At 31.0% G+C, this 57,671-nt stretch carries 44 protein-coding genes and 3 tRNA genes (2 of these 47 only partly in view); 40 read left to right on the top strand and 7 right to left on the bottom strand.

Features of this window, described 5'->3' with window-relative positions; genetic code table 11:
• Window positions 1-146, top strand: the final stretch of a protein-coding gene (locus FVE75_RS07300) for an OmpA family protein (RefSeq protein ID WP_147005892.1). 397 nt of this gene lie to the left of the window's left edge; only the last 146 of its 543 coding nucleotides appear in the window; its start codon lies beyond the left edge, outside the window; its stop codon occupies window positions 144-146.
• Window positions 147-427: 281 nt separating this feature from the next.
• On the opposite strand, the gene FVE75_RS07295 is transcribed toward FVE75_RS07300, so the two are convergent.
• A tRNA-Thr gene (locus FVE75_RS07295) sits at window positions 428-503 on the bottom strand.
• A gap of 150 nt (window positions 504-653) precedes the next feature.
• Here FVE75_RS07295 and FVE75_RS07290 point away from each other — a divergent pair.
• The 5 genes from FVE75_RS07290 (at window position 654) to FVE75_RS07275 (ending at window position 5,640) form a co-directional block, all read left to right on the top strand.
• A complete protein-coding gene (locus FVE75_RS07290; RefSeq protein ID WP_147005891.1) occupies window positions 654-911 on the top strand; it encodes a SemiSWEET family transporter in 258 nt (85 codons plus the stop codon).
• Between the two features lie 287 nt (window positions 912-1,198).
• On the top strand, window positions 1,199-3,844 hold the full coding sequence (locus tag FVE75_RS07285) for a valine--tRNA ligase (RefSeq protein WP_147005890.1): 2,646 nt from the start codon (window positions 1,199-1,201) through the stop codon (window positions 3,842-3,844).
• 264 nt (window positions 3,845-4,108) lie between these two features.
• Window positions 4,109-4,219, top strand: coding sequence for a lipoprotein (locus FVE75_RS10955; protein WP_172618798.1), 111 nt, complete (start codon window positions 4,109-4,111; stop codon window positions 4,217-4,219).
• A gap of 45 nt (window positions 4,220-4,264) precedes the next feature.
• Window positions 4,265-4,690 carry an NfeD family protein gene (locus FVE75_RS07280; protein WP_147005889.1) on the top strand — a complete coding sequence of 142 codons (426 nt, stop codon included), beginning with the start codon at window positions 4,265-4,267 and terminating at the stop codon, window positions 4,688-4,690.
• Between the two features lie 35 nt (window positions 4,691-4,725).
• Window positions 4,726-5,640 (top strand): SPFH domain-containing protein, encoded by a 915-nt coding sequence (locus FVE75_RS07275; protein WP_021743309.1) that lies wholly within the window; start codon window positions 4,726-4,728, stop codon window positions 5,638-5,640.
• A 137-nt stretch (window positions 5,641-5,777) separates the two neighbouring features.
• Here FVE75_RS07275 and FVE75_RS11515 read toward each other — a convergent pair whose 3' ends face one another.
• Complete coding sequence (locus FVE75_RS11515; protein WP_147005888.1) at window positions 5,778-6,014, bottom strand: hypothetical protein; 237 nt, start codon at window positions 6,012-6,014, stop codon at window positions 5,778-5,780.
• A gap of 292 nt (window positions 6,015-6,306) precedes the next feature.
• Between FVE75_RS11515 and FVE75_RS07265 the strand changes: the two genes are divergently transcribed.
• The 7 genes from FVE75_RS07265 to FVE75_RS07240 all read left to right on the top strand — a co-directional run bounded on the left by FVE75_RS07265 (window position 6,307) and on the right by FVE75_RS07240 (window position 11,469).
• A complete protein-coding gene (locus tag FVE75_RS07265; RefSeq protein ID WP_147005887.1) occupies window positions 6,307-7,002 on the top strand; it encodes an N-acetylmannosamine-6-phosphate 2-epimerase in 696 nt (231 codons plus the stop codon).
• A gap of 116 nt (window positions 7,003-7,118) precedes the next feature.
• Window positions 7,119-8,738 (top strand): PTS transporter subunit EIIC, encoded by a 1,620-nt coding sequence (locus FVE75_RS07260; protein WP_172618797.1) that lies wholly within the window; start codon window positions 7,119-7,121, stop codon window positions 8,736-8,738.
• Window positions 8,739-8,843: 105 nt separating this feature from the next.
• Window positions 8,844-9,428, top strand: a complete 585-nt coding sequence (locus FVE75_RS11510) for a DNA polymerase III subunit delta (RefSeq protein ID WP_232052494.1) — start codon at window positions 8,844-8,846, stop codon at window positions 9,426-9,428.
• Complete coding sequence (locus FVE75_RS11505) at window positions 9,425-9,829, top strand: DNA polymerase III subunit delta (protein WP_232052493.1); 405 nt, start codon at window positions 9,425-9,427, stop codon at window positions 9,827-9,829. The genes FVE75_RS11510 and FVE75_RS11505 overlap by 4 nt, the downstream gene beginning before the upstream one ends.
• Window positions 9,830-10,003: 174 nt before the next feature.
• Complete coding sequence (locus FVE75_RS10950; RefSeq protein WP_172618796.1) at window positions 10,004-10,156, top strand: hypothetical protein; 153 nt, start codon at window positions 10,004-10,006, stop codon at window positions 10,154-10,156.
• A 465-nt stretch (window positions 10,157-10,621) separates the two neighbouring features.
• A complete protein-coding gene (locus FVE75_RS07245) occupies window positions 10,622-11,032 on the top strand; it encodes a hypothetical protein (RefSeq protein WP_147005884.1) in 411 nt (136 codons plus the stop codon).
• Between the two features lie 11 nt (window positions 11,033-11,043).
• Window positions 11,044-11,469, top strand: coding sequence for a hypothetical protein (locus FVE75_RS07240; RefSeq protein WP_147005883.1), 426 nt, complete (start codon window positions 11,044-11,046; stop codon window positions 11,467-11,469).
• 264 nt (window positions 11,470-11,733) lie between these two features.
• Here FVE75_RS07240 and FVE75_RS07235 read toward each other — a convergent pair whose 3' ends face one another.
• Window positions 11,734-12,651 (bottom strand): DDE-type integrase/transposase/recombinase, encoded by a 918-nt coding sequence (locus tag FVE75_RS07235; RefSeq protein WP_147005882.1) that lies wholly within the window; start codon window positions 12,649-12,651, stop codon window positions 11,734-11,736.
• A 199-nt stretch (window positions 12,652-12,850) separates the two neighbouring features.
• On the opposite strand from FVE75_RS07235, the gene FVE75_RS07230 reads away from it, so the two are divergent.
• The 3 genes from FVE75_RS07230 to FVE75_RS07220 all read left to right on the top strand — a co-directional run bounded on the left by FVE75_RS07230 (window position 12,851) and on the right by FVE75_RS07220 (window position 14,852).
• Complete coding sequence (locus tag FVE75_RS07230; protein ID WP_147005881.1) at window positions 12,851-13,453, top strand: TetR/AcrR family transcriptional regulator; 603 nt, start codon at window positions 12,851-12,853, stop codon at window positions 13,451-13,453.
• A 215-nt stretch (window positions 13,454-13,668) separates the two neighbouring features.
• On the top strand, window positions 13,669-14,208 hold the full coding sequence (locus FVE75_RS07225) for an NAD(P)H-dependent oxidoreductase (protein WP_147005880.1): 540 nt from the start codon (window positions 13,669-13,671) through the stop codon (window positions 14,206-14,208).
• 14 nt (window positions 14,209-14,222) lie between these two features.
• A complete protein-coding gene (locus tag FVE75_RS07220) occupies window positions 14,223-14,852 on the top strand; it encodes a hypothetical protein (RefSeq protein ID WP_147005879.1) in 630 nt (209 codons plus the stop codon).
• Window positions 14,853-14,948: 96 nt separating this feature from the next.
• Here FVE75_RS07220 and rpsT read toward each other — a convergent pair whose 3' ends face one another.
• Complete coding sequence (gene rpsT / locus FVE75_RS07215) at window positions 14,949-15,215, bottom strand: 30S ribosomal protein S20 (protein WP_006804906.1); 267 nt, start codon at window positions 15,213-15,215, stop codon at window positions 14,949-14,951.
• A gap of 635 nt (window positions 15,216-15,850) precedes the next feature.
• Between rpsT and gpmI the strand changes: the two genes are divergently transcribed.
• From gpmI to FVE75_RS07185, 9 genes are all read left to right on the top strand, one after another.
• A complete protein-coding gene (gene gpmI / locus FVE75_RS07210; protein ID WP_147005878.1) occupies window positions 15,851-17,386 on the top strand; it encodes a 2,3-bisphosphoglycerate-independent phosphoglycerate mutase in 1,536 nt (511 codons plus the stop codon).
• Window positions 17,387-18,092: 706 nt separating this feature from the next.
• On the top strand, window positions 18,093-29,009 hold the full coding sequence (locus FVE75_RS07205; RefSeq protein ID WP_147005877.1) for an autotransporter-associated N-terminal domain-containing protein: 10,917 nt from the start codon (window positions 18,093-18,095) through the stop codon (window positions 29,007-29,009).
• Between the two features lie 467 nt (window positions 29,010-29,476).
• The gene (locus tag FVE75_RS11500; RefSeq protein ID WP_232052492.1) at window positions 29,477-29,851 is read left to right on the top strand and encodes a hypothetical protein; all 375 of its coding nucleotides are present in this window, start codon (window positions 29,477-29,479) and stop codon (window positions 29,849-29,851) included.
• Window positions 29,852-29,928: 77 nt separating this feature from the next.
• Window positions 29,929-30,333, top strand: coding sequence for a hypothetical protein (locus FVE75_RS11495; protein ID WP_232052491.1), 405 nt, complete (start codon window positions 29,929-29,931; stop codon window positions 30,331-30,333).
• A gap of 91 nt (window positions 30,334-30,424) precedes the next feature.
• Window positions 30,425-31,063, top strand: coding sequence for a hypothetical protein (locus FVE75_RS11490; protein WP_232052490.1), 639 nt, complete (start codon window positions 30,425-30,427; stop codon window positions 31,061-31,063).
• A complete protein-coding gene (locus FVE75_RS11485) occupies window positions 31,015-32,874 on the top strand; it encodes a DUF4132 domain-containing protein (protein WP_232052489.1) in 1,860 nt (619 codons plus the stop codon). Before FVE75_RS11490 ends, FVE75_RS11485 begins: the two co-directional genes overlap by 49 nt.
• Window positions 32,875-32,888: 14 nt before the next feature.
• Window positions 32,889-33,449 (top strand): hypothetical protein, encoded by a 561-nt coding sequence (locus FVE75_RS07195; protein WP_147005876.1) that lies wholly within the window; start codon window positions 32,889-32,891, stop codon window positions 33,447-33,449.
• An 11-nt stretch (window positions 33,450-33,460) separates the two neighbouring features.
• Window positions 33,461-34,435: an FAD:protein FMN transferase gene (locus FVE75_RS07190; protein WP_232052488.1), complete on the top strand. Its 975-nt coding sequence runs from the start codon at window positions 33,461-33,463 to the stop codon at window positions 34,433-34,435.
• The gene (locus tag FVE75_RS07185) at window positions 34,423-36,138 is read left to right on the top strand and encodes a ClC family H(+)/Cl(-) exchange transporter (protein WP_232052487.1); all 1,716 of its coding nucleotides are present in this window, start codon (window positions 34,423-34,425) and stop codon (window positions 36,136-36,138) included. Before FVE75_RS07190 ends, FVE75_RS07185 begins: the two co-directional genes overlap by 13 nt.
• A 71-nt stretch (window positions 36,139-36,209) precedes the next feature.
• On the opposite strand, the gene glpK is transcribed toward FVE75_RS07185, so the two are convergent.
• On the bottom strand, window positions 36,210-37,727 hold the full coding sequence (gene glpK / locus FVE75_RS07180) for a glycerol kinase GlpK (protein WP_147005874.1): 1,518 nt from the start codon (window positions 37,725-37,727) through the stop codon (window positions 36,210-36,212).
• A 133-nt stretch (window positions 37,728-37,860) separates the two neighbouring features.
• On the opposite strand from glpK, the gene FVE75_RS07175 reads away from it, so the two are divergent.
• The 9 genes from FVE75_RS07175 (at window position 37,861) to FVE75_RS07135 (ending at window position 49,038) form a co-directional block, all read left to right on the top strand.
• Window positions 37,861-38,124, top strand: a complete 264-nt coding sequence (locus tag FVE75_RS07175) for a SemiSWEET family transporter (protein WP_147005873.1) — start codon at window positions 37,861-37,863, stop codon at window positions 38,122-38,124.
• Between the two features lie 119 nt (window positions 38,125-38,243).
• Window positions 38,244-38,885, top strand: coding sequence for a precorrin-6y C5,15-methyltransferase (decarboxylating) subunit CbiE (gene cbiE, locus FVE75_RS07170; RefSeq protein ID WP_147005872.1), 642 nt, complete (start codon window positions 38,244-38,246; stop codon window positions 38,883-38,885).
• A gap of 268 nt (window positions 38,886-39,153) precedes the next feature.
• A complete protein-coding gene (gene leuS, locus FVE75_RS07165) occupies window positions 39,154-41,832 on the top strand; it encodes a leucine--tRNA ligase (protein WP_147005871.1) in 2,679 nt (892 codons plus the stop codon).
• A 36-nt stretch (window positions 41,833-41,868) separates the two neighbouring features.
• Window positions 41,869-42,867 carry a DNA cytosine methyltransferase gene (locus FVE75_RS07160; RefSeq protein WP_147005870.1) on the top strand — a complete coding sequence of 333 codons (999 nt, stop codon included), beginning with the start codon at window positions 41,869-41,871 and terminating at the stop codon, window positions 42,865-42,867.
• Complete coding sequence (locus tag FVE75_RS07155; protein WP_147005869.1) at window positions 42,867-43,823, top strand: HaeIII family restriction endonuclease; 957 nt, start codon at window positions 42,867-42,869, stop codon at window positions 43,821-43,823. The genes FVE75_RS07160 and FVE75_RS07155 overlap by 1 nt, the downstream gene beginning before the upstream one ends.
• A 147-nt stretch (window positions 43,824-43,970) precedes the next feature.
• A complete protein-coding gene (locus FVE75_RS07150) occupies window positions 43,971-44,717 on the top strand; it encodes an SDR family oxidoreductase (RefSeq protein WP_232052486.1) in 747 nt (248 codons plus the stop codon).
• 240 nt (window positions 44,718-44,957) lie between these two features.
• Complete coding sequence (locus FVE75_RS07145) at window positions 44,958-45,872, top strand: LysR family transcriptional regulator (protein ID WP_147005868.1); 915 nt, start codon at window positions 44,958-44,960, stop codon at window positions 45,870-45,872.
• A gap of 122 nt (window positions 45,873-45,994) precedes the next feature.
• Entirely contained in the window at window positions 45,995-47,140 is a 1,146-nt protein-coding gene (locus tag FVE75_RS07140; protein WP_147005867.1) for a 5-methyltetrahydropteroyltriglutamate--homocysteine S-methyltransferase, read from the top strand.
• Between the two features lie 293 nt (window positions 47,141-47,433).
• On the top strand, window positions 47,434-49,038 hold the full coding sequence (locus FVE75_RS07135) for a PAS domain-containing protein (protein WP_147005866.1): 1,605 nt from the start codon (window positions 47,434-47,436) through the stop codon (window positions 49,036-49,038).
• Window positions 49,039-49,231: 193 nt separating this feature from the next.
• Here the strand turns inward: FVE75_RS07135 and FVE75_RS07130 are convergent.
• A tRNA-Leu gene (locus FVE75_RS07130) sits at window positions 49,232-49,316 on the bottom strand.
• Window positions 49,317-49,347: 31 nt separating this feature from the next.
• A tRNA-Leu gene (locus FVE75_RS07125) sits at window positions 49,348-49,433 on the bottom strand.
• 151 nt (window positions 49,434-49,584) lie between these two features.
• Between FVE75_RS07125 and FVE75_RS07120 the strand changes: the two genes are divergently transcribed.
• From FVE75_RS07120 to FVE75_RS07095, 6 genes are all read left to right on the top strand, one after another.
• The gene (locus FVE75_RS07120; protein ID WP_147005865.1) at window positions 49,585-50,577 is read left to right on the top strand and encodes an ABC transporter ATP-binding protein; all 993 of its coding nucleotides are present in this window, start codon (window positions 49,585-49,587) and stop codon (window positions 50,575-50,577) included.
• 478 nt (window positions 50,578-51,055) lie between these two features.
• Window positions 51,056-52,018 (top strand): ATP-binding cassette domain-containing protein, encoded by a 963-nt coding sequence (locus tag FVE75_RS07115; protein WP_147005864.1) that lies wholly within the window; start codon window positions 51,056-51,058, stop codon window positions 52,016-52,018.
• A 3-nt stretch (window positions 52,019-52,021) separates the two neighbouring features.
• Complete coding sequence (gene opp4B, locus FVE75_RS07110) at window positions 52,022-52,984, top strand: oligopeptide ABC transporter permease (protein WP_147005863.1); 963 nt, start codon at window positions 52,022-52,024, stop codon at window positions 52,982-52,984.
• A gap of 11 nt (window positions 52,985-52,995) precedes the next feature.
• Complete coding sequence (locus tag FVE75_RS07105; protein WP_147005862.1) at window positions 52,996-53,928, top strand: ABC transporter permease; 933 nt, start codon at window positions 52,996-52,998, stop codon at window positions 53,926-53,928.
• Between the two features lie 19 nt (window positions 53,929-53,947).
• Window positions 53,948-55,729, top strand: coding sequence for an oligopeptide ABC transporter substrate-binding protein (locus FVE75_RS07100; RefSeq protein ID WP_147005861.1), 1,782 nt, complete (start codon window positions 53,948-53,950; stop codon window positions 55,727-55,729).
• Window positions 55,730-55,869: 140 nt separating this feature from the next.
• On the top strand, window positions 55,870-57,671 hold the 5' portion of the coding sequence (locus FVE75_RS07095) for an AAA family ATPase (protein ID WP_147005860.1). Its footprint extends 358 nt past the window's final position; the window shows 1,802 of its 2,160 coding nt (coding positions 1-1,802); it begins with the start codon at window positions 55,870-55,872; its stop codon lies off the right edge, out of view.

Here is a 57,671-nt window from a genome sequence, read left to right as displayed (position 1 = left end):
GATTTTCCATTGTGAAAATTATAGGAAAAGGTGGGGAAGAACCTATGGATACAAATGAAACTGTAGAAGGAAGATATAATAATAGAAGAATTGAAATCATTTTAAATGATTTGGAATATAAAGAATCAAGATTTATAAATGAATAAATATCAAATGAATTTAAAGAAATATTATAGTAAAACTAGTTAAAAATAGAACTCAAAAATTATGACTATTTTACTCAAACCTTAAATTATATAATTTCTATCAGTTCAATTTTAAATAGGTTCGAGTATATTATAAATTTTTATGATTACTGTTCTTTTTGAGTTATAAAATATTTTATGATTTAATACCAAAAGTTAAAGTTGATATTTTCAAAAATAAAAAAACTATTTTATTAAAATAAAATAGTTCTAAAATTATAATATGAGTGATTTTTATAAAGTGGTGCCGCTTGTCGGACTCGAACCAACCACCTACTGATTACAAGTCAGTTGCTCTACCAGATGAGCTAAAGCGGCAAAATTTACAAAAATATTATATCGAATTTTTATTGTAATGTCAAGGGAAATTTAATTTGATTTTTTATTGTTTTTTCAAAAGGCTTTGTGATATACTTTTATTATTAAAACTTGTTAATTTTATTGAAATTTAAAAGATTGGAGAACAAAGTGAGCGAAAAAAACTTAAAAATTTTAGGATGGATTGGAACATTACTTTCTGTAATAATGTATGTATCTTATGTTCCACAAATAGTAGGAAACCTACATGGGAACAAAACATTTTTCTTACAGCCTTTAGCAGCAGCAGTTAACTGTACGATATGGACAAGTTATGGGCTTTTAAAGGAAAAAAAAGATTATCCTTTATCAGCAGCAAACTTTCCAGGGGTAGTCTTTGGGCTACTTGCAACAATTACGGCATTTTAGACAATTTAATTTTAAAAATTTATTGTAAAGTTCATTTGAATGATAATCAATCATTTTTATGAGCTTTTTTTGATAATTTCTTTATAAAAGTAGAAAAAAAATCAGCTTTGTGATAAAATATACAATATAATTTAATTAATCTGTAAAATAAAAAAATATAGCAATTCTAGTTTAAAATGAGAGTGGAGGATTGGGCTATAGTTATTAGCTAATTCATTGTTTTTATATATTTTTGCTCTAGTTTTTAAGTGAGTTGATTATATGAAATTAAAATAGGAGGAAGAATAATGCCAAATGAACTGAATAAAGTTTATTCACCAAATGAGATAGAAGATAAATGGTATAAAATATGGGAAGAAAAAGGATATTTTAATGCACAGCATAATGCAGAAAAACCAGGATATTCAATTGCTATTCCACCACCAAATGTTACAGGGATTTTACATATGGGTCATATGCTTAATAATTCAATACAGGATGCAATTATTAGATATAAGAGAATGAGCGGATTTGATACACTTTGGATTCCAGGGATGGATCATGCTGGAATTGCTACGCAAAATAAAGTTGAGAGAATGCTGGCTGATGAAGGAACTTCTAAAGAGGAAATTGGGTATGATGAGTTTTTGAGAAGAACTTGGGAATGGAAGGAAAAACATGGCGGGCTGATTACGAAACAGCTTAGAAAACTGGGAGTTTCACTGGACTGGACAAGAGAGAGATTTACTATGGATGAAGGGCTTTCAGAAGCTGTAAAGGAAGTATTTATCAAACTTTACAACGATGGGCTCATTTATCGTGGAGAATACATTGTAAACTGGTGTCCGCACGACAAGACAGCACTTGCTGATGATGAGGTAAATCACGAGGATAAAAATGGAAAAATCTGGGAAATCAGATACCCAGTTAAAGATAGCGATGAGGAATTTATAATTGCTACGACTCGTCCTGAAACAATGCTTGGAGATACAGGGGTTGCAGTAAATCCAAATGATGAAAGATACAAGCATCTGATTGGAAAAACTGTAATTTTGCCTCTTATGAACAGAGAAATTCCAATTGTGGCAGATGAATATGTGGATATGGAATTTGGGACTGGGGTAGTTAAGATGACTCCGTCACACGATCCTAACGACTTTGAAGTGGCAAAAAGAACTGGACTTGCATTTTTAAATATTTTTACAGAAGATGCGCATGTAAATGAAAATGGTGGGAAATATCAAGGGCTAGAAAGATTTGCTGCTAGAAAGGCTATACTTGCTGATTTGGAAGAGCAGGGACTGCTAGTCGGAGTAAAAGATCATAAGAATGCTGTGGGGCATTGCTATAGATGTAATTCGATTATCGAGCCAAGAGTTTCTACGCAATGGTTTGTAAAAATGGAGCCGCTTGCAAAAAGAGCATTGGAAGTTGTAAAAAATGGAAAAATTCAAATTACGCCAAAAAGATGGGAAAAAGTTTATTACAACTGGCTGGAAAACATAAGGGACTGGACAATTTCACGTCAAATCTGGTGGGGACACAGAATACCTGCCTATTATTCAGAAGACGGAACAGTTTTTGTGGCAAAAAGTCTGGAAGAGGCAAAAATTCAGGCACGTGAAAAATTTGGAAAAGATGTGAACTTGACGGAAGAAACTGATGTGCTTGATACTTGGTTTTCATCAGCATTATGGCCATTTTCAACATTGGGCTGGCCAAATGAAACTGAAGATCTGAAAAAATTCTTTCCTACAAATGCACTTGTTACAGGAGCAGATATTTTATTTTTCTGGGTAGCAAGAATGGTAATGATGAGTCTTTATATAAAAGATGAAATACCATTTAATTATGTTTACCTGCATGGAATTATACGGGATGAAAAAGGTAGAAAAATGAGTAAATCTCTAGGAAATTCGCCTGATCCCCTTGACTTGATAGCAAAATACGGTGCAGATGCAATAAGATTCAGCTTTTTATACAATACTTCACAAGGACAGGACATTCATTTTTCAGAAAAACTTCTTGAAATGGGTTCAGCTTTTGCAAATAAAGTGTGGAATGCGTCAAGATTTGTATTGTCGAATCTGGAAGATTTTCATGTTTCAACAACTGTGGATAATTCTGAATTTAAACTTGAAGATAAATGGATTTTATCCAAATTGCAGACTGCTTCAAAATTGATTAATGAAAATATGGAAAAATATGAACTGGACGCTGCTGCAAAATTGGCATACGAATTTTTCCGTGGAGATTTTTGTGACTGGTATGTGGAAATTGCCAAAACACGTGTTTATGGACAGGAGGGTAGTGATAAAGTTGTGGCACAGTGGGTATTAAGACATGTTCTTGATAAAGGGCTGAAAATGCTGCATCCATTTATGCCGTTTATTACTGAGGAAATTTGGCAAAAATTACAAACTGGCGAAGAAACAATTATGTTATCAGATTTTCCAGAAGAGGAAAAAGAGTTTATAAATATTGAGGCTGAAAAAGAATTTGACTATCTGAAGGAAATTATTTCGGCAATTAGAAATATCCGTGGAGAAGCAAATGTTTCACCATCTAAGAAAATTGAGGTTATTTTCAAGACAGCTGATGAAAATGCAAGAAATATTTTACAAAATAATGCCAAAATACTGGATAAACTGGCAAATGTTGAAAAATATGAATTTAATGTGGAAATTCCAAAACTTGTAGGATTTAGATTGGTTGATACAACTGAGATTTTTGTTCCATTAGCAGAGTTAATTGACTTAGACAAGGAAATTGAAAAATTGGAAAAAAACATTGAAAAAACTCAAGTTGAACTGGATAAAGTATTGAAAAAATTGTCTAATGAAAATTTTGTTGCGAAAGCAAAACCTGAAGCTGTAGAAAAAGAAAGAAGAATAAAAGAAGAGCTTGAAAACAAAATTGCCAAGTTTAAGGAATCAATGAATTTGTATAAATAATATAAAATTTAATTTATTAGACAATTTTAAGAAATAAAAAATTGAAAAATTAAGATTATATTGTAAAATATATTAAGTAAAATAAATTTAAAATGGAGGAAATATGAGAAAGCTTTTGATATTGGTCTTATTGGCTTTAGTTTTAAGTTCGTGCTTATCAGCCAATGTAGGTGTTGGACCAGGTGGATTGCATGGTGGAGTTGGAGTTTATTTCTAGATTTTAAGCCAACTAAATGGGAAAAATTTTTTAAGAGGTGAGATAAAATGAAAAAACTAATTATTTTGATTATGATTTTGTTCACGCTTGCGGCTTGCAGCAGTACTGGAAAAGGGACAAATTCGATTCATGTTGGAGTAGGTGTTTCAGGACTTTAAGATTTTGTAGCTGAAGTATTTATCAGAAAAAAAGGAGAGAGAAAAATGGGAGCATTATTTTGGGCAATTTTGTCAGGAATAACAGCAATTCTGGAAATAATTATTCCAGGGCTTGTAACAATTTGGTTTGCACTTTCAGCTTTAATTGTAATGTTTCTTGCAAATTTTATAGAAGATTCGCTAATACAGTTTTTAATATTCGCTGTACTTTCGGTAATTTTCCTAATATTTACACGTCCAGTCTTGAGAAAATACATTGAATCGCAAAGAAAGACAAATTTTGATGCGAGCATGAAAGGGACTGATGTAAAAATTGAAAAAGTAGTCGATACTAAACAAGCTGAAAAGGAATATGAAGTAAAATTTAAAGGATCCATTTGGACAGGAGTAAGCGAGGAAATATTGTCAAATGGAGAAATTGTTAAAATTAAAGGTTTTAAAGGCAACAAGATAATTCTTGAAAGAAAGTAATAATTTTTTAAATAAAAATAGGAGGTAATATTATTATGTACTGGACTTTACCATTAATAGTTATTCTTATTGTAATAGCGTTAATTTACATTTTTAAATCAATAAAGATTGTACCGGAATCACGTGTACTTATAATTGAAAAATTGGGAAAATACGATAGATCTTTAAATTCAGGACTTAGTTTTCTGAATCCATTTTTTGACAGAGTTGCAAGAAGCGTTTCTTTAAAAGAACAAGTTGTGGATTTTCCGCCTCAGCCTGTTATTACAAAGGATAACGCCACAATGCAAATTGATACAGTTGTTTATTTTCAGATAACTGATCCAAAGCTGTATACTTATGGAGTAGAGCGTCCACTTTCAGCAATTGAAAATTTGACAGCGACAACTTTGAGAAATATTATTGGAGATATGACAGTTGATCAGACATTGACTTCAAGAGATATTATTAACACAAAAATGCGTCAAGAACTGGATGATGCCACAGATCCTTGGGGAATAAAAGTAAACCGTGTGGAATTGAAAAGCATCTTGCCACCAGCTGACATTCGTGTAGCAATGGAAAAGGAAATGAAGGCGGAACGTGAAAAAAGGGCAAACATTCTGGAAGCACAAGCAAAAAGGGAAGCGGCAATCTTGGTTGCGGAAGGAGAAAAACAGGCTGCAATTTTAAGAGCAGAAGCTAAAAAAGAACAGCAGATAAAAGAAGCAGAAGGGCGTGCAGAAGCAATCTTATCAATTCAAAAAGCACAAGCAGAAGCATTGAAACTGTTAAACGAAGCTGCACCAACAAAAGAGGTATTGTCATTAAAAGGAATGGAAACATTTGAAAAAGTGGCAGACGGAAAATCAACAAAAATCATTATTCCAAGCGAATTACAAAATCTGGCTGGAATGGTTACAGCATTTTCGGAACTTGCTAAAAAAGATAAAGATGTGGAACAAAAATAGGATATATGGGACTGAACGAGATGTTCAGTCTTTTTTTTGAAAATTTTTAAATTACATAGATTGTAATAATATAATCTTGAAAAAAATAGCTTTATACTAAATTTGATTTAAAATTTTTATAATAGGTTAATTTATAGTTATTCAAGTAAATTATTTTTATATATTTTGATTAATAAATATTTTTTCATACTATTATGTTTTTTCTTTTTATTCTCGTAGGATTGCTCATTGCCGCAAAACCTTATCTTGCAGTAGAGGTTTATCCTGATAATCAAAATATTTGGCAAGATTGTTACGCAATAACCTATGGCTAGTTTACGACATTTTTCTGCACTGACAAAAAACTCGCTATACTCAGACAGTTTTGTCAGCACAGAAAAATGCTCCAACGGGTTATTTATACTAGAATCTGATTGAAAAATGAAAATTATATTTTAATTATTTTAAATATACCCTTTATTAGAAAAGTTTGTAATAATTTCATTATTTAAACAGGAAATCGTATTATTTTGATAGATAAAAGAGTTCAAATATAATTTGAAAAAGATTAAAAAAAAATTTTTTTTATAATAAAAAATTAAAAAGTTTTTCTATTGACAAATTGAAAAAATAGGGTAACATAGGAATATAAGAAATATTAATTGAAGGGTAAAAGAAGGTGTAATTATGAGTAAAGAAAAATTATTGGAAAAATTAAAAGGGAAATTGATTGTTTCATGTCAGGCATTGCCTGGAGAACCTCTTTATATAGAAAATGGGACTATAATGCATCTTATGGCTATTGCGGCAGAACAGGCTGGAGCTGCGGGAATAAGAACAAATGGAATAAGAGATATTGAAGAAATCAAAAAAAACTTAGATTTACCTGTTATAGGATTAATCAAAAAGCAATATGAAGGATTTCCTCAGCATATAACTGTAACGATGAAGGAAATAGATGATTTAGTGAAAGCTAAAGCCGATATAATTGCATTAGACTGTACAATGAGAGAACGTCCTGAAGCAAAAACAATAAATGAATTTATAAAAAAAATTAGGGAAAAATATCCTGATGTGCTATTAATGGCAGATATTTCAACATTTGAAGAAGGTGTGAATGCTGAGAAAGCTGGTGTAGATTTTGTAGGAACAACACTTAGTGGATATACTTCCTACAGTAAAAAATCAGAAGGGCCTGATTTTGAATTAGTAGAAAATCTTGCTAAAACACTTCATATTCCAATAATAGCAGAAGGAAAAATACACGAGCCGAAGCAGGCAAAAAAAATGCTGGAATTGGGTGCATTTGCAGTAGTTGTCGGAGGAGCTATAACAAGACCTCTTGAGATTGCTCAAAGATTTGTTAGGGAAATGGAGAAATAAAAATTAGTAATTAAAAATAAATATTATAGAAAGGAAATTATTGAAACTGTTTTAGAAAATAACAAAGAGAGGAGGAAATATAATATTTTAAATGGTTTCAATATATGGTATATGCTATGAAAAATAATGGAATTTTTGCAGTATTACAGAAAATAGGTAGGGCTTTTATGTTACCTATCGCAGTATTGCCAATGGCGGGAATACTTTTAGGGGTGGGAGGTTCTTTTACGAATCCTATTCTTATAAAAACATATAATTTAACTTTTCTTGAACCAGGAACGCCCTTAAATTATCTTATGCAGTTGTTTTCTAACGTAGGATTGTTTGTTTTTGCAAATTTACCTTTACTGTTTGCAGTTGGTGTAGCTATAGGGCTTGCAAATAAAAATAAAGAAACAGCAGCGTTATCAGCAGTTTTGGGATTTTTGCTTTTTCACACTATAATAGGGACAATTTTGAGTTTTAAAGGGATAACTCCTGATTCAGTAACTTATGATGCTCTTATTGGAAAAGGTTTGAGTGAAGCTGCGGCAAGAGGAACAGCGGCATTGTATGCGAAGGAACTTGGAATATTTACATTACAGACGGGTGTGTTTGGTGGTATCGTGTGCGGTATTGTGGCTTCGGCAATTACAAACAAGTTTTCAGATAAAAAATTACCTGATTATTTGGCATTTTTCAGCGGAAATAGATTTGTGCCTGTTATGACAATTATTTTATTTATTCCTTTGGCAGCAATATTTCCGTTTGTTTGGCCTACAATCTTTATGGGAATTGTGAAAGCTGGAGAAATGTTTGCAGCTACAGGGGCTATAGGAACATTCTTCTATGGATTTACAATGAGATTGTTAAATGTATTTGGATTGCACCATGCGATATATCCTCTGTTCTGGTATACTCAGCTTGGAGGTTATCAGGAAGTGGGAGGACAGATGGTAGCAGGAGGGCAAAATATATTCTTTGCACAGCTTGCAGATCCGTCAGTAAAACATTTTAGTGCAGCGGCGACAAAAACAATGACAGGTGGATTTTTACCTATGATGTTTGGATTACCTGCAGCAGCTCTTGCAATGTACAGAACTGCAGATGACAAGAATAAAGCGGCTATAAAAGGAATATTGCTATCAGCCGCATTGACATCATTCCTTACAGGAATAACTGAACCGATAGAATTTACTTTCTTATTTGTAGCACCTGTATTATACGTAATTCATGCAGTGCTTGAAGGACTTGCCTATATGCTGATGTATGTGCTTAATGTGGCAGTAGGAATTACATTCTCAAGAGGAATTATAGATTTCACTTTCTTTGGACTTTTACAAGGAAATGCAAAGACTTCATATTACTGGATACTAATATTAGGCCCTGTATATGCACTTGTATATTATTTTGTGTTCAAAACATTAATTTTGAAATTTAACATTCTTACACCAGGTAGAGGAGATTCTGAAAATAAACTTTATACAAGAAAAGATTATAACGAAGCTAAAGAAAATACAGAACTTATAGACAATATAGTAGTTTCATTAGGTGGAGCAGAAAATATAGAAAATATAGATGCCTGCATTACAAGACTTAGAGTTACTGTAAAAGATGCTTCTATAGTTGCTGATGATGCGAGATGGAAAGAATTGCAGGCAAAAGGTGTAATTCGTTCTGGAAAAGGAATTCAAGTAGTGTATGGAACTCAGGCTGAAACATATAAAAATCAAATAAGAGAAAAATATAGAATATAATTTTTACAAATTTTATTTGTTTTTTGTTTTAAAGTTCAAATTATACAAAAAATTTGATATAATTTTCTCAAGAAATAAAAAATAATTATAGACGTGAGGAAATAAATGATTTATTTTATTGGAGGAAAAAAGCAAAGAGAATTTAAATATTTTGAACTTTTGGAGAAAATTCGGAAAGAAAATGTTGGAATTAGTGAAAGTTTTTTTGATGTGGATTTGAAGGAAAATGAAAAATTTTTGGAAAAAATAAATATTAATTCCATATTTTCAAGTCAGGAACTGGTTGTACTAAAAAGATCGGAAAAGCTCAAAAATATTGAGGAAATTTTGAAATACATAGCAAATCTTGAGATAGTAAATAAGGAAATTATTATTGATTATGACAAGGAAGATGGAAAATTTGGAGTAAAATTAAAAAAGCTGCTGGATGAATTTAGTAAAAATAAGCAAATGGAAGTTTTTTTATTTCAGAAGGAAACAGAAGAGGAAATACGGGCTTATGTTGTAAATGAACTGGATATAAATGCAAGGGATGTGGCAATGCTTCTTGAAATGATAGGGAGCAATCCGTTTAAGGTCAGAAATGAAGTTGCAAAAATTAAGATTTTTCTGGATGGAGAAAAGTTTGATATTGAAAAAATGATAAAAATATTGTATCTATTGAAAAAGATTATCAAATTTATGAAATGACCCGAAACATATTGTTAAACAACCCAGCGGATGTAATGAGATACTTGGAGCAAAAAAAAGAATATATGGGAATCTTGTATTCTCTTTACAATGAACTCGAAATAATGTACAAAATAAGCTCGTTAAAAATGAAAGGCCGAAAATTCAGTAAAAATTACAACACTTTTAAAATAGAATTTGAAGAAATAAAAGAAATTTTTAAATCCAATAATAGAATCCCAAATTCCTATGTAATTTTCAAAAAAATAGAACTGGAGCAAAACTACACAAATGCCAGTTTAAAAAAATTAGTTTTTAGATGCTGGGAAATAGAAAAGGATATAAAGACTGGTAAAATAGAAATGGAAACAGGAGTGGAAATGTTAATTATGGAAATTTGCTCATTATTTAGAAAAAAATAATTTTAGAAATCCTAAGATATGAATAAATATAAATATTGAACTAAGATGTTTAAATAATTGATTTATAATTAGATTGTTTAAAAGCTACGTTAACTAAACCTGATAGAATTTTAACAAAAAAATTAAAGAATACGAACAAAATTTGAAAGCAAACATAAAAGAGGTGTATTTCTAATGGGAATATTAAAAAAAATATGGGATATGCTGCCAGAAGGACGTCCAATTTGTGTGCCTAAGCCTGAAGCGTGGGGAGTAAAACAGGAGGAAGATAAAGAAACAGATAAAGATTTAAAGAAAAAAGATGAGGCGAAAAAAGTAAAGAAATAAAACTTATTGTAAAATTAAGTTTTATTATAAACTGATTATTGTTAGAAAATAATGAAAGAGGGTGCATTTTGACGCTCTCTTTTTATTTTATAAGAATTTTTATATTAAACTCCGTTTAAAAATGGGAATAATTTTTTAGATATTTTGATTGATAAATATTTTTTCATATTACTATATTTTTCTTTTTTACTTTGATAGGATTGCTTATTGTCGCAAAACCTTATCTTGCAGTAAAGGTTTGAAAATCTAGAAACATAAAGCAGAAATATACAATTATAAAGAAATGTGGTATAATAACAGCAGAATACACAGTAAAATACGAAATCAATATTTAGTACCAATGACGAAAACAGTAGATGATATTTTTTATAGTTCAAGAAATTGGAATAAACAAAAACTCATTATAGATGATTATATGCCAGATGAAAGTATAGATTATTTAATGATAAAGCTATTGCAAGTTTAATGAATAAAATTGTAAATAGATGGACGGATTCTATTAAAGGTAAAAATACCAGTGAACTGGGATATAAAGATAGGCTAAAAGAACATAAAATAGTAGACTTTACTTTATCTAAGACCGAATTTACAGCACTGGGGAATACTAGTTTATTTACTTCTTCATATGAAAAAATAAAAAAAATTAATGGAGGATATAATGTAAATATAACAGTACTTATTCAGTATAGAGATACTTTTGATGATGTGAAAAATATTTTAGCTTTAGGTTCACAAAGCAATCCGCGAAAAGAATTGGAAGGTGGAAACCCTTTTGGAATGGAAACACGAAAAAAAGAAATCAAGATTAATAAAACTTTAAAATCACTAAAAGAAATAGAAAATGAAGTAAAAAGAAAATTATCTCAAAGAAGATAGGAGTAATAGAAATGTTAAAAAAAATTATGCCAATAATCTTGATAATTATAATAGTGTTGTCTTTTAAATTATTTGTAATAAATAATTTTTATGTACCTAAAGAATTTTACTGGGATAGATTTGATTTTAATTTTAAAAAAAGAGAATACTTTTTAGAATGGGAAGACGGATGTAAAATAATAGAAATAGGTAAAAAAGGTAAATACTATTATGGTAGGGTTATTTCAGGTGGAATAACATTATATAAGCCTGGAGAGTATGATTACTCAAAATGTGAAGATGAATATTTTTTGATAGATTCTTCTAAGAGTTTGTCATTAAATTTATCATTAGATGGAGGTATTTACTATAAAAAGAAAGAAGATGTTTTAAATATTACAAAAGAGTATAAAGTAAAGAAGCCGTATGAATTTTTCATATTTTCTATATTAAGATAGTGATTATTTAATTAAAAAGGATTGATATTTTTAAAAATAGAAATTAAAAGTAATCGTTGTTGTAAAAGACAGCGGTTATTTTTTTCTATATTGTATATAATTTGAATTTTTAAAGCAATTTTTTATCCAATAAATTTTATAAAAATATTTATTTATACTAAACCCAGTTAAAAAGTAGTAATAAAATTTTAAAATTGTATAGATGTCAAACATTTGTTACAAAAATATATTAAAAAAATATTTCTTTCCTAATGTATCTTTAACCTACTGATTTTCCTTGTACTCTTTTAATACTTCATTTGGACTCTTAAAGCCCAGTACTTTTCTTGATATGTTGTTGTATCTTGTATTGTATTTCCTTATTGCCCTTAACAGTTCTTCCTTGCTTTTAAATTTCTTGTCTGCATAGTACTTGCTGTCAAGCCTGTGGCTTCTTTCCACTTTTCCATTCTCCCATGGCGAATATGGACGGGTTGTCACGTACTCTATCCCCTTCTCCTCCAGTTTCAGCTCAAACAGTGTTTTCTTATCACTTTCAGAATTTGTGAACTCTTTCCCATTATCTGTCTGAACTTTCTTTATGTCAAATCCCAGCTCCCTTTCCAAGTTCTCTAGAAACTTTGCAGTCTGATAGGTGCTTTTTTCATCTGCTATCCTTAACACTCTTTTTCTTGTATATTCATCTAATGCTGTTATTTGATAATACTTCTGGTCACGTGTTCCAAACTGTATGCATTCTTCTGGAACATATTTTATGTCTATCTGCACTCTTTCCCAGGTACTTCGCCTGTTCAACTTTCTTTTTCTTTTATGCTGCTTTTTAGGCTTTTCTTTGGCATTGCCCTTCATTTTCCTTATTATCTTGCACATTGAATCGTATGTACGGCTGTAGCCTTCCTTTCTTGCTTTAACATAGACTTCTGCCAGCCCTTCATAGCCAAATTTCCTGTACTTTTTCATAACCAGCTCTATTTCTTCTTGCGTGTGCTGGTTTGGGTGGCTTTTAGGTCTTCTGCTTTTTGGCAGAAGAGACTGGACTGTTCCGTCGTATCTGTCTCTCCAACGTTTTATCTGCTGACGTGATGTCTTATACTTCACTGCTGCCTTTGAATTATTATTATGTTTTATTGCATACTCAATTGCCCGTTGACGAACACGGTATATTTCTGATATACTACTCATATGAAAGGTTTCTCCTTAATGTGGTTTGGTAGATTTACATTATATCAGAAACCTTTCTTTTTTTGTATATTCTTGTCACATATGTATTATCTCACAACAAAAAAGTAGTAATAAAATTTTAAAATAAACTTGACAGTGGTAAGATTTGGATGTATAATCTTTACAGTGATAAGATAATGAAAGTTAGGGGAATTTAAATATGGAAAAAACTAAAAAAAGTTACCATCATGGAAATTTACGAGAAGAATTGATTGAAAAAGGGATAGAGGTGATAAATGAAGAAGGAGAAGAAAAATTATCTTTAAGAAAAGTAGCTAAAATGTGCGGAGTAAGTAATGCGGCACCGTATACATATTTTAAGAAAAAAAGTGATTTGCTTTACGCAATGAGTGATTATATATGGGGAATATTGGCGGAGAAACTTGATAGAACGAGGAAAAAATATGAAAATCAAGAGGATTTGTTGGTAAAATTAGGAAAAACGTACGTTATGTTTTTTTGTGAGAATCATAGATACTATCATTTTATGATTTCAAGAAAAAATATGAAAATAGATTTATTCTCAAAGTTTTCAAAAATAGAAAATAATAATGAAAAAGCTTTTAGCATATTAAAAATTGAGGCGATAAAAATACTTGAAAAAATGGGAGTGCCAAATCAGGCTATGCAAGATAAAATTATAGCAATGTGGGCGTTGGTACAAGGATTAACGACAATAATGATTACAAATGATATAAAGTATTCTGAAAGCTGGGAAGAGAGAATAGAGGAGATAATAAAATCAGTTTGTATAGCAAGGTAACTCTAAAATATACTCAAATCCATTTAAAACGAAACTATTAAAAGTTATGTAAATTTAAGGTGTTAGTAAAATAGTTATGGCGTTTGAGTTTAATTTTAAGACGTTTTATCACAGAATTGAAAGTTGCTGGTTATTGTAAGATTTTAAATTTAAATTTGATTAATAGTCACTGCTATATTTTGAAGATTTTAATATATCTATGGAAGGTGAGAAATATGGAATTAATTATACACGATTTAGACGATGAAAAATTGGAAAATTTAAAGTGGAAAATTGAAAAAAAGGAAAAAATTATGGATAAAATAAAAGATAGTATAACTCAAAAGAAAATAATAGTTGATGAAGATATATCTATAATTTGTGACAATGATAGAATTAAAAGTTGTATGGGATGTTTTGAATGCTGGATTAAAACACCTGGGAAGTGTAAAATTAGGGATGGATATGAAAGTTTAGCAAAATTATATTCAAAAGCAGACAAAGTTGTGATTATAAGTCAATGTGTCTATGGTTCTTACAGTCCATTTGTAAAAAATGTGCTAGATAGGACAATTCCATATTTGTTGCCATTTTTTAAATTTAAAAATAAAGAGATGCATCATATCACACGAAATAAAACAAAATTTGGGTTAAATGTGTATTTTTATGGAAAAAATTTATCATCAAATGAAAAGATAGCCGCTAAAGAAATAGTAAAGGCTAATAGCGTGAATTTAGATGTAAAAACTTTTAAGGTTTCTTTTTTAGAAGATTAGGAGAATGATGAGATATGAAAATTAGTATAATAAATGGAAGTCCAAAAGCAATTAAAAGCAATTCTGAAATATTGGGAAATTATTTATCATCCTTGTTTAAAGAAAATGAAATAAAAAAATATTATTCTATTTCTTTTAGATTAAATGATGAAAATAAAAATGAAATTTATAATAGTGATGTTTTAATATTTCTTTTTCCTTTGTATGTTGATGGAATTCCGTCCAATCTGTTAAAATTACTTGTAGAATTTGAAAAGGAAAAAGTTATAAAATCTGGAACTAAAATTTATTGCATAGCAAATAATGGATTTTATGAAGGTAAGCAAAATCGGTTGGCAATTTTGCAGATGAAAAATTGGTGCGAGAAAGTTAAGGCAGACTGGGGACAAGGAATTGGTGCAGGTGCAGGAGAATTGTTGCCATATCTGAAAAAATCTCCATTGGGGCAAGGGCCGCTAAAAAATTTAGGTAAAGTGTTAGATGAATTTTCTGCTAATATTATAACTTTAAAAAGTGATGAGGATATTTATATAAATCCAAACTGGTTAAAAAGCTTATATTTTTTTCAAGCCACAATTTCATGGATTTTAAAAGGTAGAAAAAATAATTTGAGAGTAAGGGAACTTTTTAGAAAAAGTAATTAAAGCTGTATAATAAAAAAGACTATCCTTAGATTGTGATAGTCTTTTATTTTTGTTAATCTTAAAAAAATTTTTTTAAAATCAATCAGTAGCAAAAAATTAATTTGCCAATGAATTAACTTTTAATGTTAATCTAGATTTTTTTCTTGATGCAGTGTTTTTCTTAATAACACCTTTTGTTACAGCTTTATCTAATTCTTTATATGCTACTTGTAATGCTGATTTAGCTTCGTCGACATTTTTAGCTTCAACAGCGGCAAGCACTTTTTTTACGAAAGTTCTAGTTCTGCTTCTGATAGCTTGATTTCTAGCTGCATTTCTTTCACCAATAAAAACTCTTTTTTTAGATGATTTTGAGTGTGCCATTTATTTCTCCTTTCAATAGTTTTACTTATAAAATAAATTGCTATATAGTTAAATATATTGCAAATTACACAATATATTATCATTTTTTTCAATAAAAATCAAGATATAAAGAATAATTTTTTTCTATTGTCTTGATACTAGGTTATTTTAATCAATAAATATTTTTTTGTAATTTATATGTTTTTTCTTTTTTTATAAAGCAAAGGGGAACGGTCGCTATCCCCTTTGCAAACCCAGCTCGTCTAAGCATTTTTTTGGAATGAAAACTAAACTCGCTTTTTAATAAAAGTTATACCAATCCTTTAGATATTTATTTTTTAAATGTTTTGAAAAAGTTCAAACAGTAGTTTTCATTCCAAAAAAATCACGACATTTTTCATTTAATCATAAATAACTATTTTGATTAAAAATTATAATTTAAAAAAAGACTATATAAGTTTTAAAATAAGCAAAATTTTGTTAAAGAAAAAATATATGAATTATATAAAGAAAATCCATTAACAATAATTTTTTCAATAGGTATATAAAAAAAGAAAGAGAAATTTTTTATTCAAATTCCTTGATAAATTTAGAAAAAATCTGTATAATAGACATAGGAAAAGAAAGTTATTTAAAAAATGGAAGGAAGAAAGATTATGAAAAAAAGACCAGTAGTTTTAATAATTTTGGATGGATGGGGGATGAATCATCATGATAATGAAGTTGATGGAGTAAAATTGGCTCATCCAGTTAATTTTAACAAATATCTTAAAGAATACCCTCATACTGAATTGAGAGCAGATGGAGAATTTGTTGGGCTGCCTGAAGGACAGTTTGGAAATTCTGAAGTTGGGCATACAAATATTGGTGCTGGAAGAGTTGTTTACCAAATGTTGCCAAAAATTACAAAAGCTATTAAAGAAGGTACAATTTTAGAAAATAAAGTGCTGTCAGATATTATGGAAACTACAAAAGCTAATGGAAAAGCTTTACATATTACAGGATTAACTTCTGATGGTGGAGTTCACTGTCACATTGACCACTTAATTGGGTTAGTTGATATGGCTAAGAAAAAAGGACTTACAGAAGTTTATGTTCATGCGATTATGGATGGAAGAGATACTGCCCCTGAAAGTGGAGTGGAATACTTAGCTCAATTGCAAAAAACATTGGATGAACTTGGTGTAGGAAAAATTGCTACAGTTGTAGGAAGATATTATGCAATGGATAGAGATAATAACTGGGACAGAGTGGAACTTGCCTACAATGCCCTAACTTCTGGAGAAGGAAACTTGGCAGCTACTGCTGACGAGGCAATCAGAAATTCTTATGCAGAAGGAATTACAGACGAATTTGTAAAACCTGTTAAAATTGGTTCAAAAGACAATGGATTAATTAAAGATGGAGATGGTGTAATTTTTGCAAACTTTAGACCTGATAGAGCTAGACAATTGACTAGAACATTTGTTGACCCTGAGTTTAATGGATTTACAAGAAAAGTTTATCCTAAAGTAAACTTTGCTACAATGGCTCAATATGATGCAACATTCAGTTCACCAGTGGCATTCCCGCCTGAAACAATTATAAATGGATTTGGGGAAGTTGTATCAAAAGCTGGATTAATTCAAGTAAGAACAGCAGAAACTGAAAAATATGCACACGTTACATTCTTCTTCAATGGTGGAAAAGAGGAGCCATATCCAGGAGAAATCAGATTATTGTCTGATTCACCAAAAGTTGCAACTTATGACTTACAGCCTGAAATGAGTGCTTATGAAGTTAAAGAAAACTTAATTAAAGAATTAAATACTGGAAAAGTTGACACAGTTGTATTAAACTTCGCAAATCCTGACATGGTTGGACATACAGGAAATGTTGATGCTGTTATTCAAGCTTGTCAAGCAGTAGACAACTGTACAGGACAAATTGTAAGAAAAGTATTGGAACTTGATGGTGCAGTATTAATTACAGCAGATCACGGAAATGCTGACTTATTATTAAATCCTGAAACTAAAGAGCCTCATACAGCACACACTGTAAATCCAGTTCCATTCATTTTCATTACAAACGATATGAAGGATGCAAAATTGAGAACAGATGGAAAACTGGCTGATATTACTCCAACAATGCTTGATTTATTGGGATTAGAAAAACCAGCTGAAATGGATGGAAGCACATTGATTATAAAATAAATATACTGTAATCAAAATAAATTTTTTTAAAAGAAAAAAAATAATATTATTAAAGAAATCTCTCTAAAATTTATATAAAAGAGAGATTTTTTTATTGTAAAGGAAATAAAAAAATGTTATAATACTACGAAAAGAAAATTTAGATTTAGATTTGAAATTAAAATTACTTTAAAATTATGGTTAAAGAAACTGCTAATCTTAAACTATATAATAGTTCATTTTTAGTAAATCATAAAAATATTTTGAGAATAAATTTGAAATTTCTAATTATATAGTAAAGTTATTTAAAGATAAAATTTTAGTTAATAAATTAGAGTACTCAAGCCTTATATTTATATAAATAATTTATGGGTTCGAGTATATTTTATTTCAATTCTAAGAATCTTAAAAATTGGTATATTTTAAAGTGAACTGAATACATGGACTAAATAACATGATTTAGAAAGCGAATCAATTTAAAATAATTCGAAAACATTACTGCTCTACTCCATTCCAAATCAATATTTCTTTATTTTTTATAATTTTGAATAGATTTGAAATATAAAGATAATTTTAATATGATAAGCTGTAACCATGTAAAAATTTTAAATTTTAACTATTATATAGTAATCGGTATTTAAAGAGTTAACAGAAGAGTTAAATAATTAGAAAATTATGAGTTTTTGTATCTTATAGTAAAAAAAATCAAAGTAAAAAGGAGAAAAATATGAGTAACAATTTAAAACAGGCAAAAAAAGACTTGAAGGCTTTTGCTAAAAGGGCAAAAAATGTAAAGTATACAGAATCATTGCTGTTCTCGTACTTAATAACAGGGATGATAACATTTTCAATTGGGATAAATACATCTTCAGATATGCTTTATGAGCGTATGAACAAGGAATTGGTAATGTCAGCTGAAAAAACAAGGGTTGCAATAAAGAAAAAGAAAAAAGCAAACGAAGAAGCTGTAGAAGACTTGAACTTGGAATTAGTTCAATTAATGGAACAAGGAGATCAGGTTGTAAAATCAAAATGGGCATCATGGCAATTTGGAGCCAATACTTTTACATCAAGTAGTAACGGAGCTTATAAAGGAAGAGGAGATAAGGCTGCTAAATATCCGTTTAATGGCATATTTACTAGAGGTGACTGGGGAGATACTGGAATTTTGTCTAATAGAAGAAAAAATTTTATAACACCATCAATTAGCACTTCTACAGTAGGTTCACAATCTTACGGATTAGCATCATTGTTACACGTTCAAGAACCTGAAGTGGAAATTCAGATAATGGCAAATGTACGTCCAAAATCTATTTCAAAAGAAGAAATCACAATAAATCCACAAATTGATATGCCAAGAGCTGTAGTACGTCCAGCAATTAATTTGAGTGTAACTTCGCCAATAACAGCACCGACAATCATACTTCCTACATTAAATCCTGTTACGATTGAAGTGCCGAATCCACAAGAGCCAGCTACACCGCCTACAGTAACGGCTCCAAGCATTAGTATGAATTTGTCGGCACCAACAATAGCCGTAAATATAACACCGCCAGCACTGAGTATGAATGTAACGGCACCAAGTCCAACTGTAAACACATTGACAATTACTCCTCCAAATATTTCAGAAGTTAGTGCAATTAGTGTTACTAAACCTACTGCTCCAAGTGTTACACCACCAAATCCAACAGCGAATCCTATAGTTTTTAGTATTCCACGATTAGATTCGTATGGGAATAGTATAACTGCTGATAATACAATGAATGCTAATACGAATTTGCTTAATTCTAGTTACACATTAAGTCAAGCACCTGTTGGCCACCATAAAGCAATTGGAGAATATATGACTAATAACGGTTCATTTTATTCAGGCGAAAATACAGAAATGCATGTAGATATAACTAAGCAAAGGGCTATAACATTAGATCCAGGTCTTCCTTCAAGTAAAGGAGGACGAAATAATCCTTCGTTTTCATTTGAAAATAAAGGAAAAATATATTTAGATGTAATGGAAGTAGCAGGGATTGAAGTACAGCCAGATACATGGAATAATCCGCAAGTTACTGGTATAAATGGTTCGACAGGGCTTATAAGCGGAAATAAATCATTGCAAGTAGCTCTTTTATTTACAGATGAAGGGACAGGTAGCAGTACTACGAATAAACATACCTTGAGAAATGAAGGGGAAATTAGTTTAAGTGGAAATATTTCAGCAGGATTTGCAACTAGTGATTTTAAGAGCGGCGTAAATATAAGTACCATTGCAATTAATAATGGAAATGTAAATATTAACGGAGACAACAGTCACGGTATGGTTGTTTCAAAAACAACAAATGCTTTAGGACCTGATTCAAGTTTTGTGAATAATGGAAAAATTAATGTTACTGGAAACGATTCGGGTGGTATGACAGTTCTTGGTAAAATTCAAGGTGGAGCTATTAATAATGGAACAATTACAATAGCTGCTAAAAATTCATTTGGACTTTACTCACAAGTAGATTCTGATGTAAAAAATACTAAAAATGCAAATATTGATATTGAAAATGGCTCTAATGGAAGTATGGGAATAAGAGTTGGGAATGCTTTGGCAACAAATATGAAAAATGAAGGTACAATTACTATTAATAGTATAGACGGTAAAAATATTGGAGTTTATTCAAGTTCAGCAAAGTTTGTTAATGAAGGTAATATTAAAGTAAATGGAGCAAATGAAAATATTGGAATGTACTTTAATGGAACAACAGGAACAACAGGAAACCAAGGAACAATAACGGTTACAGGAAATAAAGTATATGGTGTAATTTTAAATAATTCGACATTTGAGAATGAAAAAAATATAGAAGTAACATCAACTGGTACTGATTCTATTGGATTATATCTTTCAAATGGATCTGTTGCAACAAATAAAAATGGAGCAACTATTTCAAATGCTGCATATCATGCTGTTGTACAAAATACAGGAACATTTACAAACGCTGGAGTTGTATCCGTTGAAGCAGGTGGAAAAGTAGGGTTATATTCAGAAAATGGAACCTTTACAAATGCAAGTAATGGAGAAATAAAATCTAGTAATGGTGGAATTGCAATATTTACTAGTGGCTCTACTGGAACTGTTGAAGGTACAGTTACAGTTGGAGATTCTGGAACTAGCACTGGAATCGGAGTATATTCAGATGGATCTAGTACAAGTACTACTTTTCAGGGAAATGCAGTATTAAATTTGGGAGAAAGAACAGTTGGACTTTATTCATCCAAGGCTAGTGATTTTAGAACAGCCTTTATAATGACAAATCTTAGTACTTCAATTGGTAAAAAATCTGTGTTCGCTTACTTTGGAAATACTGGGAATACAGCAGATGATACTGTAGATATAACAAACACAACATTACAAAATTTAACAGTTTCAAGTATGGGTGAAAATTCAGCTGTATTTTATGGTGCGAAAAATACGACTATAAATATTGATGGAAATATTACGGCTGACAGTACGAAATTTTCTAATATTGATGATTCTGCACAATTTTTAGTATCTGATGCTGGGAAAGTTAATATTAAATCAGGAAAAATCTTGACTTCTGAATTTAAAACTACAATTTCAGGATTAAATGGAGCTGTTGTAACAAATGATGGAAAACTTGTATTAGCAGGAAAAGATGGAGCTATAGGAATTTATTCCAATGCTTCAAAAGTGACAAATAATAATATAATAACAACTGCAAAGAACAGTTCAATCGCAATTTATGGAAAAGAAAGTTCAACGTTGGCAAATAGTGGTACTGGGAAAATAACAACTTCTGGAACTTCATCAGTCGGGATACTGTCAAATAGCAGTACAGTAAGTAATGCTTCTGGTGGAGAAATAACAACTTCTGGAACAGGATCGGCAGGAGTTTATGGAATAACAAATTCAACAATTGAAAATTCTGGAAATATAACTACAGAAGAAACAGGATCAGCAGGAATTTATGCAGATAACAGTGATGTTACAAATGAAACAACTGGGAAAATAATTTCTAAAAAAGGAAGTTCAGCAGGAATTTATTCAACATCTACATCTGCAAAAAATGTTAAAAATAAAGGAACTATAGAAGTTGGAGTAGCAAGTTCTACTGAAACTCAAAATGTTGGAATTTATGCAGAAGGTAATCAGAACGTAGAAAATTCTGGAAACATAAATATTCATATAGGCAATTCTATTGGTATCTATGGTAAGAGTGCTGATGTTGTAATTGAAAATAAGAAAAAAATAACTTCAGATACTTTGGCTTCAGATGCGATAGGGATAATGTCGGAAAAAGCAAAAGTAACTAATTTCGCAGGTTCTGAAATAAAATTACAAGGGAAAAAATCAGTTGGAATTTATGGTAAAGAATCCGAAATCGAAAATAGCGGAGATATTTTACTTACTGATACAACAGCTGCTTCGGCTTCAGTTGGAATTTTGGCAAATAAAGGAAGTGCTACAAATAAAGGGAATATAGAAATGAATGGTGGAGCTTCTGCTGGAATGCTAGGTTTAGATGGAGCGACTATTTCAAATGATGCTACAACTGGAAAAATTACAATAACTGGAGATAAGTCAGCAGGAATCTATGCAGAAGACTCATCGCCTTCAAATGCAGGAACAATAAGTATTGAAAGTAATAAATCAGCAGGAATTTTTGCAAAAATTTCAGATGCTGTTTCAAGAACTATCGCAAATACTGGAAAAATTGAGTTAAAAGGAACTGGTAAAACAGCATCAGCAGGGATGTATGTAGAGATTAAGAGTACAGCAACAGGAACTACAACATTGCAAAATGAAAAGGATATAATTGTTGGTCAGGAAGAATCAGCTGCAATGTATTTGAAAAATAATGCTGGAGATAATGCTGGAATTGTAGTAAATGAAGCTTCTAATGGAAAAATTGATTTGGACGTTAGAAGTACAGTTGGAATTTTTGTTGATAAAGCTACAGGAAAAAATAAAAATATAATAAATGTAAAAAAAGAAAATTCAGCAGGAATGTATGGGAGTAACGACTCTAACATAACTAACGAAAAAACAATAAATGTTTTACATGAAAATTCAGCAGGAATGTATGCTTCAGATTCAAACGCAACAAATACAGCTGATGGAACAATAACGTTGACAGGATCTGCTGGAGCGACTAGCGGTTCAGCAGCAATGTATGGAAAAATAACAAACTCATCCCAAAAAGACTATTCTATTTTAAATGAAGGAATAATAAATCTGACAAACGTTATCAAGAATGTTGGAATATATGGTGAATCTGTAAGCGGGGCACCTAAAAAATTGACATTACAAAATAATAAAGAAATAAATATTGCTAATGGAAGTTCGCAATCAGTTGGAATATTTGCTTTAAATGATAGTAATAATAATGTAGATAAAATAGAAGTTATTAATAGTTCTGATGGAGTAATAACAGTAAATTCAGAAGAATCAATCGGAATTTCAGCTGTAAAAAGCACAGTTGATAATAGTGGAACAATTATTATGAATGACAAAAAATCAGCAGGAATTTATGGTAAATCTGGATCAAAAGTAACTAATAATAAAAAAATAGAGATTAAAGAAGAAGAATCAGCAGGAATTTATCTTGAAGACAGTAATGCAGTAAATGCATCAGCAGGCACTATTGATGTGCATAAAGGAGCTTCAGCCGGAATTTATGGTAAATTTACAAAAAATGCGACAGAAAATAATACAATAGAAAATAGTGGAATAATTACTTTAAAAAATACAGCTGGGCAAGTAAAAAGTGCAGGAATTTATGGAGAACTTGAAGCAGCTGCAACTAAAACATTGGTTATAGAAAATAAAAATAAAATAGATGTCAGCACGAAAGAATCAGTTGGAATATTTTCTACAAATGCTACCAACAACAGAGGAAATTTAACGGCGGATAATAAAGGTCAAATTGAAGTAAATTCTGAAAAATCAGTTGGAATGCTTTCGGATAATTCAGTAACAAATAATAAGAACAAAATAGCAGTAAACAACAAAGAATCAGTTGGAATGTATGGGAAAAATGGTTCAGAAATAAAAAATCATAATGGTGCTACAATTGAAATATCATCAGCTGGAGAGAGTGCGATAGGAATTTATGCTACTGGTAAAAATACTGCCACATCGAATGCTACTGAAGGAATAAATGAAGGAACTGTTACTGTAAAAGGTAAAAAAGCGACAGGAATGCTTGCGACTGATAAGGCTAAAATAACAAACAACAAAGAAATAATAGGAACAGCAGAATCAGTAATTGGAATGTATGGTGTAGACGATGGGACAGCAGTTATAAATGCAAAGAATGCTACTATTAAATTGACTGGTGAAAAATCAACAGGAATATTCTCAAAAGATGATGCAACAGCTGAAAATTCAGGAACTATAAATTTAACATCATCTTCTAAAAATTCAGTTGGAATGTTTGGTTCGGCAAGTGCCACTGGGAAGAAAATCAGCTTGACAAATACAGCAGATGGTGTGATTAATGTAGAATCTGAAAACTCTACAGGAATGTTTACAAAAAATAATGGTAATTTGGCTGATTCAACTATAAAAAATGAAGGAACTATAAATCTAAAACAAAAAAGCACAGTTGGAATCTATACACCAAAATCTACCATAACAAAAGTAGGAAAAATAGCATTAAATGATGATGCGGATTCATCAGTAGCCGTTTATCTAAAAGACGAGGCAACAGTAACTGATACAACTACAGGAACAATAAATTTAGGTACAAAAAATCAAAATAGAGTTGCGTATTATATTAAAGGAACAAGTGCTTCTGATACAGGAAAGATTAATGGAGCAAATATTGGAAATATAAGCGGATATGGAGTTGGAGTTTATCTTGATGGAGGAACGTTAAATTCAAGCACATCAAAATTAGACTACACGACGGGTTCTAATACTGGTAATGGAATAATTGGACTTCTTATGAAGGGAGCAACTGCTGATATTTCAGGTTATAACCAGGGGGTAAAAGTAGGAAGCTCTGTATTAGGTGGCTCAAATGATTTTTATGCAATTGGAATCTATACTGATGGACAAGGAACATCTGGAAGCCCTAAAACAATATCGACATCAATAACTACAGGAGCAAATGGAGTTGGATTGTTTGCTGAAAATAGCAGCCATATTAAATATACAGGGACTATGAATATAGGAGATAACACAACAGCTGGAACTGGTATTTATATTGGAAATGGTGGAGATGGAACCAAAGCTTCAACAGTAACAATTGATAACGGTGCAGATATTAAGCTAAACGGAGCAAATGGAGTTGGAGCAATAGTTACTAGCAAAGCGAAAGTTAATTTTGAAAGTGGTGCAAAAATTGAATTTGGTGGAGATGGAGTAGGTATTTTTGCTCAAAAAGGAGGATACATTGTAGACAATGGTGGAACATTAGTTACTAACGGATACTCTGTAGAAAGAACCAGAGTTACTGAAGGAAGTTCTATAACTTCAAAAAATCTAACTGTAGCACTTGGAAATGCATTAGATACAGGAAATATACTTTCTCACGTTATAAATGGAGAGGCTATTTTACAAACAGGAGTTACAGTTGAGGCAAAATCAGCAACTAAGAATATTATTGGACTTATGGCAGATGGAAATAGCAATCCTGCATTAACTTGGGTTGGAACTGCTGGGTATGATGCTGAAAATAAAGGAAAATTAGACTTGTCAAATGCTGAGACAAGTACGGCAATGTATCTTGATTCATCAAGAGGACTTAATTCACAAGATATTCTCGTAGGAAATAAATCAACTGGAATTTATGGAATTTATAAAAATTCAACACCAGTTTATAGCAATGCACCAGCAGGAACTGAAAATAAAGGTATAATCACAACAACAGCTGGTTCTAAAATAACAGTTGGAGATGAATCTTCTGCTATTTACTCAATCGGATTTGATAAAGTTGAAAATAAGGGAGAAATAACTGGTAAAGATAAATCTGTTGGAATTTATGCTAAAAATACCGCTGCAAGCAGTAAAGTGATAGATGTTGTAAATGAAGGAAACATCACTTTAGGAAAAGGGTCAGCAGGAATTTATATTGCACCGGAAACTTTGAATGTTTCAAATGCGACAGTTGTAAATAGTGGAAATATAACAATTGGAGATTCTACATTTGATTCTAGTGGAAGTGTTGAATCTACTTCAGTTGGAATATTTGTAAAAAATAAAACAAATTTAACTACTTCTGGAGATATAACAGTTGGAAATAAAGGATTTGCACTATATGGAAATGATTCTACATTGACTGTAACTGGAGGGAATTACAATTTTGCAAATAACGGAAGTTTGGCATACTTGGAAAATAATGCAGTGTTAAATTATAATAATACTGGAACATTGACAACTTCTTTGGAGCCGATGTTATATATTGTGGATAGTAAAGCACAAATGAATAATAATGACATTATTGTATCTTCAAAAGGAACTGGAATTTATATGACAGGAACATCTTCTTTTGGTGGATGGAATAATATGACTCTAAATAATGGCTCTACAGGAATTTATGTGGATAATTCAAATGCTACGATAGATGGTAAGAAAATAACTGGTACATCTGACAAGGCAAAAGGAATTGTTTCAATAAATTCAAATGTTACGAATAAAGCGGATATGAAGTTCTCTGGTGATGATTCAATTGGAATTTTCTCACAAAATAAATCAGGTGTGGCAAAATCAATTTTAAATAGTGGAAATATTGATATTACTGGAAAACGTTCAATTGCAGCGTATCTGGAAGGAACATCGGATCAGACATTTGAAAATAGCGGAACAATAAATGTAGATAAAACTGCAACCGCTGTTAAAAACGACTCTACTGTCGGAATTTATGCACAAAATGGATCAACAATTAATATCAAAAATAGTGGAACAATAAATGTTGGAGAGGCTTCATTTGGAGTTTATTCACTTAGTGAAAATGGAAATGTCGAAACAACAGCAAGTTCTGTAATCAATGTTGCAGACAAGGCTATCGGTGTGTATAAAAAAGGTGGAAATGTTAACTTAGGTGGAACAATAAATGTTGCAAATCATATTGCGACAGATGCTAATAGTGAACCTGTTGGAGTTTATGGAACAAATGGAGTTTCAATTAACGATACGACATCAAGCTTTACTGTTGGAGACAAGTCTTACGGGGTAATTTTAGCAAATCCAGGTATTAGCAGAACAAATGTTTATTCAAATTCTGCTTCATCAAATGTAACTTTAGGAAAAGAGTCGACTTTCATTTATACAGAAGGAGCATCATCAGTAACAAATAATGCAACAATTACATCTGGAACAAATGAAAAAATTATTGCAATCTATGGAAAAGATGGAGCAAATATTGTAAATAATGGAATAATTGATCTATCACAAGGAATCGGAAATCAAGGAATTCTTGTAACAGGAGCATCTAATGCTATAAATAGAGGAATAATCAAAATCGGAAAAACTGATAAATCTGACCCAGATAACATTGTTTATGGAATCGGTATGGCAGCTGTAGGAGGAGCAAATATTTCAAATGAAAGAGATATTTATGTTTCAGGACATTTAAGTATTGGAATGTACGGAGATGACAGAGGAACGACATTAAGAAACTCTGGAAATATATACTTGGATGCTTCAAGTGCAACATCTTCTGATAAAATTCAGACAATGATGGGAGTATTTGTAAATAATGGAGCAAAATTTGTAAATACTGGAAATATCACTACAACTGGTTCTTATCGTGGAAATGATAATGTTCAAGGTATTGTCGGAGTTGCTGTATTAAATGGAAGTACTTTGGAAAATTATGGAACAATAAATATTGATGCAGACAACAGTTATGGAGTGTTAATAAAAGGTACGGCAAATAATAAATCAATAATTAAAAATTATGGAGAAATCAACATAAATGGTTATAAAACTTATGGAGTAAGATATGATGTAAATTCTCAAGGTGTATCTGGAGATTTGCCAATAGCATCTAATGCAACTCCTGGAAATGTATTACCAGCATTAAATTCTGGAGCGGGAAGCATTACTTCTGGAAATGGAGCAAAAGATTACTATGCACCGACAGATCCAAGTAAAACTGTTGGAGGAGTGGGAATTGTTCAATTGCCAAATGGACGGCTTGCAATTCAGAGAAATGGTGTAACACTAGATGACAGCCAAGTTCAGACAATTGATTACACTACGCCTTACACAAACTATGCTTTCTCAAACTTTGGAGTATATGTGGATACATTGGGAAGAACACGTCCAATTAACATAAATGGAGCAAATTCTCTTGGAATTAACAGTGATTTATTAATTGGAACAGAATTTTCAGTACTTACAAACTCTAAAAATGTGATTATTGGAAAACAAATATTACAGCCGTTCTTAAATCAGATAAATTCTGGAATATTTAACTTTACTCCGTATTCTGCTTCACTAACTTGGATGGCAACGCCTGAAGTTGACCCATCTACACAGCAGATTACACGTGTACTTATGACAAAGATTCCTTATACAGCCTTTGTAGATAAAACAACAAATGAATACAACTTTACTGATGGATTGGAACAAAGATATGACGTTAATAGCTTAGATTCAAGAGAAAAAGAAATATTTAATAAATTGAATACAATTGGAAATAGTGAAGAAGCGTTATTGGCTCAAGCAATTGATGAAATGATGGGACATCAGTATGCAAATGTTCAACAAAGAATTTTTGAAACAGGTAACTTGCTGAATAAAGAATTTACATATTTAAGAAATGAATGGGATACGAAGTCTAAAAATTCAAATAAAATAAAAGCCTTTGGAATGCAAGGTGAATATAAGACAGATACAGCGGGAATTATTGATTATAAAAATAAAGCCTATGGATTTGCATACTTGAATGAAAATGAAACTGTAAAACTTGGAGAATCGACAGGATGGTATGCAGGGGCAGTAAGAAATAGATTTGACTTTAGCGATATAGGTAGATCTAAAGAAGATCAGAGTATTGTAAAAGCAGGTGTATTTAAATCAATGCCAATAGGAAAAGATCATAACAATAGCTTGAATTGGACTATTTCAGCAGAAGGATTTGTAGGAACTGGTGAAATGAAGAGAAAATTCCTTGTTGTTGATGATATATTTGAAGCAAAATCTGAGTACCGTTCATATGGATTTGGATTAAAAAATGAACTTAGAAAAAACATTAGAACAAGTGAAAGAACAAGTATCTCACCTTATGGAAGTTTAAAATTTGAATATGGAAAATTTGATGGAATAAAAGAGGATACTGGGCAAATGCGTTTAGAAGTAAAAGCAAATGACTATTATTCTATAAAACCTGAAGTTGGAGTGGAATTCAAATATAAACAGCCAATGGCAGTAAAAACAACATTTATTGCTAAGTTGGGAATTGCTTATGAAAATGAACTAGGAAAGGTTGGAGATGTGAGCAATAAAGCAAGAGTTCGTTATACAACTGCTGACTGGTTTAATATAAGAGGTGAAAAGGATGACAGACGTGGAAACGGAAAAGCTGATTTGAACCTTGGAATTGAAAATACAAGATTTGGTGTAACAATAAACGCAGGTTATGATACAAAAGGTGAAAATGTGAGAGGTGGAATCGGATTTAGAGCAATCTACTAATCTATATTTCTTATTCATAAATCTGTAAACAAAAAGTATATTTTAAGAAAGAGTTATTTCAAAATAAATGAAGTAGCTCTTTTTTTATTCAATAAATTTAATAAATTTTTTTTAATTAATGAATGAAAAAACATAAAAAATGTTGTATAATATAAATGTATAGTCAAATGTATTGAAAACATATTTATAGTAAAAATAGTTTAAAACAGAACTCAAAAACTATGACTATTTTACTCAAACCCTAAATTATATAATTTCTATCAGTTTAATTTTAAATGGGTTCAGTATATAATCAATTCACTTAAAAACTCAAGAAAAATATGTAAAAAGAACTGGATTAGTAGAGAACATATCCATTTAATCTGTTTTAAGCTGGAATTGCTGTATGATAGAATCATTTTGAAATTAAACGGATGGGGTTAAATATAGTTTTTTAAGATAAGCCTAAATAAAAGGAGGTTTGTAAAATGACTAAAAATGAAGTAATAAAAAGTCTTACAGATAAAATAGAAATAAAGTCTGTTTACAATGAAATAGTAGACTTCCTAAACGGAAAGACAGAAAAGATTAATAATGTTTATAAAAGGAATTTACGATATATTAATAATTTTGAGATGAAAGAATTTATGAAAAGGGATGACTTTTTGGAAAGTGAGGCAGGGAAGACATTATTGAAGTATTCTGAGTATATGTATAATAATTTTCCTGATGAACTTAGTTATCAATTTTCAAATTTTCCTTTAAAATATAAGATATATAAATTTTTAGGTTTTTCAGATGAATTTGTAAAAAGGATTTTGAAAATAATTCGGAAACTAAAAATAACAATATTTTTGGAATAATTGCAAGTGTTTTTAAAATATTTTGAGAATTTGGCAGATAGTTATATTAAAAACTACGATTCATATTCAGATAATTTTTGATAAAATTAGGAATTTTGATAACTGTTAAAAATGTTATATTAAAATGTGAGAAAAAGTCTGAAAATATAGAAGAAATACAAAAGCTTGATAATATTTTTATAAGATATATTGCAGATAAAATTGAAAAATATAAAATTAATAAAATATTTTCAAAACATCTCGACAATAAAAATTTTAAAAGATATTTTCAAAATATGAAAATTTTAAATATTGAAAAAGTAAGAAAATATATGGAAAAAGTTTTTGAAATTTTGAGCGAAAATAAAGCAGTTTCAGAAGTTGTTTCTGAAGGAATTGAGCTGTTTATTATGTTTTCTGAAATTGAGTTTTCTTCAACGAACAACAATTATTATTATCGAAATAAAATGTTTGAAAAATTGGAAAAAATTTTAAAAATATAATTTCTCACAAAAGCAAAGGCTTTATTTACTTGTAAACTATGGTCTTAATGTTATTTTTAATAATTTTGAGCGTTCTAAAAAGATGTATGATTTGTTTTTGGATACAATAAAGGAAGATTTAGAAAGTGCAAAAGAATTTTTAAATGACAATCTTGAAGAAAATAAATTAGAATACTCATTTTTGCTACATTTTTTTATAAGAGAAAATTTAATTAATAAAAAAGATCAGCAAAGATTATTAGCAATGTCTGAAGAGATATTAATCAGAGATTTAAAAGAACTATTTGAAGAAAAAGCCTGGAAATGGCACCCGAGTAAATTTAGAAATCTTGGATTTTTGGAAAAAGAGAATATTGATTGGGAAAGTATTACCATCGAATGTTTGGGATATAAGCCAGTAAATATTTTAGCGGAAAAGGATAAAATAATATTTTCGCTTTTTAAATATTCTGATAAATATAAAAAAGTTTTTCAATTTCTTATAAATAGCACAAAAGAGATTAATCTATTTAAAGATATATTTTTAAGATACGATGTAATTTATGGAATATCTGGCTTAAGGGATATATTAAATGAAATGTGGAATTATGGGCTAAGATTGGATTTTATAAACAGAAAGTATTTTGAATATATTGAGAGAAAAGGTTTTGATAATAAAAATAATAAAATTTGGATGGAATTTTGCACGAGCATGAAAAAGAATTGTATAAAATTTTTGAAAAAGGGGTAGAATTATCAAAAGAAATCGAAAATTATGTAAATATTTTATATTTAAAAGATAATGGATTTGATTATTCAGAATTACCTAAATTACTATTGAATGCAAATGAATATGTAGGGCATCAGATTGAAAAAATTTTAAGAAGAAGGCTTGACGCAAAAAATGAAATAGAGAAAATTGTTGAAAAACAAATTTTTCCTGCTTCACACATTGCAGAAAGATTAGTAAAATATTGGGATAATGTGGAAGCTCAAAAGGGATTAAGAAATTTAATGGATTCAAAAGAAATTTTTGAATATGCTGATAGCATCTGTCTTGAAAAGCATGAGGAAAACGCAGTATTTAGTGCAGAAGTAGATTATGGAATGATAAGAATAAAGGACAGTGATAAAAAAATTCCTGCAAAATTAATGAAATTTTATATATCAGAATATATACTCGCAAAAGATATCAGAAGTATTGATGTTTGCAATAAAATTGAAGAAATAGCACAGAAAAAAGATTTGAGAAAATTTGTTAAAAAGATTTTTGACAGATGGAAAGTTCATATGTTTAATCCAAAGTATAAAAATATCTTTATACCGTTAATAAAGACTGCTAGCATTAAACAACTTGATGAAATAATAGAGATAGTCGACATGCTTGTCAGTGAGTATAATAAGATTGCAGTTGCAGCTTATGGAATAAGAGTTTTATCGTTGCGTGAAGAAGTTAAGCAAGTGGGGATATTATTAAACAGCTTCATATTAAACTATAAAGATAAAAGAATAAAAATGGCGGCTAACGAGGCATTGGAACTTATTTCACAAAAACAAGGAATGACACGTGATGAATTAAATGACATTTTAGTTCCAGATTTTAACTTTGAGATGGATAGGACAAAAATATTTACTTATGGGGATAAGAGAATAAAAATTGAGCTTGATATTGCAAAAATTCCTCAGAAAGTTATTCTTTATGATGAAAATAATAATAAAGAAATAAAATCATTTCCAAAAGTGAGTAAAAAAAGAAATATTGATAATGAAATATTGGAAGAATATAAAAGAGAATTGAAATATATAAAAAAACAGTTGAAAGAAATATCATCAGTTCAGAGAAATAATTTATTAAAGGCACTATTTACACAAAGAAAATGGAAAGCAGAAAAATGGAAGGAAATTTTTATAAAAAATCCAATTATGCAAAAATTTGCAATATTTCTTCTTTGGAAAGAAATAGATGAGAAAAATAACACTGTAAGTACTTTTAGATATACAGAAAATAATATTTTTGAATCAATTAATGAAAAGGAATATCAATTGAATCAAAATAATTTTGTAAATCTTGTATATTTTCCCAAATTAAAAGAAGAAGAGAGGGAATACTGGAAAATGTATTTTAATAATAAAAAAATACTTCAGCCAATAAATCAAATAAACATTCCTTTTTACAAACTTACAGAAGAAAAAAAGGAAAAAATAGAAATTTTAGATTATAATGAAAAAGAGTTTTTAGTAAAGACATTACGGAAAGAAAGTCCAAAACTTGATTTTGAGATAAATTATGGAAATGACGGAAAAGGATATGGAATTCATTATATTGATAAAAACACAGATATAACAGCTGTCATTTTAACAAATTCATTTTTTTCAGGAGATTATACAAAAAAATTAAAAACCGAAAAAATAGTATTCTTTAAAGGAAGTCCAGTAGTTCAATATGAAAAAACATTGGAAAGTCAGGATATAAAACTGTTAAAACTAAAGGAAATTCCGAAGAGAATATTAAGTTTAGTGTGTTGTATGATTGAAATTTTATCAAGTGAAGGAAATAATTAAAATAAGGAGTATTTATGAATAATAAGAAAAAAATAGCGCTATTTTTAGGTGCTGTTTCTTTAATTGCTTTTGGAAATTATAAGCAATTTGTAAAAAATAGTAAGCAAAAAACAGTTGTAGAAGGAAAATCTAGCGAGAAAGCGTCTTCTTCGTCAAGTAAAGCGGATAAAGAAGGTAAAAGCAGTGAAAAAGCAACTTTATCTGCAGGAAATAATCCAACGCAAAAGGTTCAGAATACAGAAGTTATGGCTGAAATAAAATCAGTACCGCAGCCTCAGCCAGCTAAAACTGCAGTTCAAAATAATACAGATGATACCAAAAACAATAAATCTGATAAAAATTCAGAAACAAAGGACAGAGAGAAAAATATCAGCAAAGATAAAACTGAAAATTCGTCTCAAGATAGGAAAAACCAAAATTTAAAAAATAATAAAAAATTAACTGAGGATAATAGTCTAAAAACAAATAAAAATGTAGAAAGCCAATACAAGCTTAATACAAAAAATAAAGAAGAGACTAAAACTAAGAAAGAAAGTAAATCAAGTGAAAAAGCAACTTTATCAGGTGGAAATTAGGTGAAAACATGATGTATAAGGTTCAAGTACGTTTTTTATTTCATTCGGATATAAAAATTAAAATACCTGAAAGCTATGATGATTCTGTTTTTGACAGGTTATTTGGAATTTTAGAAGATGTGAATGAAAAGTATAATTCTTATGCTGAAAATTCTTATATTGATAAAATAAATAAAAATAGTGGGCATTTTGTAAAAGTAAATAATGAAACTATAAGTATTTTGAATAAAATTATTCATTTATCAAAAATTATTGGTGGAGAGTACGACATTACAATAATGCCTCTTATAAGACTGTGGGGTTTTTATAAACAAACCCCCATTTTGCCATCTTTTGATAAAATAAAAAAAGCGAAAAGGCTTGTGGATTATAAAAAGATAATTATTGACAAAAAGAAAAAGCGGATAAAAATTGAAAAGAATCAGGAAATTATAACAGGTTCATTTATAAAGGCGTATGCGATAGAAAAAATGGTTCAGGAAATGAAAAAAATCGGGATAAAGGACGCAATTGTAAATGCTGGCGGAAGCAGTATTATTGCAATTAATGAATGGGGGATTATTGCTGAAAATCCTGAAGATGAGAAGGAAATATTAAGAAATATAAATGGAATGCCTGTAAGAATAACAAAATATGAATGTAATGAAGAAAATAAAGATAATGATTTATTTGAAATAAAGATAAAAGATACAAGTTATTCCACATCTAATCAGAAAAATACATATCTTTTGATAAATAACGAAAAATACGGACACATTATAAGTCCTAAAACTGGATTTCCATCTCAAAATAAACAAGTTGGAGTAATTACAAAAAGTGCTTTTTTTGGAGATATTATTTCGACAGGACTATATAATCAGACACCACAAAAATTTTATGAAATTATGGAAAAACTATCTAAAGAGATGGATATTTCAGGATTTTTGATTAATAATATAGGAAAGATATTTTATTTTAATATGGAAAAATATTTTTGTGGAAAATAAAAAAGGAAGAAGGAAATAAAATGGCAAAAGATGTTTTACATGAGCTAAGAGATATAAATTCGTTAAAGTCAAGGAGAAATAATGTAATACTAATATTCCTGTGTTTTCTAGTAGGAATTTTTTCTGGAATTATCGTGGGGACATATACATTAATATTAAAAAAGATGTCGATTTTTAGAGAATTTTTTACAACAAATCTAGAATTTTATAAAATAGCTATTGGAATAGCAATCTTTATTATTATGGGATTAGCCATACAATTTATGCTTACAAAATATCCATTAATTAGTGGAAGTGGAATTCCGCAAGTTAGCGGACTGCTTACGAAAAAGGTAAAGTTTAGATGGTTTGGGGAACTTATTACAAAATTTGTAGGAGGAATATTAGCAATAGGAGCAGGAATGTCTATGGGCCGTGAAGGACCTTCAGTACATTTAGGATCTTTGGTTGGTTCTGGGGTGAAGGAACTTACGAAACGCTCTGAAGTGGAAGAAAAGTATTTGGTAACATGTGGAGCAAGTGCTGGAATTTCCTCAACATTTAATGCACCGCTTGCAGGAGTGATTTTTTCTCTTGAGGAACTTCACAAATTTTTCTCGCCATTACTATTAATCTGTACTCTTGTAGCAAGTGGAACTTCAAATTATGTTTCAAGAATGATTTTAGGCTCGCAAACTTCTTTTCAATACAATTTTGTGCTTCCAGAAGGCATACCGTATTATATATTTGCAATTATAACAGTTGTTTTTTGCGTTATAATTACAGTTACTGGAAAAGCATTTAGCTACTTTCTGCTTTTAACTCAAAAACATTATAGAAATCTGAAATTGAATAAATATATAAAAATATCAATATTTATGATAATGGCGTATATTGTAGCAGTATTTTTTAGGGATATTACAGGCGGAGGACATGAACTTATAGAGGAAATGTTTGGAAAAAATGTAATGTTAAAAACAATCATTATAATTTTACTTCTTAAATTCTTTTATACAATGTTTTGTTATGCGACAGGAGCACCAGGAGGAATTTTCTTGCCAATGCTTGTAGTAGGAGCTTTGATAGGAAAAGTTTATGGTGAAATATTAAATAATTATTTTTCAGTTCCAAATGAGATAATTGTACATTTTATGCTGCTTGGAATGGCTGCATATTTTACAGCAGTTGTTAGAGCTCCAATAACTGGAATCACATTAATTTTGGAAATGACAGGTAACTTTTCATATCTTTATATGCTAATAATTGTTTGCACAATAACTTATATTTTTACTGAATTGCTTAAAATGGAGCCAATTTATGAAAGACTTTATTTTAATATGTTTCATAAGGAAATTTTAGAAGAAGATAAGGAAAAGAGAAGAATACAGAAACGTGCTAAAAGATTGGAAATATTGGAAAAATGGTGGAAAAATAAAAAAATCGAAATTGGTATAAAGCCAGATGGGAAAAATGTAAAAGACAAGATAGTAACACTTTTAATTCCTGTCGGATCAAATTCCGAATTTGACAATAAAATGGTAAAAGAGCTTAAATTACCAGAAAATCTGTTAATCGTGAGTGTGCGTAAAGCTGGGAAGGATAGTATCGCACGAGGAGATACATTGATTCAGAGCGGTAATCAGCTTGTGATTATTACAGATTACAGGACGGCACAGGAGTATGCTGGAGAACTGAGGGAGAGAGGAATGAAAATAGTAGATTAAAAAAATAATATGCTTGGAAAAAGAAAAACAGTGGAATTTTACTTTCACTGTTTTTTTGTATTTGTTATTTGTCAATCTTCCTCCCAGCTTTTAGCTTTTTCAACAGCCTTTTTCCAATGGTTATAATATTTTTCTCTCAAATTTTCAGATAAGTCTGGTGTAAATTCCTTGTTTAAACGCCAGTTTTTTTTGATTTCTTCTTTATTTTTCCAGAATCCAACGGCAAGTCCAGCCAGATAGGTAGCACCTAATGCAGTTGTTTCGATAATTTCAGGACGTAAAACTTTTGTATTTAAAATATCGCTTTGAAATTGCATGAGAAAATTGTTTGCTGTTGCACCGCCATCGACTTTTAGAGAATTTATTTCAATACCTGAATCTTCTTTCATTGCGTTTATCAAGTCTTTGGACTGGTAGGCGATGGATTCGAGGGCAGCACGAATTATGTGGTTTTTATTAGATCCACGGGTAAGCCCAACAATTGTGCCACGGGCGTACATATCCCAGTATGGCGAACCTAATCCAACAAATGCTGGAACTAAATAAACTCCACCATTATCATCAACTTGCTGTGCAAAATATTCTGTATCAGAAGCCTTGTCAAAGAATTTTAATTCATCACGAAGCCACTGGATAACAGCCCCACCAATAAAAATACTTCCTTCGAGAGCATATTCCACTTTTCCATCAATCCCAATGGCAATAGTTGTAAGCAATCCATTATTTGATTTTATGCACTTGTTCCCAGTATTCATAAGCATAAAGCATCCTGTTCCGTAAGTATTCTTTATATCTCCAGTATGAAATCCAGCCTGCCCAAACAACGCCGCCTGCTGATCTCCAGCGATACCTGAAATTGGAATGGAAGTGCCGTTTTCTTCACCGATTGTAATTCCCATTCTTGTTTTTCCGTAAAATTCGCTTGAGTTTCTAACTTCTGGAAGCATACTTTCTGGAATATTAAGTTCCTTTAAAATTTTTTTATCCCATTCTAAATTTTTTATGTTAAAAAGCATAGTTCTAGAAGCATTTGTAAAATCAGTAACATGAACTTTTCCGCCAGTTAATTTCCACACAAGCCAAGTATCGACCGTTCCAAAAAGCAGTTCCCCGTTTTCAGCTTTTTCCCTTGCACCTTTCACATTGTCAAGAATCCATTTTACTTTTGTCCCTGAAAAATAAGCGTCAATTATCAGTCCTGTATTTTCCTTTACATAATCTTCAAGTCCACGGCTTTTCAATTCTTCGCAGATTTCAGCCGTTCGTCTGCATTGCCAGACAATTGCGTTATAGACAGGCTCGCCAGTATTTTTATCCCACACGATTACAGTTTCCCTTTGATTTGTAATTCCGATTGCTGCTACATCTTTTAGGGAAATTCCAGATTGTGCGATAACTTCGGTAAGAACAGAACGCTGGCTTGCCCATATTTCCATAGCGTTATGCTCAACCCACCCTGGTTGTGGAAAAATCTGTGTAAATTCCTTTTGAGCTTTCCCAATAGTGTTCAGACTTTTATCAAAAATAATTGCACGTGAACTAGTCGTTCCTTGATCTAGAGCGATTATATATTTTTTTTGATTATCCATAAGACCTCCTTATAATAAATTATATCTTGAGAAAAATATTTGTCAAATTTTTAATTTGTAAAGCGATGGAATCTGTGATATAATATAAAACACATCAAAAATTACTAAATTTTTTAAACACAAGGAGGGAAAAATGAACAAAAAGAAAATCAACACAATCGTTGGCTCAATAGGGGCATTTATTGGAGTATTTGTATTCATAACGTATATTCCACAGATTATTGCCAATATAGGTGGACAAAAAGCGCAGCCGTGGCAACCTCTTACTGCCTCAATTTCATGTTTGATATGGGTAATTTACGGATGGACTAAAGAACCTAAAAAAGATTATATTTTAATTGTGCCAAATGCAGCAGGAGTAATACTAGGATTTTTGACTTTTATTACAGCACTTTAATAAAAAATAACTTTAAAAGACTGTGAAAAAAACAGTCTTTTTCTTTAACTTTTTATTTATATAGGGTATAATAAATACAGATAAAAATAGAAATAATAAAAATTTGTTTAGGAGAGAAAATGAAAAATAAAATAAATGTACTTGGATTAGGACCTGGAAATTTGGACTACACTTTACCAGTTGTATTAAAAGAAATCGAAAAATCAGATGTAATAATCGGTGGAAAGCGTCATATTGAAAGCCTTGGAAAATATGCAGAAAACAAAGAATACTGCTACATTAATGCTGATTTACAGCGAGTTCTGGATTTTATAAAAGAAAACCGTGATAAAAAAATGTCACTAATTCTATCAGGAGATACAGGCTTTTATAGTATGCTAACATTTATGCGAAAACATTTTGAGGCTAGTGAACTAAATGTAATACCTGGAATTTCCTCAATTCAATATATGTTTGCTAAAATTTCTGATTATTGGAATAATGCTTTTATATCTAGCGTTCATGGACGAGAAATGGATTATGTTGAAAAGTTACGGGAATTTGGTAAAATCGGACTTTTGACAGATAACAAAAATACACCGCAGAAAATATCGGAAACACTGATTGAAGCTGGAATGGATAGCTCTATCATTTTTGTCGGAGAAAATTTATCTTATGAGAATGAACAAATTTTGGAACTATCAGTAAAAGAAATGGTAAAAGTTGAGAAAAAATTTGAGATGAATGTAGTTGTGATTTATTGGGATGGGAAGGGAGAGTAAGTGAAAAATGTTTTATTTTCAAATATTAAGCATAATGAAGAAAATTAAAGATAGAAAGTGTTTAAAATTTTTTGAAATAATAAATGGTAAAGAAATAAATATAAAATTTAGGAAACAAATAAAAAGTAATGATATTTTGAAAATTATAAAAGATATCATAAAATAAAATTAATTGTCAAAAAGCCTAAAATATAGTACAATAATTACATTATAAACTACTAAGATAAAAAATATTATAGAACTAAATATTAAAAAATGGAGGAAAACAATGATAAAGGAATACAAACCGTCGGAAATTGAGAAAAAGTGGCAAGATAAATGGTTTGAAGGAGATGTTTTTAAATCGGAAAATAAAGTTGATGGTAAAGAGAATTATTATGTACTTGAGATGTTTGCGTATCCATCTGGAAAGCTTCATGTTGGGCATTTGAGAAATTATGCGATTGGAGATGCGATTGCAAGATACAAGAAAATGAAAGGGTTTAATGTGCTGCATCCGTTTGGATGGGACAGTTTTGGGCTGCCTGCGGAAAATGCCGCAATTGACAATGGGGCACATCCTGGAAAATGGACAAAGGATAATATTGACAATATGAGAAGACAGATGAAGCTTATGGGACTTTCTTATGACTGGAACAGGGAACTTAGAACTTATACTCCAGAATACTATAAGTGGAATCAGAAGTTTTTTATTGAAATGTATAAAAAAGGGATTGTTTACAAGAAAAAATCTTATGTAAACTGGTGTCCTGACTGTAATACCGTACTTGCAAATGAGCAGGTTGAAGGTGGAAAATGTTGGCGTCACGGTAAAACAGATGTAATTCAAAAGGAACTTTCACAATGGTATTTCAAAATTACAGAATATGCAGAAGAATTACTGCAAGGACATGAAGAACTTAGAGGGCATTGGCCTGAGCAAGTGCTTGCTATGCAGAAAAACTGGATTGGAAAATCAACAGGAGCGGAAGTAGACTTTATTTTGGACTTTGATTATAAAGGGAATAATGAGAATATTGTAAAAAATGAAAAAGGTGAAGTTGTAATAACTGTGTTTACTACGAGAGCGGACACGTTATTTGGGGCGACTTACTTGACTTTGGCACCTGAACATCCGTTAGTAGAAGAAGTTATTTTGAAGCAAAATGCCGAAATTAGGGAAAAAGTTGAGGCTATGATTAATGAGGATAAAATTAGCCGTACTGCTGAAGATAAGGAAAAAGAGGGTGTGTTTACAGGGCTTTATGTTATAAATCCAATAAATAATGTAAAAGTACCTTTATGGATTGGAAACTATGTATTAATAGATTATGGAACTGGAGCGGTTATGGCTGTGCCTGCCCATGATGCAAGAGACTTGGCTTTTTCGAAAAAATATGACTTGCCAATTAAAATTGTAGTAAATCCTGTGGATAAAGATGGGAATGTGCATAAATTGACGCTTGAAGAAACATTTGAAAATATTTTTACTGGAAATGGAATTATGACTAATTCTGGAGAATTTGATGGAATTTCAAATGAAGATGGAAAAATCAAGATTGTAGAAAAACTGGAAAAATTAGGAAAAGGTAAGGCAACTGTAAATTATAGGCTTCATGACTGGTTAATCAGCAGACAAAGATACTGGGGGACACCAATTCCTGTGATTTATGATGAAGATGGAAATATTTATTTGGAAGAGGAAGCAAACTTGCCTGTGAAACTGCCTACAGATATTGAGTTTAACGGAAAAGGAAATCCACTTGAAACTTCCGAGGAATTTAAAAATGTGATTTTGCCAAATGGGAAAAAAGGTAGAAGAGAAACTGATACAATGGATACTTTCGTTGATTCTTCATGGTATTACTTGAGATATTTGGATTCTCACAATGATAAAGAGCCGTTTAAAAAGGAGGATGCAGATAATTGGACTCCAGTTCATCAATATATCGGTGGAATTGAGCATGCGGTAATGCACTTGCTTTATGCAAGATTTTTCCACAAATCATTAAGAGATTTAGGATATGTTGACACAAATGAGCCATTTAAGCGTTTATTGACACAGGGAATGGTTTTAGGGCCTTCTTACTATTCTCAAAATGAAAGAAGATATTTGTTCCCAAGAGAAGTGGAAATGAAGGATGGGAAGCCTGTTTCTAAGGAAACTGGAGAAGAATTGGCAACAAAAGTTGAAAAAATGAGTAAATCTAAAAATAACGGAGTAGATCCAGAAGAAATTGTGAAGGAATACGGAGCTGACTCTTCAAGAGTGTTCACATTGTTTGCCGCACCGCCTGAAAAAGAGCTGGAATGGAATATGAACGGTCTTGCTGGAGCTTACAGATTCATAAACAGACTTTATCTGCTAATTTCATCAACAGCTGATTTTGCTGATAAAAATGCAACAAAGGAAGATAATTATGGAATTAATTTAGATGCAAGAAGTGAAAAAGACAAGGAAATTCAGAAAAAATTACATCAGACAGTAAAAAAAGTTACAGACAGCATTGAGGATGATTTCCACTTTAACACAGCAATTGCAGCAATAATGGAACTTCTAAATGATATGACAACTTACAAGCAAAATGTAATTGACAAAAACGACATTTCGTCAGAAAGCAAAAAAGTATGGCACGAAGTTCTTGAAAAAGTGATTTTACTAATTGCACCTTTTGCACCGCACGTGGCGGATGAATTATGGAGTGATTTAGGAAATACAACTCTTACTTTTGAGCAAGAATGGCCAACATTTGATGAAAAATTAACTGTGGAAAATAACTTTAACTTGGTTTTACAAGTAAATGGAAAAGTTAGGGATATGATTCCTGCACAAATTGGAATTTCAAAAGATGACGCTGAAAAATTGGCATTTTCTTCAGAAAAAGTTCAGAAATTTATTGATGGAAAAGAAGTTGTCAAGGTAATTGTTGTGCCTAATAAACTGGTTAATATTGTGGTGAAAGGATAAATGGAATTTAACTAAGAAAAGAATAAAGGGGTAAAAATGAATTTAATAAGTCTTTTTTCAGGAGCTGGAGGATTAGATCTAGGTTTTGAAAAAGCAGGATTTAATATTTTAACAGCTAGTGAATATGATAAAACGATATGGGAAACGTATGAAAAAAATCATAGAGCAAATTTAATAAAAAAAGATATAAGTAAAGTTTCCTCTGATGAGTTTCCTGATAATATAGAAGGAATAATAGGTGGACCACCTTGTCAGTCTTGGAGTGTTGGGGGGGCTTTAAGAGGAATTGACGATCCTAGAGGTAAACTGTTTTATGAATATATACGAGTTTTAAGGGATAAAAAACCATTATTTTTTTTAGCGGAAAATGTAAGCGGAATGATGGCAAAAAGGCATAATAAAGCGGTTGAAGGAATATTAAAAGAGTTTGAAAAAGTTGGATATGAAGTACAGATTTTTTTAGCAAATGCTAGTGATTATGGAGTAGCACAAGACAGAAAAAGAGTTTTTTATATCGGATTTAGAAAAGAGTTAAAGATAAACTTTAAATTTCCGGAACCTTATAAATTTAAATTAACTTTAAGGGATGTCATATATGACTTGAAAGAAACACCTATAGAAGCTTTAGAAAAAAATAAAACAAATAAGGAAAAATGTATATACCCAAATCACGAATATTATCTAGGTTCATATTCTACAATTTTTATGAGCCGAAATAGAGTAAGGCAATGGGATGAACAGGCTTTCACGGTACAAGCTTCTGGTAGACAGTGCCAATTACATCCGCAAGCTCCTGTAATGCCTAAAGTAGGAAAAGATAAAAATATTTTTGCCAAAGGGCATGAACATTTATATAGAAGATTAACAGTTAGAGAATGTGCAAGAATACAAGGATTTCCAGATGATTTTTTGTTTTATTATAATAATTTAAATGATGGTTATAAAATGATAGGAAATGCTGTACCAGTAAACCTTTCATACGAGATTGCCAAAAAAATAAAAGAAGCATTGGAAGAGAATAGAGGTAAAAATTAATGAGCAATAAAAGTAATAATCAAGGGCGAGCATACGAATATATATTTTTAAATTCTTTATTTGAAGTAATCTCAAAAATCAGAGAAGTTTCAATTGAAAAAAATAGCAGTTTTATAGCTTCTAAACAAGCCTGGGAAACTTTGTCAAGTCAAGATAAAGAAATTTATAAAATAAGTGCTTTGACAGGAGTAAGTATTATTTTGGATTTAGAACCATTGATTATTGAGAAAAGCAATGATATATTAAATTTAAAAATTCAGTCTGATGATGAAGGTAAAAAAGGGGATGTGAGGGATATAGTAATTATGAGGGGAAGTATTGATTGGGAAATAGGACTAAGTTTAAAACATAATCATTTTGCGGTGAAACATAGCAGATTATCTAAAAAATTAGACTTTGGAGAAAAATGGTATGATATTCCTTGTTCGGAAGAGTACTGGAAAAAAGTGAAACCGATTTTTGATTTTTTAGAAAGAGAAAAGGAAAAGAAAACTCTTTGGAAAGAAATAGTAAATAAAAATGAAGATGTGTATTTTCCATTGTTAGAGGCTTTTAAAACAGAGATTTTAAATCAAAATAGAAAAAATATTAAACTGCTGGAAAATATGTTGAAATATTTACTAGGGAAGTTCGATTTTTATAAAGTGATAAGTATTGATAATAAAAAAGTTACAAGGGTACAAAGTTATAATTTATATGGTACATTAAATCAAGATGGAGTACATGAAAAAAGAAAAATAGAAATACCTATTATTATTTTGCCAACAAGAATAGTTAGTTTAGATTTTAAACCAAACAGTTTAACTACATTGGAACTATATCTAAATAATGGCTGGCAATTTACATTTAGGATACACAATGCTGAAAAAGAAGTTAAGCCAAGTTTGAAGTTTGATATTCAAATTGTAGGAATGCCAACTTCGATAATTTCAATAGATTCTAAATGGGAATTATAAAAAAATCAGAAAAATTTGGAGCAGAAAAATAAAATAGTGATGGAGATGAGAAAAAATGGCTGAAATAGCAGTAACTGGAGTGACAGGAAATTTAGGTGGTATGGGGTTTCAAGATTATGCAAAGAAAATGGAATAAAAGTGAGAAATTTGGCTAGAAATAAGGAAAAAGCTGAAAAAATGGGATTTTCTGATGTTTTTAAATCAAGTTACGACAAGTCAGAAGATACTATAAAATCGCTTGAAGGGATTGATGTGCTTTTTATGGTGTCGGGTTCTGAAAATCCTGACCGTGTTCAACAGCATAAGGATTTTATTGATTCTGCTAAAACAGCTGGAGTGTCGCACATTGTTTATCTTTCGTTTTACAATGCTTCAAAAAATTCAATATTTACATTGGGAAGAGATCATTACGCAACTGAGGAATATATTAAAGAAAAAGGCTTTAAATATACATTTTTGAGAGATAATTTTTATGTGGATTTCTTTGTAGATATGTGCAGAGAGTACGGTGAAATAAAAGGGCCTGCTGGAAATGGTAAAGTTTCGGCTGTGGTGCGTTCGGATGTGTCAGAAGTGGCTGCTAAAATTTTGGAAAATCCAGAAAAATGGGAAAATCACACTTTGAATATGACAGGACCTGAAGAATTGACAATGGAGGAAATTACAAAACTTGTAAGTAAATATTTAGGTAAAGAAATTAAGTATATTCCTGAAACAGTAGATGAGGCTTATGAATCTCGTAAAATCTGGAAAGCCGAACAATGGGAATATGATTCGTGGGTTTCGACTTATACTGCAATTGTCGAAGGTGAACAAGCTGGTGTTTCAAATGACATTGAAAAGGTATTGGGACGTAAAGCAACTTCATTGACTGAGTATTTGGAAATATTGTAATTAAAAAGATGATTAGAAAATTTTGAAAGAAAAATTTGATAAAAGTTAGTGGGGTATTTTTGGGGAAAAAGTAGAATTTAAATTTGAGAAGAAAACATATTTTTTTAAAATTATCTAATAAAAAATATATAAAAATAAAGTTTCTTGATAAAGAGTCGGCATCAAAGCTGGCTTTTTATTGTGTTAAAAAGTTAAAAAGATTTTTAAGTTGTAGAATAGAATTTGTTAAAAGGAGAAAAAATGACATTACAGCAACTAAAATATGTAGTAACAGTCGCTGAAAAAGGGACATTAAGTGATGCAGCAAAAGAGCTGTTTGTTTCACAGCCGGCATTAACAAAAGCAATAAAAGAGCTGGAAGATGAGATGAATATAACCATTTTTAACAGGACAAATAAAGGAGTAATTGTTTCACTTGAAGGAGATAGGTTTTTGGGATATGCTAGGCAAGTTTTGGAACAGACGGATTTATTGGAAGAAGAATATAAAAAAGGAAATAAGATAACTCGTAGGTTTTCGGTATCAACTCAGCATTACTCATTTGCGGTAAATGCTTTTGTAGATGTGATTAAGAAATTTGGAGAGAATAAGTATGATTTTACGCTTAGGGAAACACAGACTAATGAGATTATTGAGGATGTAAGCAAGAGAAAAAGTGAAATTGGAATTTTATACACTTCGGGAGCAAATAAAACTGTAATTGAGAAAATGATAAAAAGAAATAACTTGAAATTTATCGAGCTGTTTACTGCAAAGCCACATGTCTTTATTAGCTTTAATCATCCTTTAGCAAAAAAGGAAAGCATTAGTCTTGAAGATTTGAAGGAATATCCGTATTTGTCGTTTGAGCAAGGAGATTATAATTCTTTTTATTTTTCGGAGGAGATATTAAGTACACTTGACAGAGATAAAAATATAAAAGTGAGAGACAGGGCGACTTTGTTTAATTTGGCAGTTGGGCTTAATGGATACACGGTAAGTACCGGAATAATTAGTAAAGAACTAAATGGAGAAAATATTATTGCAAAACCGCTGGAAGTAGACGAATATATGAAAGTTGGAATTATAATGCAGAAAAATATTGAACTAAGTGTTTATGGGAAAGTTTATGTAGAGGCTTTGAAGGAGCATTTGAAATATAGAGAAATTCCATAAGATTAAAGAATATTGATATAAATAAAAGTTATAATAAACTAAAAAATAAATGTATTTTACAGAAAGCACATATTTGTATATAATAACTTCATAAAATAATAACAAATAAGGGAGTTGATAATATGTGTACAATAAATGCACCTCATAGACACGATACTGTAGGAAGTTTTTTGAGAACTGAGAAACTGAAGAAAGCTAGAAATGATTTTGAAAAGGGAAAAATTGATAAAAAAGAATTGGAAAAAGTTGAGGATGAAGAAATTAGAAAAATTGTGGATAAGCAAATTGAATTAGGATATACAAGTGTTACAGATGGGGAATTTAGACGTAGTTACTGGCATTTGGACTTTTTCTGGGGATTCAATGGAATTGGGCATATTCATGCTGATAAAGGGTATGAATTTAATGGTGTTGTTACCCGTGATGATACTGCGATTGTTACTGGAAAAATTAGTGGGGAAAATCATCCGTTTGTGAAACATTATACATTTTTGCGAGATTTAGTAAAAGATAAAAAAGGTGTGGAAGCTAGATTTACGATACCTGCTCCAGCACAATTTTATGCAGAATTAGTAAGGGAAGATAAGCATGTGGCGGCACTTCTTAAAGCTTACCCTGATTTTATAGGATTGGAAGACGATATTGTCAGTGCCTACAAAACTGTTATAAATGACTTGTATAACGAAGGACTTAGAACTTTGCAAATTGATGACTGTACTTGGGGTTGTCTTGTAGACGATGACTTTATTGTTTCATTTATTGAAAAAAGTGATAGGGATAAAGAAATTATCAGACAAGAATTTGCAGAAAAATTTCTAAATATAAACAACAGGGTATTTCAAAATAATCCAGAAGATTTGGTAATTAATACGCATGTTTGTCGTGGAAATTATGCTTCTACCTGGTTTGGGAAAGGCGGATACGATAAAATTGCAGATGAGCTTTTTGGGAAAGAAGATGTAAACGCCTATTATTTGGAATTTGATACAGAAAGAGCGGGTACTTTTGAATCCCTTGCAAAGCTTTCTGGAGATAAAAAGGTTGTTTTGGGATTAATAACTTCTAAAAATCCGACATTAGAGGAAAAGGAAAGTGTAATTGCACGTATAAAAGAGGCTTCAAAATATGTGCCGCTCGACAGGCTTTATTTGAGTCCACAGTGTGGATTTGCTTCAACAGAGGAAGGAAATAGGCTTACAGAAGAGGAGCAATGGGCAAAACTTAGATTTATTAAGGAAATTGCAGATGAAGTATGGGGAGAAAGTTAATAATAATTTGATTTATATTTGTAAAAGTGTGTTGTTTATCACACTTTTTTTTATGAAAATATGTTAAAATAGGTTTGAGAATCAAAATATAATTGGATTTTTTTTACATCAAATTAACAAAATTAAATATTTCTAAGAGTTGAGAAAAACATCTATAATTTAAAAATTTGGCATAAAATGTTACTAGTGTATATTATTTAAACGATAAAATTATATAAAATTTGGTTTTAAAATTTTATCAAAGAAGTTTTATTTGGTTGAAAAAAGATTATAAAAAATAGAAGGTGGTTATTATGGAACAGGATATGAAGAATTATCTAAAATTAGATCTTGAGAAATTTGAGAAAATGACTCAAATAAAAAAAGATTATATTGAAGGAAAGACTGACTTTGAGACTACTAAAAAATTAATAAAAGAGAATTTTGACAAGATGACAGCAAGCGAATTTGCTTATTCAGAGCAAAAAATTAAAGAACTTGGATTTGATGATAATACGGTTCATGATAAGATGAATGATGTTTTAGGACTTTTTGAGGATATTATTGTAAAGGATGAATTTGACTTGCCTGAGGGACATCCAATAAATACGTATATTTTGGAAAATGAAGCGGCTAGAAAGCTGATTGCGGAAATGAAAGAAGAGTTTGGGAAAAAGTTTATAAAGAACAGATGGCTTGAACTTTATGAAAAATTATCTCAATTTAATCCTACCCATCTTGCAAGAAAACAGCATCAATTATTTTCAATATTAGAGAAAAAAGGGTTTGACCGTCCATCAAGAATAATGTGGAGCTTTGATAACAACGTGAGAGATAGCATAAGTGAAGCGTATAAATTGCTTGAAAATGATAAAATTGAAGAATTTTTGGAAAAACAGGAAAATGTATGGGAATTGACACTTGATATTATGCATAAGGAAGAAGAAGTGCTTTTTCCAACTTCAATGAAAATGATTAGTGAAGAAGAATTTAAGCAAATGCGTGCTGGAGATGATGAAATTGGATATTTCCTAATTGATAAACCAACTGGATTTTATCCTGAAAATATAGAAAAACAAGATGACAATAGTAACCAGTCTGTAAAAGAGAAAACTGTAAAATTAGAAACTAATGTTCAGAATAATCAAAATGCTGGAAACTTTATGAATGACCTTGCAAGTCTTATCGCAAAATATAATATGGGAAGTGAAAATAAAGAAAATGAAGTTTTTGATGTGAAGCAGGGGAAATTGACACTTGAACAGATTAATCTTATTTTTCAGCATATGCCTGTAGACTTGTCTTTTGTGGATGAAAATGAAATTATGAAGTTCTATACGGACACTAAACATAGAGTTTTCCCAAGAAGTGCAGGAGTTATAGGGCGTGATGTTAAAAACTGCCATCCAAGAGAAAGCGTCAGTTCCGTACTCGAAATAATAGACGCTTTTAGAAAGGGGGAGCAGGACGAGATTGACTTCTGGCTAGAAATGCGTGGAAAATTCATTTATATTTATTATGTGGCTGTAAGAGATGAAAATGGAGTGTTTAAAGGTGTTCTGGAAATGATGCAGGATGTTACTAGAATTAGAAGTCTTACAGGAGAAAGAAGGCTTGTAACATGGGAAAATAAAGGTAAAGATGAGAAAAAAGAAGAAATAGGAGAAGTATTTACAAGCAAGTATAATTTGACTGGAAAAACTGTAATAGGGGATATTGTTAAAAAATATCCTTATATTAGGGAATATATGCCATTAATTTCTCCAGAATACAAAAAACTTTTAGATCCTATTCAGTATATGATGATGTCTAAAATAGCGACTCTTCAAATGATTGCAATGCGAGGAGAATTGGAAGTTGATTATTTGATTATGATGATTGAGGCTAAAATTGATGAAGAAGAAAATAAAAATAAATAAGTTTTGAAAACTATGAAATATAAAAAAAGAAAAGTATCTTTTTGATAAAAATCAATTAGATGCTTTTTTTGTGAACGAAAAAATTGTAAGTAATTATTGAATAATAATTAAATTAATTTTGAATAAGTTCAAATAAATTTTTGAATAATTGAAAAGAATAGATTCTTGATATTGAAAAAAGTAATAAAATTGATGGTGCGAGCAACGGGAGTCGAACCCGTACGGCTACTGCCACTACCCTCTGAAAATAGCATGTCTACCAATTCCATCACGCTCGCTAAATAAAATTGGATGTCTAAAATTAAATAATGGTGCGAATGATGGGACTTGAACCCATACGGCTAAGAGCCACTACCCCCTCAAGATAGCGTGTCTACCAATTCCACCACACTCGCATTTTTAATAAATTATACCTGGAAAATTTGAAATTGTCAATTAACAAGGTAATAAAAATTTTAAAAAATAAGAGTAAAAAGTTAAAAATTATGCTACAATACCTGTATAAAAAAATAAATTTTTAACAAAGAACTTTTAGAGGAGAAAAGTATGGAGCAAACTGAAACATTGATAAAAATTAATAATCTTGTTACGAGTTTTCGGATAAAAGATGAATATTTTCCCGCTGTGGATAATATTTCGCTGGAACTTAGAAGAAATGAGATACTTGCGATAGTGGGGGAGTCAGGCTGTGGAAAAAGTACGCTTGCAACTTCTATTATTGGACTGCATAATCCGATTAACACAAAAGTGACAGGGGAAATCAATTTTGAAGGGAAAAATTTGGTAGAAATTGATGAAGAAGAATACAATAAAATTAGAGGAAATAAAATTGGGATGATATTCCAGGATCCTTTATCAGCTTTAAATCCACTTATGAGAATAGGAGAACAAATTGAGGAGGGAATGATTTATCATACAAAATTGTCCAAAACCGAAAGAGAAGCTAGAATGCTCGAATTACTAGAGAATGTAGGAATAAAAAATCCAAAACGTGTAGCAAGGCAATTTCCGCACGAATTATCTGGAGGAATGCGTCAAAGAGTAATGATCGCAATAGCACTTTCCTGCAAGCCTGAAATTATTATAGCCGATGAGCCGACAACAGCATTGGACGTTACAATACAGGCACAAATACTGGATTTATTAAAAACTTTGCAAAGTGAAATAAACGCTGGGATTATACTGATTACACATGATTTGGGCGTTGTTGCTGAAATGGCGGACAGAGTGGCAGTAATGTATGCTGGAGAAATTGTAGAAATCGCAAACGTAAATGATTTGTTCAATAATCCAAAACATCCTTACACAAGATCTCTGCTAAATTCAATCCCGCAACTTGACACAGAAACTGAAAAATTACACGTAATTCAAGGAATTGTTCCGTCACTAACAAAATTAGAGAGAACAGGATGTCGTTTTTCTCAAAGAATTCCGTGGATAAAGGAAAGTGAACACGAAAAAAATCCAACATTGCATGAAGTGGAAAAAGAGCATTTTGTAAGATGTACTTGCTGGAAAAATTTTCATTTTGAAAAATAAATCAATCTATTGGAAAGATTAATTTATATTTTCATCTCTTAAATAGTAAATTTAGTATAAAATTTTTCAACAAATAATAAATCGATGGAGCTTTTATTTGTTCAACTACGACTGTTTGACGACTATAAGGAGGAGTTTCGGAGTTGGGCAAATAAAAGTCGTAGTCTAGCCATAGGTGCAGGATTTGCGGCAATGAGCAATCCTGCGAAAAAAGAAAAAAACATATTAAAAATAGTAAGAACTATTATTAAACAAAGTAATTTAAAACTAAATCCCATTAGAAAATAGAAACTATGCTAAAATAACTATTATTATGAAATAAAGGGAAATGGTGATTGATTTCCCTTTCTTTATAAAAATAAAAATTATAGATAAAATAATTATTAATTAAAATAAATTAAAATCAAAATGAAAAATTATAATTTTAGTTTAGAATTTGAGTTATTGAATATTTTGGAAGGAAGGAATAAATAAAAATATGAATTTTATTGAAGTGAAAGACTTGAAGGTTCATTATCCTATTCGTGGGGGCTTTTTCAATAAGGTAATTGACCATGTGTATGCTGTGGATGGTGTCAGTTTGACCATTGAAGAAGGGAAGACTTATGGACTTGTGGGGGAGTCGGGGTCTGGAAAGTCTACGATTGGGAAAGCGATAATTGGGCTTGAGAAGATAAAAAGTGGAAAGATTATTTATGAAGGTAAGGAAATTGATAGGAAGTTTCGGAATAGAAGAAGTGAATACAATAGAAATGTGCAGATGATTTTTCAAGATTCGCTGTCTAGCTTAAACCCTAAGAAGAGAGTGATTGACTTGATTTCTGAGCCTTTGAGAAATTTTGAGAATTTGACTTCAGATGAGGAAAAGAAGAAAGTGTCAGAACTGCTGGAAATTGTAGGGATCAATAGAGAAGATATTTACAAATATCCACATGAATTTTCTGGTGGACAGAGACAGAGGCTGGGAATTGCACGAGCTGTTGCTACAAAGCCTAAATTGATTATAGCAGATGAGCCTGTGTCGGCACTTGATTTATCGGTTCAGGCACAAGTTTTGAATTATATGAAGGATATTCAGGAGCAGTTTGGGCTAAGTTATCTTTTTATTTCTCACGATTTGGGAGTTGTAAAGCATATGTGCGATTATATGTTTATAATGTATCGTGGAAGATTTTTGGAAACTGGGACAAAAAATGATATTTATAAAAATCCTGAACATTTTTACACAAAACGTCTAATTGCTGCAATTCCGGAAGTACATCCTGAAAAAAGGTTGGAGAATAAAAAAAGACGATTAGAAATTGAAAAGGAATATTTGAAAAATGAAAAAAAATATTATGATGAAAATGGGCGTGTCTTTGATTTAAAAAAAATAACAGATACCCATTTTGTCGCTATTAAAGATGAAATAATTCAAAATAACGGAAAAGGGGGAAAATAATCAATGTCGAAAACAGTTTTACGAAGAATTCTGGTTATGATACCGCAACTATTTATACTTAGCCTATTAATCTTCATTTTGGCAAAACTTATGCAGGGAGATCCGTTTACTGGGCTGATTACACCACAGACCGATCCTGCGGCACTTGAAGAGTTACGAAGAAAGGCAGGATTGCTAGATCCTTGGCATATTCAGTATGTAAGATGGCTAAAAAATGCCGTTTCTGGAAATTTGGGAATGAGCTACACTTATAATGTTCCTGTAAAGACGCTTATTGGGGAACGTGCAGTAAACACATTTATTTTGTCATTGCTTAGCCTTATTTTGACATATTGTATTGCAATACCGCTTGGAATACTTGCTGGACGTTATCAGAACTCATTCCTTGATAAATTTGTCACATTTTATAATTATGTGAGCTATGCGATTCCGACTTTTGTGCTTTCGCTTATAATGATTTGGTTTTTTGGATATACGCTTGGATGGTTTCCGACAACTGGATCGGTGACGGCTGGACTTAGTACTGGCACTTTTGGACATATTTTGGACAGGATTTATCACATCATATTGCCTGCAATTACGTATGCATTGCTGGGAACAACTTGGATTGTGCAGTATTTGAGAAATGAAGTAATTGACGCTAAGAATTTGGATTATGTGAAAACGGCAAAAAGTAAGGGGGTACCTGAAAATAAAGTTTATTCAAGACATATTTTTAGAAATTCAATTTTACCAATTGCAGCGTTTTTTGGATATTCGATAACAGGACTTCTAGGGGGTTCGATTTTTATTGAAAAAATATTCAGTTATCCTGGAATGGGAGGACTGTTTGTAAATTCAATTATAACACGGGATTACAGCGTTGTTACAGCATTAATACTGCTGTTTGGATTTTTAACATTGCTTGGAAGTTTACTTTCAGATATTATTCTTAGCATTGTTGATCCTAGAATTAGAATAGAGTAGGTGGTGAAAAAATGTCTAATAATGAAATTTTAAAGAAAAATAATGAAAAAGCAGAAAATTTTGATGAAATTAAGAAAAGCAGCAAGCCGACTGGAATTAGTGTTATTGTAAGAGAGATTTTAAAAGATAAATTGGCACTTGCTTCGCTTATTATTCTTGTAATTCTTTTTGGAATAATTTTTATTGGATCGCTTTTTGCAAATCAGGAGGAAATTATGAAAATAAGCCTTCTAGATAAATATGCCATTCCTATGAAAGAGGGATTTTGGCTAGGTTCTGATTCTGGTGGGCGTTCAATATTAGGACAGTTGATACTAGGTGCTAGAAACTCGATTATTATTGGTTTTACAATAACAATTTTAACATCAGGAATTGGAATATTTTTTGGACTTATTGCAGGATATTATGGGAAATGGGTGGATAATGTGATTATGAGAATTATTGACTTTATTACAATTTTGCCTACGCTTATGATAATTATTGTGTTTGTTACTATTGTTCCAAAGTATACGATAGCAACTTTTGTGCTGATAATGAGTGCGTTTTACTGGGTTGGAGTAGCAAGACTGATTAGAAGTAAGGCACTTGCAGAAAGCCAGAAAGATTATATTTTGGCTTCAAAGACTATGGGAACAAAGGATTTTACGATAATTTTCAGGGAAATATTGCCTAACTTGAGTTCAATTATAATTGTGGAATTGACATTAGGATTTGCTGGAAATATTGGAATTGAAACAGGGCTTAGTTTTCTTGGCTTTGGATTACCGCTTTCTACTCCGAGTCTTGGGACTTTGGTTGGTTATGCAGCAGATCCAGAAGTATTGTCAACAAAATTATGGATTTGGCTTCCAGCATCAATATTAATTTTAATTATGATGCTATGTATTAATTATGTCGGACAGGCTTTAAACAGGGCAGCTGACGCAAAACAGAGAAGAGGATAAAATAAAAAAGGAGAACAGTATGAAAAAATGGAAATTAATAATCACGTTTCTTGTATTGATATTCATAGTTTCATGTAGTCCTGGTAAGAAGAGAAGTGAAATGCCAGGTGCAAAACTAAATTTATCACTATTTCCAGAAAAAACATCAAACAATGAGCCTGCAGTGCAAGGCGGAACTTTGCAAGTGGCGATAGTAAAGGATAATCCATTAGTTGGAGTCTTTAATGAGACATTCTATTCAGATGGTTATGATGGTGAGATTATTTCAATGTTTTTAAGCTCGGGTATATTTGAAGTGGATGAAAATTTTGAAATAACAGACAAAGGACCTGCAACTCTTACAGTTGATGCAAAAAATAAAAAAGTTACATTAAAAATAAAAGATGGTATAAAATGGTCTGACGGACAGCCTCTAACTGCTGATGATATCATTTTACCTTATGAAATTGTAGGGCATAAAGATTATACAGGGGTGCGATATACTGAAGAAAGTCAAAAAATTGTTGGAATGAAGGAATATCACGATGGAAAAGCCCCAAATATTTCAGGTATAAAAAAAATAGATGATAAAACAGTGGAAATTTCTTTTTTACAATTAGGACAAAGCATTTATACAGTTGCAAACGGGCTAGTTGGAAATGCACTGCCAAAACACTATTTAAAAGAAATTCCAATAAAAGAATTGATTTCATCGGATAAAATTAGAATGAAACCAGTAACATTGGGGCCGTATAATTTAACAAAAGTTTCACGTGGAGAAAGTTTAGAATTTACAGCAAATCCTTATTATTATAAAGGGAAGCCAAAAATTGAAAAGGCAATAGTGCAAGTTGTAAATTCACAATCTATAGTGGCGGCATTAAAAGCTGGGAAATATGATTTTGTAATGAGCATGCCTGATTCTCTTTACAATAACTACAAAGATTTTAAAAATATAGAAACATTAGGACAGCAGGATTTATATTATTCGTATTTGGCCTTTAAACTGGGGCATTATGACAAGTCTAAAGGGGAAAATGTGACAGATCCAAATGTCAAGATGTCGGATTTAAGATTACGTCAAGCTCTTGTGCATGCGATAAATGTTGAGGAAATAGCACAGGCATTTTATTTTGGGTTAAGGCAGGAAGCGACTTCAGCAATTCCTCCTGTTTTCAAGAAATATTTTCCAAAGGATTTGAAAGGTTATCCGTATAATCCTGAAAAAGCAAAACAGTTGCTGGATGAAGCTGGATACAAGGATGTAAATGGAGATGGAATCCGTGAAGATAAAAATGGAAAGCCTTTTGAAATAAAGATGGCATTTATGGCAGGAGGCGATGTGGCAGAACCACTTGCTCAAAACTATATTCAAAGCTGGAAAAAAATAGGGATAAAAGCAGTTCTTACATCGGGAAGATTGCTAGCTTTTCAGAATTTTTACGAAAAAGTGCAGGGAGATTCTAAAGATATAGATGTATTTTTTGGAGCTTGGGGAGTTGGAACAAGTCTAGATCCAACTGGTTCAGCAGGAAGAAAATCCCAGCTTAACTTTTCTCGTTTTGTATCGGAGGAAAATGACAGATTAATAGATGAAATTTTAGGAGAAAAATCATTAACAGTTCCAAATTATAAAGTGGAAGCATACAAAAACTGGCAAAAATACTACATTGGACAAGCAGCAGAAGTTCCGTTGATGTACAGATATAAACTTTATCCAGTAAATAAAAGGCTAAAAAATGTTTACATTGGATACGATTCATCCAAAAGAGATGAAGGAATTCACAAATGGGAATTGACAGCGGTTGCTCCAATGAGATAGATTTTTGAATTTTATAATAAAATTATTAGAAACCTCATAATTATGGTTTTAGTTCTTGACTTACATAATAATTAAGAGTAAACTTAAAGCAACAAGCAATAAAATTGTTTAAAATTTATAAAAAAGTGAGGTAGTAATTTATGAGTAGAGATTTTAACAGTATGGATGATCTTTTTAATCAGTTAATGGGAGGAATGAGAGGTTTTAATTCTGAAAATCGCCGTTATCTGATAAACGGAAGAGAAGTTACACCTGAAGAATTTGCACAATATCGTGCAACGGGACAATTACCAATAAATAATGAAATGCAGACTCAAGCATCTCAAGGGCAAAATGTTAAACAAGATGGAATTCTTGCAAAACTTGGACGTAATCTTACACAGGAAGCTCGTGATGGAAAACTAGATCCAGTTATAGGACGTAACAAGGAAATTCAGGAAACCTCAGAAATTCTTTCACGTCGTACAAAAAATAATCCAGTTCTTGTAGGTGATGCAGGTGTTGGGAAAACAGCTGTTGTAGAAGGACTAGCTCAAGCCATTGTAAATGGGGATGTTCCTGCCGCTATTAAAAATAAGGAAATTATTTCAATTGATATTTCGGGACTTGAAGCAGGTACACAGTATCGTGGAAGTTTTGAGGAAAATATTCAGAATCTTTTGAAGGAAGTAAAGGAACTTGGAAATGTTATACTTTTCTTTGATGAAATTCATCAGATTTTAGGTGCAGGAAATACTGGAGATGGTGGTTCTAAAGGGCTTGCCGACATTTTAAAACCTGCTCTTTCACGTGGGGAACTGACAGTTATTGGAGCAACTACTCAAGATGAATACCGTAATACAATATTAAAAAATGCCGCACTTGCACGTCGTTTCAATGAAGTGAAAGTAAATGCTCCATCAGCGGAAGATACTTATAAAATACTTCAAGGAATTCGTAATTTATATGAAAAACATCACAATGTAATTTTGCCTGATAATGTTTTAAAAGCAGCAGTTGATTTCTCAATACAATATATTCCACAACGTAGCTTGCCAGATAAAGCAATTGATTTAATTGATGTGACGGCAGCACATTTGGCCGCTCAACATCCTGTAACTGATGTTCATGCAGTAGAACATCAAATTGAAGAACAGAAAGCAAAACAAGCTGAGGCAGTAAAATCTGAAGATTATGAAGCTGCACTTAATGCAAAAAATCGTATTGAGGAATTAGAAAATAAAATAAAAAATCATACTGAAGATATGAAAGTTACAGCAACAATAAATGATGTGGCTGAATCTGTAGAAAGAATGACAGGAATTCCTGTCTCTCAAATGGGGGCAAGTGATATTGAACGTCTAAAAGGAATGAATGAACGTCTAAAAGCAAAAGTTATCGGTCAGGATAAAGCAGTTGAAGCAGTTGCACGTGCAATTCGTCGTAAACGTGCAGGATTTGATGAAGGTAACCGTCCAATTGGAAGTTTTCTTTTTGTAGGTCCTACAGGTGTTGGGAAAACTGAACTTGCAAAACAACTAGCACTCGATATGTTTGGAACTAAGGATGCTATTATTAGATTAGATATGTCAGAATATTCTGATAGAACTGCAGTTTCGAAACTTATTGGAACAACAGCTGGATATGTTGGATATGATGACAATAATAATACTTTGACTGAAAGAGTACGTCGTAATCCTTATTCAATTATTCTTTTGGATGAAATTGAAAAAGCTGATCCGCAAGTTATAACGCTTCTTTTACAAGTATTAGATGATGGACGTTTAACTGATGGACAGGGAAATACTGTAAATTTTAAAAATACTGTAATTATAGCTACTTCAAATGCTGGATTTGGATATGAAAAAGGACTTGTTGAGAATGCAGACAAACAGGAAATTATAGAAAGATTGAAACCATACTTCCGTCCAGAATTTTTAAATCGGTTCAATGCTGTGATTGA

Origin of the sequence: Leptotrichia hongkongensis, assembly GCF_007990635.1 — a bacterium.
GTDB classification, from domain to species: domain Bacteria; phylum Fusobacteriota; class Fusobacteriia; order Fusobacteriales; family Leptotrichiaceae; genus Leptotrichia; species Leptotrichia hongkongensis.
The sequence above is the reverse complement of the archived record's forward strand: the minus strand, read 5'-3'. Positions and strand labels throughout refer to the sequence as shown.

What these genes read in the sequence shown, in the direction of transcription:
- rpsT (WP_006804906.1), bottom strand. Translation starts at nt 15,215, where the DNA reads ATGGCACACTCAAAATCATCTAAAAAAAGAGTTTTTATTGGTGAAAGA.
- FVE75_RS10950 (WP_172618796.1), top strand. Translation starts at nt 10,004, where the DNA reads ATGGGAATATTAAAAAAAATATGGGATATGCTGCCAGAAGGACGTCCA.
- leuS (WP_147005871.1), top strand. Translation starts at nt 39,154, where the DNA reads ATGATAAAGGAATACAAACCGTCGGAAATTGAGAAAAAGTGGCAAGAT.
- FVE75_RS07105 (WP_147005862.1), top strand. Translation starts at nt 52,996, where the DNA reads ATGTCTAATAATGAAATTTTAAAGAAAAATAATGAAAAAGCAGAAAAT.
- FVE75_RS07115 (WP_147005864.1), top strand. Translation starts at nt 51,056, where the DNA reads ATGAATTTTATTGAAGTGAAAGACTTGAAGGTTCATTATCCTATTCGT.
- opp4B (WP_147005863.1), top strand. Translation starts at nt 52,022, where the DNA reads ATGTCGAAAACAGTTTTACGAAGAATTCTGGTTATGATACCGCAACTA.
- FVE75_RS07140 (WP_147005867.1), top strand. Translation starts at nt 45,995, where the DNA reads ATGTGTACAATAAATGCACCTCATAGACACGATACTGTAGGAAGTTTT.
- FVE75_RS07160 (WP_147005870.1), top strand. Translation starts at nt 41,869, where the DNA reads ATGAATTTAATAAGTCTTTTTTCAGGAGCTGGAGGATTAGATCTAGGT.
- FVE75_RS07100 (WP_147005861.1), top strand. Translation starts at nt 53,948, where the DNA reads ATGAAAAAATGGAAATTAATAATCACGTTTCTTGTATTGATATTCATA.
- FVE75_RS07260 (WP_172618797.1), top strand. Translation starts at nt 7,119, where the DNA reads ATGAAAAATAATGGAATTTTTGCAGTATTACAGAAAATAGGTAGGGCT.
- glpK (WP_147005874.1), bottom strand. Translation starts at nt 37,727, where the DNA reads ATGGATAATCAAAAAAAATATATAATCGCTCTAGATCAAGGAACGACT.
- FVE75_RS11505 (WP_232052493.1), top strand. Translation starts at nt 9,425, where the DNA reads ATGACCCGAAACATATTGTTAAACAACCCAGCGGATGTAATGAGATAC.
- FVE75_RS07245 (WP_147005884.1), top strand. Translation starts at nt 10,622, where the DNA reads ATGAATAAAATTGTAAATAGATGGACGGATTCTATTAAAGGTAAAAAT.
- FVE75_RS07205 (WP_147005877.1), top strand. Translation starts at nt 18,093, where the DNA reads ATGAGTAACAATTTAAAACAGGCAAAAAAAGACTTGAAGGCTTTTGCT.
- FVE75_RS10955 (WP_172618798.1), top strand. Translation starts at nt 4,109, where the DNA reads ATGAAAAAACTAATTATTTTGATTATGATTTTGTTCACGCTTGCGGCT.
- gpmI (WP_147005878.1), top strand. Translation starts at nt 15,851, where the DNA reads ATGAAAAAAAGACCAGTAGTTTTAATAATTTTGGATGGATGGGGGATG.
- FVE75_RS07175 (WP_147005873.1), top strand. Translation starts at nt 37,861, where the DNA reads ATGAACAAAAAGAAAATCAACACAATCGTTGGCTCAATAGGGGCATTT.
- FVE75_RS07120 (WP_147005865.1), top strand. Translation starts at nt 49,585, where the DNA reads ATGGAGCAAACTGAAACATTGATAAAAATTAATAATCTTGTTACGAGT.
- FVE75_RS11510 (WP_232052494.1), top strand. Translation starts at nt 8,844, where the DNA reads ATGATTTATTTTATTGGAGGAAAAAAGCAAAGAGAATTTAAATATTTT.
- FVE75_RS07195 (WP_147005876.1), top strand. Translation starts at nt 32,889, where the DNA reads ATGAATAATAAGAAAAAAATAGCGCTATTTTTAGGTGCTGTTTCTTTA.
- FVE75_RS07190 (WP_232052488.1), top strand. Translation starts at nt 33,461, where the DNA reads ATGTATAAGGTTCAAGTACGTTTTTTATTTCATTCGGATATAAAAATT.
- FVE75_RS07265 (WP_147005887.1), top strand. Translation starts at nt 6,307, where the DNA reads ATGAGTAAAGAAAAATTATTGGAAAAATTAAAAGGGAAATTGATTGTT.
- FVE75_RS07280 (WP_147005889.1), top strand. Translation starts at nt 4,265, where the DNA reads ATGGGAGCATTATTTTGGGCAATTTTGTCAGGAATAACAGCAATTCTG.
- FVE75_RS07240 (WP_147005883.1), top strand. Translation starts at nt 11,044, where the DNA reads ATGTTAAAAAAAATTATGCCAATAATCTTGATAATTATAATAGTGTTG.
- FVE75_RS07285 (WP_147005890.1), top strand. Translation starts at nt 1,199, where the DNA reads ATGCCAAATGAACTGAATAAAGTTTATTCACCAAATGAGATAGAAGAT.
- FVE75_RS07220 (WP_147005879.1), top strand. Translation starts at nt 14,223, where the DNA reads ATGAAAATTAGTATAATAAATGGAAGTCCAAAAGCAATTAAAAGCAAT.
- FVE75_RS07235 (WP_147005882.1), bottom strand. Translation starts at nt 12,651, where the DNA reads ATGAGTAGTATATCAGAAATATACCGTGTTCGTCAACGGGCAATTGAG.
- FVE75_RS07155 (WP_147005869.1), top strand. Translation starts at nt 42,867, where the DNA reads ATGAGCAATAAAAGTAATAATCAAGGGCGAGCATACGAATATATATTT.
- FVE75_RS11500 (WP_232052492.1), top strand. Translation starts at nt 29,477, where the DNA reads ATGACTAAAAATGAAGTAATAAAAAGTCTTACAGATAAAATAGAAATA.
- FVE75_RS07135 (WP_147005866.1), top strand. Translation starts at nt 47,434, where the DNA reads ATGGAACAGGATATGAAGAATTATCTAAAATTAGATCTTGAGAAATTT.
- cbiE (WP_147005872.1), top strand. Translation starts at nt 38,244, where the DNA reads ATGAAAAATAAAATAAATGTACTTGGATTAGGACCTGGAAATTTGGAC.
- FVE75_RS07275 (WP_021743309.1), top strand. Translation starts at nt 4,726, where the DNA reads ATGTACTGGACTTTACCATTAATAGTTATTCTTATTGTAATAGCGTTA.
- FVE75_RS07145 (WP_147005868.1), top strand. Translation starts at nt 44,958, where the DNA reads ATGACATTACAGCAACTAAAATATGTAGTAACAGTCGCTGAAAAAGGG.
- FVE75_RS07225 (WP_147005880.1), top strand. Translation starts at nt 13,669, where the DNA reads ATGGAATTAATTATACACGATTTAGACGATGAAAAATTGGAAAATTTA.
- FVE75_RS07230 (WP_147005881.1), top strand. Translation starts at nt 12,851, where the DNA reads ATGGAAAAAACTAAAAAAAGTTACCATCATGGAAATTTACGAGAAGAA.